This window comes from Sphingomonas sp. SL1004 (genome assembly GCF_057815015.1).
Genome location: NZ_JBYMUX010000001.1, coordinates 205001 through 262671 on the forward strand (window position 1 = coordinate 205001; position 57671 = coordinate 262671).

Annotated in this window: 39 protein-coding genes, 1 tRNA gene, 2 rRNA genes and 6 pseudogenes (2 of these 48 running past the window's edge); 23 read left to right on the plus strand and 25 right to left on the minus strand. The window is 63.6% G+C overall.

Annotation, left to right across the window (positions count from 1 at the left end; genetic code table 11):
* The 3 genes from AC3D24_RS01025 to AC3D24_RS01035 all read left to right on the plus strand — a co-directional run.
* Positions 1-939 (plus strand): 23S ribosomal RNA (locus AC3D24_RS01025); it begins 1857 nt to the left of the window's first position.
* 217 nt (positions 940-1156) lie between these two features.
* Positions 1157-1271: ribosomal RNA gene (rrf, locus tag AC3D24_RS01030) — 5S ribosomal RNA — on the plus strand.
* A gap of 78 nt (positions 1272-1349) precedes the next feature.
* A tRNA-Met gene (locus AC3D24_RS01035) sits at positions 1350-1426 on the plus strand.
* Here AC3D24_RS01035 and AC3D24_RS01040 read toward each other — a convergent pair.
* The 5 genes from AC3D24_RS01040 to AC3D24_RS01060 all read right to left on the minus strand — a co-directional run bounded on the left by AC3D24_RS01040 (position 1383) and on the right by AC3D24_RS01060 (position 6910).
* Complete coding sequence (locus tag AC3D24_RS01040; protein ID WP_489032999.1) at positions 1383-2306, minus strand: recombinase zinc ribbon domain-containing protein; 924 nt, start codon at positions 2304-2306, stop codon at positions 1383-1385. The two genes, AC3D24_RS01035 and AC3D24_RS01040, sit on opposite strands and share 44 nt — an antisense overlap.
* Before the next feature lie 458 nt (positions 2307-2764).
* On the minus strand, positions 2765-3217 hold the full coding sequence (locus tag AC3D24_RS01045) for a hypothetical protein (RefSeq protein WP_489027405.1): 453 nt from the start codon (positions 3215-3217) through the stop codon (positions 2765-2767).
* The gene (locus AC3D24_RS01050) at positions 3214-3729 is read right to left on the minus strand and encodes a hypothetical protein (RefSeq protein ID WP_489027406.1); all 516 of its coding nucleotides are present in this window, start codon (positions 3727-3729) and stop codon (positions 3214-3216) included. Before AC3D24_RS01050 ends, AC3D24_RS01045 begins: the two co-directional genes overlap by 4 nt.
* A 316-nt stretch (positions 3730-4045) precedes the next feature.
* Positions 4046-5833, minus strand: coding sequence for a hypothetical protein (locus tag AC3D24_RS01055; RefSeq protein ID WP_489027408.1), 1788 nt, complete (start codon positions 5831-5833; stop codon positions 4046-4048).
* A gap of 114 nt (positions 5834-5947) precedes the next feature.
* A complete protein-coding gene (locus AC3D24_RS01060) occupies positions 5948-6910 on the minus strand; it encodes a hypothetical protein (RefSeq protein WP_489027410.1) in 963 nt (320 codons plus the stop codon).
* Between the two features lie 934 nt (positions 6911-7844).
* Between AC3D24_RS01060 and AC3D24_RS01065 the strand changes: the two genes are divergently transcribed.
* Together AC3D24_RS01065 and AC3D24_RS01070 are read left to right on the plus strand one after the other, a co-directional pair.
* Positions 7845-8474, plus strand: a complete 630-nt coding sequence (locus AC3D24_RS01065; RefSeq protein WP_489027412.1) for a Cap15 family cyclic dinucleotide receptor domain-containing protein — start codon at positions 7845-7847, stop codon at positions 8472-8474.
* Positions 8474-9604: a nucleotidyltransferase-like protein gene (locus AC3D24_RS01070; protein ID WP_489027414.1), complete on the plus strand. Its 1131-nt coding sequence runs from the start codon at positions 8474-8476 to the stop codon at positions 9602-9604. Before AC3D24_RS01065 ends, AC3D24_RS01070 begins: the two co-directional genes overlap by 1 nt.
* A gap of 698 nt (positions 9605-10302) precedes the next feature.
* Here AC3D24_RS01070 and AC3D24_RS01075 read toward each other — a convergent pair.
* Together AC3D24_RS01075 and AC3D24_RS01080 are read right to left on the minus strand one after the other, a co-directional pair.
* Positions 10303-11676: an esterase-like activity of phytase family protein gene (locus tag AC3D24_RS01075; RefSeq protein ID WP_489027415.1), complete on the minus strand. Its 1374-nt coding sequence runs from the start codon at positions 11674-11676 to the stop codon at positions 10303-10305.
* A complete protein-coding gene (locus tag AC3D24_RS01080; protein WP_489027417.1) occupies positions 11666-14047 on the minus strand; it encodes a TonB-dependent receptor in 2382 nt (793 codons plus the stop codon). The genes AC3D24_RS01075 and AC3D24_RS01080 overlap by 11 nt, the downstream gene beginning before the upstream one ends.
* 525 nt (positions 14048-14572) lie before the next feature.
* Here AC3D24_RS01080 and AC3D24_RS01085 point away from each other — a divergent pair.
* The 5 genes from AC3D24_RS01085 (at position 14573) to AC3D24_RS01105 (ending at position 19307) form a co-directional block, all read left to right on the plus strand.
* A complete protein-coding gene (locus AC3D24_RS01085; RefSeq protein WP_489027419.1) occupies positions 14573-15262 on the plus strand; it encodes a PQQ-binding-like beta-propeller repeat protein in 690 nt (229 codons plus the stop codon).
* 145 nt (positions 15263-15407) lie between these two features.
* Entirely contained in the window at positions 15408-16286 is an 879-nt protein-coding gene (locus AC3D24_RS01090; protein WP_489027421.1) for a cytochrome ubiquinol oxidase subunit II family protein, read from the plus strand.
* Positions 16283-18382, plus strand: a complete 2100-nt coding sequence (locus tag AC3D24_RS01095; protein WP_489027423.1) for a cbb3-type cytochrome c oxidase subunit I — start codon at positions 16283-16285, stop codon at positions 18380-18382. The genes AC3D24_RS01090 and AC3D24_RS01095 overlap by 4 nt, the downstream gene beginning before the upstream one ends.
* Entirely contained in the window at positions 18379-19005 is a 627-nt protein-coding gene (locus tag AC3D24_RS01100; RefSeq protein ID WP_489027425.1) for a cytochrome c oxidase subunit 3, read from the plus strand. Before AC3D24_RS01095 ends, AC3D24_RS01100 begins: the two co-directional genes overlap by 4 nt.
* Positions 19002-19307 (plus strand): cytochrome o ubiquinol oxidase subunit IV, encoded by a 306-nt coding sequence (locus AC3D24_RS01105; RefSeq protein WP_489027427.1) that lies wholly within the window; start codon positions 19002-19004, stop codon positions 19305-19307. The genes AC3D24_RS01100 and AC3D24_RS01105 overlap by 4 nt, the downstream gene beginning before the upstream one ends.
* A gap of 174 nt (positions 19308-19481) precedes the next feature.
* On the opposite strand, the gene AC3D24_RS01110 is transcribed toward AC3D24_RS01105, so the two are convergent.
* The 8 genes and pseudogenes from AC3D24_RS01110 to AC3D24_RS01145 form a co-directional block, all read right to left on the minus strand.
* Complete coding sequence (locus AC3D24_RS01110; protein ID WP_489033001.1) at positions 19482-19904, minus strand: carotenoid oxygenase family protein; 423 nt, start codon at positions 19902-19904, stop codon at positions 19482-19484.
* Positions 19905-20081: 177 nt separating this feature from the next.
* On the minus strand, positions 20082-20366 hold the full coding sequence (locus AC3D24_RS01115; RefSeq protein WP_489027429.1) for a carotenoid oxygenase family protein: 285 nt from the start codon (positions 20364-20366) through the stop codon (positions 20082-20084).
* 164 nt (positions 20367-20530) lie between these two features.
* Positions 20531-20731 (minus strand): antibiotic biosynthesis monooxygenase family protein, encoded by a 201-nt coding sequence (locus AC3D24_RS01120; RefSeq protein ID WP_489033003.1) that lies wholly within the window; start codon positions 20729-20731, stop codon positions 20531-20533.
* 74 nt (positions 20732-20805) lie between these two features.
* Positions 20806-22254, minus strand: a pseudogene (locus AC3D24_RS01125) (catalase); the annotation flags it as partial.
* 50 nt (positions 22255-22304) lie between these two features.
* Entirely contained in the window at positions 22305-22967 is a 663-nt protein-coding gene (locus tag AC3D24_RS01130; RefSeq protein ID WP_489027431.1) for an HD domain-containing protein, read from the minus strand.
* A 98-nt stretch (positions 22968-23065) separates the two neighbouring features.
* Positions 23066-23893 carry an alpha/beta fold hydrolase gene (locus tag AC3D24_RS01135; RefSeq protein ID WP_489033005.1) on the minus strand — a complete coding sequence of 276 codons (828 nt, stop codon included), beginning with the start codon at positions 23891-23893 and terminating at the stop codon, positions 23066-23068.
* Positions 23894-24254: 361 nt separating this feature from the next.
* A complete protein-coding gene (locus AC3D24_RS01140; RefSeq protein WP_489027432.1) occupies positions 24255-27302 on the minus strand; it encodes a TonB-dependent receptor in 3048 nt (1015 codons plus the stop codon).
* Between the two features lie 169 nt (positions 27303-27471).
* Positions 27472-27747: a hypothetical protein gene (locus tag AC3D24_RS01145; protein ID WP_489027434.1), complete on the minus strand. Its 276-nt coding sequence runs from the start codon at positions 27745-27747 to the stop codon at positions 27472-27474.
* 266 nt (positions 27748-28013) lie between these two features.
* On the opposite strand from AC3D24_RS01145, the gene AC3D24_RS01150 reads away from it, so the two are divergent.
* Both AC3D24_RS01150 and AC3D24_RS01155 read left to right on the plus strand, forming a co-directional pair.
* Positions 28014-28541, plus strand: a complete 528-nt coding sequence (locus AC3D24_RS01150) for a sigma-70 family RNA polymerase sigma factor (RefSeq protein ID WP_489027436.1) — start codon at positions 28014-28016, stop codon at positions 28539-28541.
* Positions 28538-29611, plus strand: coding sequence for a FecR family protein (locus tag AC3D24_RS01155; protein WP_489027437.1), 1074 nt, complete (start codon positions 28538-28540; stop codon positions 29609-29611). Before AC3D24_RS01150 ends, AC3D24_RS01155 begins: the two co-directional genes overlap by 4 nt.
* A gap of 496 nt (positions 29612-30107) precedes the next feature.
* Here the strand turns inward: AC3D24_RS01155 and AC3D24_RS01160 are convergent, their stop codons facing one another.
* Positions 30108-31016 carry a LysR family transcriptional regulator gene (locus tag AC3D24_RS01160; RefSeq protein ID WP_489027439.1) on the minus strand — a complete coding sequence of 303 codons (909 nt, stop codon included), beginning with the start codon at positions 31014-31016 and terminating at the stop codon, positions 30108-30110.
* Positions 31017-31119: 103 nt separating this feature from the next.
* Between AC3D24_RS01160 and AC3D24_RS01165 the strand changes: the two genes are divergently transcribed.
* Positions 31120-32325: an MFS transporter gene (locus AC3D24_RS01165; RefSeq protein ID WP_489027441.1), complete on the plus strand. Its 1206-nt coding sequence runs from the start codon at positions 31120-31122 to the stop codon at positions 32323-32325.
* A gap of 79 nt (positions 32326-32404) precedes the next feature.
* On the plus strand, positions 32405-33322 hold the full coding sequence (locus tag AC3D24_RS01170) for an EthD domain-containing protein (protein ID WP_489027443.1): 918 nt from the start codon (positions 32405-32407) through the stop codon (positions 33320-33322).
* A 149-nt stretch (positions 33323-33471) separates the two neighbouring features.
* Here AC3D24_RS01170 and AC3D24_RS01175 read toward each other — a convergent pair whose 3' ends face one another.
* Both AC3D24_RS01175 and AC3D24_RS01180 read right to left on the minus strand, forming a co-directional pair.
* The gene (locus AC3D24_RS01175; protein ID WP_489027445.1) at positions 33472-34359 is read right to left on the minus strand and encodes an oxygenase MpaB family protein; all 888 of its coding nucleotides are present in this window, start codon (positions 34357-34359) and stop codon (positions 33472-33474) included.
* 207 nt (positions 34360-34566) lie between these two features.
* Positions 34567-37860, minus strand: a complete 3294-nt coding sequence (locus tag AC3D24_RS01180) for a glycoside hydrolase family 2 TIM barrel-domain containing protein (RefSeq protein WP_489027447.1) — start codon at positions 37858-37860, stop codon at positions 34567-34569.
* Between the two features lie 869 nt (positions 37861-38729).
* Here AC3D24_RS01180 and AC3D24_RS01185 point away from each other — a divergent pair.
* Genes AC3D24_RS01185 through AC3D24_RS01205 form a run of 5 tightly spaced genes read left to right on the plus strand, consistent with a single transcriptional unit; the run spans position 38730 to position 46386 of the window.
* Positions 38730-41828: a TonB-dependent receptor gene (locus AC3D24_RS01185; protein WP_489027449.1), complete on the plus strand. Its 3099-nt coding sequence runs from the start codon at positions 38730-38732 to the stop codon at positions 41826-41828.
* A 56-nt stretch (positions 41829-41884) separates the two neighbouring features.
* Positions 41885-43426, plus strand: coding sequence for a tryptophan halogenase family protein (locus tag AC3D24_RS01190; protein WP_489027451.1), 1542 nt, complete (start codon positions 41885-41887; stop codon positions 43424-43426).
* Positions 43423-44952 (plus strand): tryptophan halogenase family protein, encoded by a 1530-nt coding sequence (locus AC3D24_RS01195; protein ID WP_489027453.1) that lies wholly within the window; start codon positions 43423-43425, stop codon positions 44950-44952. The genes AC3D24_RS01190 and AC3D24_RS01195 overlap by 4 nt, the downstream gene beginning before the upstream one ends.
* Positions 44953-44956: 4 nt before the next feature.
* Positions 44957-45988 carry a GH39 family glycosyl hydrolase gene (locus AC3D24_RS01200; protein ID WP_489027455.1) on the plus strand — a complete coding sequence of 344 codons (1032 nt, stop codon included), beginning with the start codon at positions 44957-44959 and terminating at the stop codon, positions 45986-45988.
* On the plus strand, positions 45985-46386 hold the full coding sequence (locus AC3D24_RS01205) for a GH39 family glycosyl hydrolase (RefSeq protein ID WP_489027456.1): 402 nt from the start codon (positions 45985-45987) through the stop codon (positions 46384-46386). The genes AC3D24_RS01200 and AC3D24_RS01205 overlap by 4 nt, the downstream gene beginning before the upstream one ends.
* Positions 46387-47032: 646 nt before the next feature.
* Here the strand turns inward: AC3D24_RS01205 and AC3D24_RS01210 are convergent.
* From AC3D24_RS01210 to AC3D24_RS01230, 5 genes and pseudogenes are all read right to left on the minus strand, one after another.
* Positions 47033-47473 (minus strand): sensor histidine kinase, encoded by a 441-nt coding sequence (locus AC3D24_RS01210; protein ID WP_489033007.1) that lies wholly within the window; start codon positions 47471-47473, stop codon positions 47033-47035.
* 66 nt (positions 47474-47539) lie between these two features.
* A pseudogene (locus tag AC3D24_RS01215) lies at positions 47540-47635 on the minus strand (hypothetical protein); the annotation flags it as partial.
* Positions 47636-47969: 334 nt separating this feature from the next.
* A pseudogene (locus AC3D24_RS01220) lies at positions 47970-48194 on the minus strand (sensor histidine kinase N-terminal domain-containing protein); the annotation flags it as partial.
* Positions 48195-48213: 19 nt separating this feature from the next.
* Positions 48214-48405: pseudogene (locus AC3D24_RS01225) on the minus strand (sensor histidine kinase); the annotation flags it as partial.
* A pseudogene (locus AC3D24_RS01230) lies at positions 48394-49053 on the minus strand (response regulator transcription factor); the annotation flags it as partial. The pseudogenes AC3D24_RS01225 and AC3D24_RS01230, both read right to left, overlap by 12 nt.
* A gap of 1167 nt (positions 49054-50220) precedes the next feature.
* On the opposite strand from AC3D24_RS01230, the pseudogene AC3D24_RS01235 reads away from it, so the two are divergent.
* The 3 genes and pseudogenes from AC3D24_RS01235 (at position 50221) to AC3D24_RS01245 (ending at position 53899) form a co-directional block, all read left to right on the plus strand.
* Positions 50221-51682, plus strand: a pseudogene (locus AC3D24_RS01235) (OprO/OprP family phosphate-selective porin).
* A 215-nt stretch (positions 51683-51897) separates the two neighbouring features.
* A complete protein-coding gene (locus AC3D24_RS01240) occupies positions 51898-53199 on the plus strand; it encodes a CitMHS family transporter (protein ID WP_489027457.1) in 1302 nt (433 codons plus the stop codon).
* Between the two features lie 40 nt (positions 53200-53239).
* Positions 53240-53899: an alpha/beta fold hydrolase gene (locus AC3D24_RS01245; protein ID WP_489027458.1), complete on the plus strand. Its 660-nt coding sequence runs from the start codon at positions 53240-53242 to the stop codon at positions 53897-53899.
* Between the two features lie 193 nt (positions 53900-54092).
* On the opposite strand, the gene AC3D24_RS01250 is transcribed toward AC3D24_RS01245, so the two are convergent.
* Both AC3D24_RS01250 and AC3D24_RS01255 read right to left on the minus strand, forming a co-directional pair.
* Positions 54093-55394 carry a sigma-54-dependent transcriptional regulator gene (locus AC3D24_RS01250; RefSeq protein ID WP_489027460.1) on the minus strand — a complete coding sequence of 434 codons (1302 nt, stop codon included), beginning with the start codon at positions 55392-55394 and terminating at the stop codon, positions 54093-54095.
* Complete coding sequence (locus tag AC3D24_RS01255; protein ID WP_489027462.1) at positions 55391-57124, minus strand: sensor histidine kinase; 1734 nt, start codon at positions 57122-57124, stop codon at positions 55391-55393. Before AC3D24_RS01255 ends, AC3D24_RS01250 begins: the two co-directional genes overlap by 4 nt.
* Before the next feature lie 288 nt (positions 57125-57412).
* Here AC3D24_RS01255 and mqo point away from each other — a divergent pair, with 288 nt between their 5' ends.
* Positions 57413-57671 carry the 5' end (the start) of a malate dehydrogenase (quinone) gene (gene mqo / locus AC3D24_RS01260; protein ID WP_489027464.1) on the plus strand. The gene runs 1463 nt beyond the window's last position, so the window shows 259 of its 1722 coding nt (coding positions 1-259); the start codon lies at positions 57413-57415; its stop codon lies beyond the right edge, outside the window.

A 57671-nucleotide genomic window follows, 5' to 3' on the forward strand; every position in this document is an offset into this window, starting at 1 on the left:
GTCGGGTAAGTTCCGACCTGCACGAATGGCGTAACGACTTCCCCACTGTCTCCAGGACATGCTCAGCGAAATTGAATTCTCCGTGAAGATGCGGAGTACCCGCGGTTAGACGGAAAGACCCCGTGCACCTTTACTGCAGCTTCAGAGTGGCATTAGGAAGAAACTGTGTAGCATAGGTGGGAGGCTTTGAAGCATCGGCGCCAGCTGATGTGGAGCCATAGGTGAAATACCACCCTGTTTGTTTCTGATGTCTAACCTCGTTCCGTAAGCCGGAACAGGGACCCTCTGTGGCGGGTAGTTTGACTGGGGCGGTCGCCTCCTAAAGAGTAACGGAGGCGCGCAATGGTGGGCTCAGGACGGTCGGAAACCGTCTGTTAGAGTGCAATGGCATAAGCCCGCCTGACTGCGAGACTGACAAGTCGAGCAGAGACGAAAGTCGGTCATAGTGATCCGGTGGTCCCTCGTGGAAGGGCCATCGCTCAACGGATAAAAGGTACGCCGGGGATAACAGGCTGATAACCCCCAAGAGCTCATATCGACGGGGTTGTTTGGCACCTCGATGTCGGCTCATCACATCCTGGGGCTGGAGCAGGTCCCAAGGGTTTGGCTGTTCGCCAATTAAAGTGGTACGTGAGCTGGGTTCAGAACGTCGCGAGACAGTTTGGTCCCTATCTGCCGTGGGCGTCGAAATTTGAGAGGAGTTGACCCTAGTACGAGAGGACCGGGTTGAACATACCTCTGGTGTACCAGTCGTTCCGCCAGGAGCGCAGCTGGGTAGCTATGTATGGACGGGATAACCGCTGAAAGCATCTAAGCGGGAAGCCTCCCTCGAGATAAGATTTCATAGAGCCGTCGGAGACCACGACGTTGATAGATCGGATGTAGAAGTGCGGTAACGCATGGAGCTAACCGATACTAATTGCTCTATTCGCGCTTGAGAGTCTCACACCATCAATGACAACACTGGGCAACCAGCTAGCCATCAGATGCGTGCGGATGATTAAGACGACGCCAGATTGCCAATCCCCTCGCCGTCGAGGGATTGGTCACAAATACCACTAACCTTGCACGGTATCGATTTTAAGCCCCCTCACCGCGAAAGCGGTGACGGGGTACCCAAAGCATTCCCCAACGTATCGTCGCACCGGCTCCATTGCCTGGTGGCTATAGCGTCGGTGTCCCACCCGATCCCATTCCGAACTCGGCCGTGAAACCCGACTGCGCCAATGGTACTATCGCTCAAGCGATGGAAGAGTAGGTCGTCGCCAGGCATTGAAGCCCGTGCGGCAATACACAGGAACGCTAAACCCATTCACCATGTCTCATACCCCCTTCGCTAACGCGAATGTCGCGGGGTGGAGCAGCCCGGTAGCTCGTCAGGCTCATAACCTGAAGGTCACAGGTTCAAATCCTGTCCCCGCAACCACCTTGATTTGCAACACCTCCTCGGTCACACCGGCGGAGGCTTTTTGCGTTTCTGCTCCAGCACAGAGCGACAGCATTGAGGCGAGCTCGCCTCGTAGATTGATCGCGAGATCGCCGTCTTTCGGCGTCAGCACCACCGCCTCGATGAGCGCGCGCAACCGTTCGAACGCCTGCGCCTTCAGCGCGTCGTCCTCGAAGGCCGCGGTGAGCTGGTCGACCTTCTCACGGTACACGCGGCCCAGGTCCAGGGTAAGCAGCTCGGGCTCCGGGGAAACCGTCCCTGTGGTATCCAGTTCGGCAAGTTCCAGTTCGGCGAGCAGGGCCTTGCGCCGTTCGGTCCAGATTTTCATCTCGTCGACGAACACCGTCGCATCCACGCCTTTGAGGATGGCCGTCTTGGCGCGCGAGAGCTGGTGATCGAGATTGGCCAGTTCGGCTTCCCGCTCGGGGCGGGCGCTGACCGTTTCAGCTGTCAGGCGCCGGGTCTCTGCCTCATATTCCAGAAGGAACGCTGCGACGACATCGTCACGCAGCATCTCGCTCGACAAGCCCGCCAACACGTGCGTGTCGAGTTCGTCCTGGCGGATCGTCAGTCGGTTGTCGCACCAGGTCGGGCCCTTTTTGGCAGCGCCCTGGCAGCCGAACCGGGTCTTGCCCGATTTGGCATAGCTCGCGCCGCAGCAGCCGCAGGTCATCTTGCCGGTCAGCAGATACCGCGGGCGTTGCTGTGCGAAGAAGGGCAGACTGGCCGTCTCCGTACGCGGTTTCGCTGAGCGCGCGAGCGTAGCCTGGCGGGATTTGACCCGATCCCACAGTTCGACGGGCACGATGCCGAGCGCCGGGGCCTCGACGTCATCGGATCGTTTGTCTTCCCGCCCCATCGCGACATACTCGCGTCAAACCGATCATCTACGGAAGATGAATAAGCGTCCGAAGTTGGGGAGGGGGAAGGGAGGCTGAACGTCCACTTGTGGGTCTGGCGGTCGCTACGGCTACGGCGGGAGTCGACCAGACCCCGTCGCTTAGATCAACCACTGCGAACGTCTGCTCCTGACAGAAGCTGCCGTTGGACGCCCCGAAGCGGACTGTCAGCAAGGCACCCAATATCGGTCTTTCCGCAATACCGAGGCTGCCGCTAAAAGCGGCCAACGTAGATCGGGGTTGAGTGCGAGGCCCGCGGCCTTGCCGGCGGCGCGGACGCCGCAGGCCGCTTGATCCTGGACGAACTCGGATCTTGGCTTGGCGTCCGTGCCACCGGGCCCGAGGAGGCGCCCCGAGCACGGATTGCGGAAACCCACCGACTACGCGCAGCCGACCGGATCGATCCGTTGGTGCCGGTCTAGTAGGGGCCGATGCAGCCGAGCTTCAGCCCGGCGGTCGCGATCGGGAAGGTTACTACCAGTATCTCGTTCCCGGGCTCGCCGTAGGAGCTGAAGTCGGTCACCCCCTCGCTTCGTGCCTGCTCGTTCGCTCTGACGACGAAGCGCCACCGCACGATCCGCTCGGCCTCCTCGACCTTGGCGCTGACCAGCCGCAGGTCGGAGTTCGCCTGGAACTTGCCTGGTGCGACGACGGCCGCGACTTCCTTCGTGAAGTCGATCTCTGGGCGGCGCCGCCCGTTCGCAGACCAACCGGCTTGGTCGAGCAGCGTAGTTAGCGCCGACGCGGAAGTGGCGTTCCTACACTTCATCGCAACGCCCTCGCTCCGTGCCAGCACGGTCCAAGTCTCTGCATAGGCGGAGGCGCCTGCGAGCAGGAGTGACAGCGCCAGTTTTGTTCTGAGTAAGGTCATTCGCCCCCCACCTTTGAATCTGACGTCGCCGGCGCGGCTCGCGTCTGATCGCCGGGTGCGCTGGAGGCGGTCTCGCGGACCCGCCCCGGCACAGCCTCGTAGTTGTAGCTCACGGTGCTGCGAGCGTACACCGTGCTGATCACTAGAACGACGCCGAGCGTTATCATCACCAACCCGGGCGAGGAGGTCTTAAAGGAAAGGTTCAGCTTCTCGGCGCCGCCGGCGCTGAGGTCGAACGGCGTGTCGAACACCTTAAACAGGTAGAGCGCGCCGAGCAGCGTCAGCGTAACGCCGAATATGAGCGCGGCGGAACGGATGAGGACGAAATCCAGCGCCCTGTTTGCCGAAATGAGGAAGACCTTGCTGGGCGCCTGCGAATTCATCTCTTGGGTGAGCGCCGTCTCATAGTGGCCCATCTGCGCCGCGACGTTCCAGAGCACGACGCCGACGACGAAGCCTAGCAACAGCAGCGTGCAGGCAAAGATGACGTGGTCGATCTTCAGTCGGCGCATGGCTCGTTCCAATTCACTTGGCGCACAGTTCGGCACGGGCGGGGCCGTGTCAACTTGCAACACGTCCTTGGAAAACGGCCTTCCGGCGCTGAATGGCCGGAAAGTAGGTCTTAGCGGCTTTGCCAGTGGCCCCGTTACCGGACGCCAATTGACCGATTTGTTTTTTCGGACAATAGAATATTGACATATATTTTCCTCAATCCGTCGATCCTCACGAAATCCAGTATTCCCGGTATTTTCAATCCGGCGAGTGAACTGCTCCAATAGGATTTTCACGGGGAGCCGCCTCGTTCGATCTTTTCATAATTTCGAGCGACTACTGCGCATATTCCTTCTCGGCTTTCTTGATCGCTACCAGCGCCGTCAGCCGCGTTAGCTCGGCCTGTAACCTAAGATTCTCGTTCTTGAGTTCGGTCGAAACCGGCGAAGCTTCGGGCACTGGCGGGTTTGCCTGATCGAAGATAGCTTTTTCCTTGGTCGCCTTGTCGATCTGATATTGCAGTTGGGCGATCTCATCATCGCGCACTGCCTTTGCTTCGACACGCTCGACCGTGACGTCTGCTTTCGCATCGTCAATTGCCTTTTCGCGCTCCTCGTCGCGCTTCTTCAGATACTCGTCCATTTTCCCCGCCGAAGCCGCGATGCTCGCCAATGCAGTGGCGGCAATGGCGGATTTCTCAGAGTATTGCATCTTGGTGATGCCCCCATCGGTGCGCAACGAGAGGCTCAGCGCGTTGTTCTGAAAGCTGCCGTTGGAAAGCGGCAGGAAACGAAGCTGGCCCAACTGAGGCGCCATCACCATTTTGCCCTCGAACAAGGGCTTTTCGGCAGTCTTGGCGCAGCCAACATTGCGCCCGCATAGCAGGAGCTGTGCACGGATTGGCTCGCGCACGAATATCCCTTTGTCCGCTGGTCCATCGCGCGCGGAAATAACGCCTATCTCAGTCGAACAGTCGACGAGGGGGCCATCCTGGCCCGTGACGCAGGGTTGTATTGCCTCCTGGTCGGTCTGCAACGATGCATGGAGACCGATGCTGCGGCGCGCACACGTATCGACGCTTTCGCCTGTCTTGCACCCCGGGTCATCAGCGATGTTGGCAATCTCTTTTTGCAGACCGAGCGCTACCGGGTCATCGGCCTTCGCCGCAAGAAGCGCTTTCGCAACAGCTTCGAGAGCCGTTCGATCGGTGACCTGATAGGGGGTCGGGTCGACGTCTAGCCATTTCATCGCCCAAGCCTTTAGCCGGGCCGATCCAGTGATGGGTCCGTCGATCTGGTTGAAGCTCATGGGCCAGCGGATTGTTTCGCTGAAGCTCAATTTAGCCTCATTTTCCGCAATCTCGCCTTGAAACGCAATGAGCTCTTTCGATCTCGCCAGCTGCGCGCTGTGCAGCTTGAGCAGATCGGCACCATCGTTCGCAGCGCCGAGTTTGAGCGTTGCACGCACGGTAATTGTATCTGCTTCCTTCGAACCCTGATCCAGTTCGATCATAAGAGCCTTAACCCGCTTGCGCGCCGCAGACAGTGCATCAGCAAGCTGGATAGCCTCCGGTGTACATATCAGCAGCTGCCGAGATTGGCCGGCTTGGTCGATGAGCGCCTTGATCTTCACACTGGTTGAGTCGGTGCTCTGCGCGACCGCAAGAGGGTTGCCGGCAATCATCGAGGCCCCTGAAATTGCCGTGTCAACGACGGACTTGATTACGTCGCCGGTTTTGTCCTCGGCACTGGCATTGATCGTTCTAAGAGTACCTGAGCCTTCGTATGTCTCGATCGCGAAGTCCGTGACTTTGAAAATGTTCACCAGCGCCATATAATCGATCACATAGCGCTCGCCGGCGATATAGTCGGACGTTGCGGTGGGCTCGACGACAATCTCCAGCTTTGTCGCCGGATCGGCCCCCGACGCATCGCGCGGGCAATCGACGATCTTGTAGGTCGTCTTGATCTCATATTGGAGCATTGGGAGGGAGTATGCGACGCCTGGCAGTGCCTTGTCGCTTGTCGTATGGGCCACATCGGGCCGGGTCGATAAACTGGTTGTGCAGCCTGCAAGCGCGGCGCTGAAGCCCGCGATACCGATGAGTCGTGCGATTATTTTCATCGAAGCCCCCCAGCCTAGTCACGCTAGAGGATAAGAGTAAATCGAGATTTACCAAAGCGCATTTACTCTATTGCACAAATATAACTCTCAAATATTCCGGACAATGCCACAAGGCTAAAATGAAAACCTTAGAGAAGCCATCACGGCCGCAATCGGCGTAAAGTAACTTCCGAGATCCGATGCTGCGAAATGCAGGCCCACGATTTTGCCGGTATCGCTTTCCAGGACCAGCGCGCCCGAGTCACCGCCCTGGGTGTAGGGATCGCAGAGCACCTGCCCGGTAAACCCGATCAGCCCGGCCCGCGGATAGCGCAATTGCACGCGGGCATCGATGTCCCTGGTCTTGGAATGGACCGTGCCACTAACATTGCCTGTGAGTGACACGCCCATGCCTCGCCGCGGAGGGACCGTCCCAAGCGGAAGGCTCGCATTGGGAATCGACGTGCGGACCCAAGGAAGGACCTCGTCCAGCAGCAAAGCCAAGGCTGCATCGGCCGTGTTAACAAAAGCACCTCCCGCTTTGAACGGCCGAAAAGCGGCTAGAGTGGCGATGCGATCACCGGGGTTTGCGCCCCCGCCATCAGCCGCGGGGGAAAGAATGGGATCATTGAAGGCCGCAAAGCCTTCTTCGGCCAGTACATGAGAATTGCTTAGCAGCATCTTGGCACCAGCCTTGTCGATGATCGCGCCTAGGGTGCCACCTGCGGAATTGACGTGCCCGACACCATTGCCGCCCATGATCGACCCTGCCTGAGGCCGGACATCCCCTATTTCAACGACATCAGTGTAGATCGCCTGTCCGGTCGGCGCCGCAATCACGGGCGGGATCACCAAGGCGGAAGACAAGCGAGAGCGCGGCACTTTTCGACGCACATAGAAAACGATGGTTAGTTCGCCAGCGAGCTCGCCATTGGTTACCTTGTCGGCGATACCCAGACCAACAAGATCGGGATGTGCGATAATATGCCGCAGTTTGGTATAATGCGCCGCCGCTACCGGTCCAAGATCAGTCGGCGGAGGAGCATCGAAATCTGAAAGAAGATTCAGCGTTCGCTTAAGATACCGTGGTGTTCCCATCCCCCATCCTTCTCGCAATGGGTATCATCGTTTATACTTCAAGACGAGGGATGTCTTATCCGCAATGGTCAGGCCGCGCCAATCCTGCGGGGCTAGGATAAAACCCTTGCAGTTTGCAGAAATGCGCGGAATTTCGCTGCTCCGCTCAAAAGAAGCTCGGCTTCCGTCCGCCGGCATATGAACTTGCAGCCGAGTGGACTTCACCAGCGGTGAGTGGCCGGCGCATGCTGGCAGGCGCCGCCGGAGCCGGTCCAACCGAACGACCTGCCCCCCAATGAAGAACCCGCGTGAGCGTAGAATGAAACGTGAGTCGCCTACGACCGGATCTAGCGAACGCTGCCGTTCGACGGCCGACCACGGAACGGCGGCTAAGTCCCACTTCTCGCCATTACCGCCAACGCTGATAGAGACGTCGGGCGAACATGAACGGATGTCTGAAGTTGGGGAGCGCGAAACGACGGCTGAATGTCGTATTGTGGGTCAGGACTGCCGGCCGACGTTAGCGGAGGCTGGGGCAGCACTCGAGGGCTGCGCATGCCGGAGGAGGAATCACTCCGCGGCCCTAATGACAGCGGATCGCCACCACGTGCCTTGCTGCTCCCGCCCCCGTCCGCAGCTGTACGAGCGTAATCCCATCGTCCGTTTGGGGTACGTTGCCGACGGTGTTTGCTCCGTTGAACGAGCCGAGCGGCGGCACGCCGCACCTTTGTTTCAGTGTCGCCGAGCAGGTGAACCTCAACGTCTTCCGCAATGGATCGTCAACCGTAACGGCTGAGTCGCGCCCACGACTTGGGGCGCGAAGCAACAAGAACCCGTCCACCATGCCAGCGGTAGTCGCAACAAAGGAACCTAGCGGGAACATCCTGTTGCGCTGCGGGTCAGTTTCAATATGATCCGAGTTGACGATTAGGGAACTGAAGGGCTGCTGAAGGGGATGGTTCACGATCACGAATACGCGCTGCTCGGCGGCTCCAACCGGTCGCACGTCGGGCGCTGGCTCGCAAGCATAGCGGCCGCGATCTCGGCCGGAATCGTGTTCCTAATCCTCTCGCTGGTCGACATTGCCAAGGCGTCGGGCCTTAATGTTAACCTGCCCCCGACCGCCCTCTCGCTGATCGGCGCTGGCGCAGTCTATGGCGCGCTCTACTGGCTTCTTGACCGCTATCTCTGGCGGCGAAAACCGATCGGCCTGCTGCTGAAAGTGCCGGACCTCGCGGGAACCTGGAACGTCGAGGGAACGCCGCTTCATTTGAGCGCCGCCGTGCCGTGGGAAGGGCGGATCACGATCGTCCAGTCCTGGGATAAGCTCCGCATTCACCTGAAAACGAAGCAGTCCAGCTCGGACAGCCTTTCGGCCGCGCTACAGCACGACAGCGCCGTCGGCTACGTGCTGATGTACCACTACCGGAATCAGCCTGGGGTCGCCGAGCGCGACATGGCCCCGCACCACGGCTTCGCCGAGCTGACCTTCACCGCCGACGGGCAGAGCGCGACGGGCGACTACTTCAACGGCCGGGGCCGCAACACTTTTGGAACCATGAAGCTAACAAGAGAGGCATCCTGATGGCGCGCAACATCAACGACCGGCTGAGCCAGCTCAACACGCGCCGGAAGGGGACCGATCGGATCAACCGCGTTGGGACGACCTATGCGACCGACGTGCTTGCCAAGAGCCTGGTTCAGGAGTCCTACCAGAAGCGGGCGACGACGCAGCCCCACACCCGCTATGCCCTCGGCGCAATGCAGGAGGTCAGCGCCGACTACACCCGGATCGGGCTGGACACGGCCGAACGGGTCGGCAAGCAGCTAGTCGCGCTCTCGATGGCGGTCGACTTCCGGCTGCAAGGCTCGGTGCCGCTTAACGTCCATGTCCGGGGCGTGAGCGACGTTGACTTGCTGACCCTAACCACCGGCTACTGGACCTATGATCGGCACGGCGCGCGCGCCCTGGCGGGCCTCTACACCTCGCCCGATTACCGCGGCTCGGTCGTGGTTCTGACAGCGCTCCGCTCTGAGGCCGAGCGGCTGCTGAAAAGCGCCTATCCAGCCGCTACAGTCGATTGTTCGAAAGGCAAGTGCATCGCGCTGTCAGGCGGCTCGCTCGCCCGCCCGGTCGACGTGGTGCCGTCGCATTGGCACGACACGGCCGATTATCAGGCGTCTTATCAGGAACACGATCGCGGCGTGAAAATCCTCGATAAGAACGTGCCGGAAGCGGTCGAGAATATGCCATTTCGGCATATCAAGCGGGTCCATGACCTCGACACGGCGCTGCTGGGCGGGCTGAAGAAGGCGATCCGCTTGACCAAGAACGTCAAGAACGACGCCGAACACGCCGATCGCGCGTCGAAGCTGCCGAGCTTCGATATCGCGTCCCTGCTCTACCATGCAGACCAGAACGCGCTCAGGTCCGGCTATACCTACGAGTTGGCGATCCTGCGCGAGACGCAGCGGTTCCTGGACTGGTGCTACAACAACCAGGCGCAATCGACGCAGTTGCGGACGCCCGACGGGTCGCGCACAATCCTAAATTCGGCCGAAAAAATCAGCGCGCTGCTGACGATCTCGGTCGAGATGGATACGCTCGCTAAGGAAGTCGCCAAGGAACAGGTTGCAACGTTCCGCTACACCGAGCCGAATTGGCTCCAGATCGACGAAGCCCTGCGGAACGCCCGCATCCCTCTGGCGGCTTAGCTGCCGCCTAAAACGGCGTGAACAGAGTCCGGGCGGACATTTTGGCCTGCAAGGCGGCGATAATCTGCGCCATTTCAATGCGCGCTTCCGCTTGCAGCCCCAGATAGCGGCTGATGCCGTCCGCGTCCGTGCTGAGCCGCGCGAAACGTCATACGTCGATCTACCAGACGAGCATCGCCGCGAGCAGCGGAGCGAGGAGGTATTAGTCGCCATCGCCGGTGAACGAGCGGCCGCTTTCGGGAATAGTTTAGGTTCCTATGAACGACCGAAAGTGGGTCTCTGCGTCCCCCTACGTCTATTCGGTTCGTTGTGGCAGGTCGGCAAGGGTCCTACTTCCCGAGCGAGGCCAAGCAACTGCGCACGGATCCGCTTCCGGGGGCTCCGGGTGTTATTCGAAACCGCGAATTAAGCCGGTCAACCGCGTGCCGAGGAGAGATCATTGGCCAGTTGACCAATGTCGGGATGATTTTCGTCAGCTGTCAAAGCGCAGAATCGCGTGAATCATTGAGCCGATAGCCAAAATCGTTGGAGCCGGAACATGCGCCAATATAAAGCCGCTGCAGGCGCGCTAATCGATGTTTCTGGCACAGCAGCCGAGCGCCGTTCCGTGGTCACAATGTAGTTGGCAGCGCCACGAGGTAGACTAGTATTCGGTTATCATTGTCGCGATTGGAATCGCAGGATTGGCCGGCCATCTTTCAATGCCGTGCAATGAAGTCGTTGTCGTTGCCGACAAGCAGGAAATAGTCGTGCGGATGGTCCTGTTCCAGCACAGGCACGAGATCCATCGCCTCCCATTTTTCAGACAGGTCTGCGACGGTCAGTCCGACGCGGGCCAACTGGACCGGGTTGAGCATGTTGATCAACTCGACCCGGTTGGCCGGGACGATACCGGTTTTCAACGTCGTGCCGGCCGGACTCCGCAACACGGAGGCTGTGCCGGTCTCATAGGGCGTACCAGCAAGATTGGTCGCACCGGTGGTGTCGACGAGTAGAATGCTTTTGTAGACGATGGACGTCATCTTCTCCGCGCCGCGACCCGCGGCATCGCGCGCGAGCATCAGGAACCGATGATCGTCGAGCGCGAGGATCTCGCTTTGCGCCGCGGTGCGATTGGGCGCGCTGCCATCACCGTGGTCGGCATAGGCGGGCAGTTGCACCACGTGATGCGCGATCGGGTGCGCCGGCGTCGGCGTGCGGCTCAGGTCATACACAAGGATTCGCGTGTTGATCCTGCCGGCAGCGTTGCCGCTGGCGCTGTCTTGGATCAGCGCGCTTTGCAGCGCCACGAACAGCGTGCGACCGTCGGGGGACAGCGACATGCCCTCCGGCCCCTGGTTGTTGCGCCGACCGGTGTCGGGTGCTTCCAACGATCCGAAATAGCTTCTTCCGGCCCGTCGTGGCGCGATCGCGGTGGGGGGACGGATAACGCCGCGCAAGCGACCTTGCCGGTCGAAATAATAGACATTCGCGGTGTATTCGTCGCCGATGTAGAAGCCCCCGTCGCGTGTGAACTGCAGCGATTCCGCGTCGAACGATACCTTGCCGGCACCTGTGCCGTTGGCCGGTGCGGGTAGAGCGATGCTTCGCTCGGTAAGTGTGCCCAGACCCGGATCGGCGCCGGTGAAGGGCTGGCCGCGAAAGTCCCGCAGTTCCAGGCCGCCATCGGGTATGAGATCGAGCGTGCCGCTGGCCGGCGTGAAGCGGACGCGGAAGCGGTTCAGCCGTGCAGGATAATCGAAGAAGAGCTTGGCCGCGGGATCGTTCCGACCCCGATCTGGCAGGGTCCAGAGCACGCCTTCGTAGTGGTTGCCGACCCGCTTCCAGCTGTCGCGCGCGATCTTCAGCGAGGAGAAGGAACCGAGCGTATCGCCGCGGAAATCGACCGTGTCCGCCGACAGCACACCTGCGCCCACCAGCCCCTGATCGACATAGGTCCGGCCGTGCAGCGAGACGCTGCGCACGCCAGCGGCCCGGTCCAGATGGGGGCGGGTGATCGCCTCCTCGCCGCCAGTGAAGGCGGTGAGGAGACCCATCAGGATCAGCAGGGCAGGCAGGCGTCTAGAACGCAACGCCGAGGGTTCCGAAGACCTGCCGTGGTGCCGAAGAATGGAATACCAGGATCGATCCTGTGGGGTCGTTCGGCGCGAACACGCTGCTGTCGAAATTGGAGGCATAGCGCTTGTCCGTCAGGTTGGTGACGTTCAACGACAGCTTCGTGTTCTTCAGCGGGCCGAAGTCGTCGAAGCTGTAGCTGAGACCGAGATCGACCGTAGCATAGCCGCCGAACCCCTGGTCGTTGGTATAGGTATAGTAGCGCTTCCCCGTATACTTACCCAGCACCGACGCGGAGAAGCCGCCCTGTGTCAGGGTCAGCATGCTCGAATAAAGCTGTTTCGGGGTATCCACCTGCTGCTTGCCATCGGTGGCATAGAGCACGCAGGTGGTCGTGCAGAAGTTCAGATCCTGATCATAGGTCGTCCTGTTCAGCGACGCCGCATTATACCACGTAATCCACGGTGCGGGCTTCAGCAGCACGCCCAGCTCGACGCCCCGGGCGGTGACGCTGCCGGCGTTGTGGAAGGAATTGCCGCAACCTGGATTTTGCTGCTGGTTCGTCGGGCACGGGTTGTACTGCAGCAGGCGGTCGTCGAACTTCACCCAATAGCCGGTCAGCGACACCTGCAGCATCCGGCTGACATACCGGTAGCCGCCCTCGACGCTGCGCGACGTTTCCGGCTTCAGCGTCGATCCCTGCACGTTCCAGATCGCCTGCGTCACCGACTGCGGCCCGAGCTTGAAGCCGCCCTGGTACATCGCGATGTTTTCGGCATAGCTCGCGAATAGTTCGTGCCCGCGCGCGACTTCATAGCGTACGCCGGCCTCGGGGAGGAAGTAATCCTTGGCTACCAGCGTGCCAGTCGCGAACTGCGTGGACGCGGGCGGCGCGGCCTTGGCGATGCCGGGCACGGCCCGCGCTTCGGACCTGGAATAGGTGCCCTTGAAGCCGAAATCGAAGCTGAGCGCATCGTCGAGCAGCGACACCGTGTCCTGCAGGTAGAATTGCCGCGTCGTCCAGTCGGTCTCCTGGACCCATTGCGCCGTCGCCGGCTGGCCGCCCAGGAACCGTCCCAGGTCGAACGGGCCCTTCACGTCGTTGCGGATATAGCGCGCTGCGCTGCTGGTGTTGCCCTCCGTCCAGACGCCCGCTTCGAAATGGTTGAAGCCGATCCGCCAGCTCAGGTTGCCGAGGATGCCGTCGCGGTCGATGGTATAACGGGTGTCTCGGATCTGCACGGGCAGGTCGTCCGCGGTGGTTGCCGTGCCCTGCGTCGAGAGCCCGGAGATGAAGTTGTTACCGGCACCCTTGTCAGTGTGGCGATAGCCCTGGACACGCGCGATCAGGCCCTTGGCGATGTCGATGTCCGCAGCAAGATAGAAGAGTTCGTCGTTACGCAGGATCTGACCATTGGTGTAGGTGACGTCGCCGCTCTTTTCCGGCAGCACCGAGGGCGCGCACTTGATGGGCGTCGTCGTCACGGCGCAGGCGTTGCGGCTCAGATAGGTTTGCCAGTCGGGGGCGTAACCGCCGAGATCCCAGCCGCGGCGTCCGAGCGTTTCCTTGGATAGATAGGCATCGTCGGCCTGGTTGGTGCGCGAGATGTCGGCAAATGCGGTGAGGCGGAAGCCGTCGGTCTTGTACATGATCTTGGCGTTGATCTGTTTGCTGGTCGATCGGGTGTAAGCGGCTTGATCGACGAACAAATCCTGACGGGCATATTGGCCCGAGACATAGGCCGACAGGCCTTCATACTCGCCGGTGTCGAGGCGGACGAAGGTGCGCAGGGCGTTCTCGCTGCCGACGGTCTGGCTGATTTTAAGGCCGAGATCCTTACTTGGGTTGCTGCTGGTATACATCACCGCACCGCCGAGGTTGCTCGTCGAGGCGATGCCGAGACCGGCAATCCCGGTAGCAAGATCGGCACGACCCAAATTCTCTGAGATCAATGCGCGGCTGATCGTGAGGCCGTTGTAATTGTTGTAGGCGCCGTCGCCCAGCGGCATCCCGTCGAGCGTGTAGCCGAGATGCGTCGTGCTGAAACCCCGAACCTGCAGCGACATGGACTGTTCGTTCAGGCCCAGCGCGTCGATAGACTGCGCGCTGACACCGGGCAGCATGTTGAGCGCCTTCTGAATGCTCGTGCCGGGCGGCAGCGCGTCGAGGTTCGCCGGCAACAGCGTCGATACCGAGCGGGTCTCACCGGCGCCGACCACGACGATGTCGGCTGCGGTTTCGGCATCTGTGATAGTCTCGGCGGTCTGGGACTGGGGGTCGGCAGACTGGGCATGCGCACCAGGCGCGAACGCAGTCAGTGCGGCGGACGCCATCAGAACGGCGTAGCCGTGACCGCTGCGCAGTCCGCGGCGCGAAAAATATTTCATAGTGTTTCCCTGTCGCAGCAGCCGAACGGCCGCCCCCTACGTCGCGGCTAGACGCGATGCAGGTCATTTCGATTACGAAACGGCGTCCTTCCGGTGACACCTCTGAGGACAGCACTTCTGCAACATAAAATCTGACGATTGACGAATGTTTCGATGTTGGAAGTTTGAAACGGCTCTAAGCGGCAGTGGTGAGAACGTGTCGTCGGGCCGTATTTGGGCAAGCGGGTACGGCTAAAGGGTCAGTCCGAAGAGATAATCGTCGGCGAAGTCGACCTTGAAGGCCGCCCATAGCACGGGAGGATTGGACATCTGGTAGGTCTGCCACTCGGCGTATTTTGGCGGCTTACCGGACTTCGAAGGCTTGATGTTGTCTCGTCCTCAGCGCGGAAGACGGCGTCGTAGTAGTCAAGTACGCCGCCCCGGTCAGTGGAGTCGAAGCGGCGAACTCGCCCGGTGGCGATCTGGTCGTAGTAATTCGCCAAGATGGACGAGCGTCCGAATCTGGGAAGTAGGAAGAGCGCCTGAATGCCTGGATTTGGGTCCTCGCGATGTGCGGGGATCTACCAGCCGATCGGCCTTCCGGCCTTCGACGGCGTGACCGACTGGGGCGGGGCGGCGGTCGACCCGGTGCGCGGCATCATGACCGTCAACATGATGGAGATGCCGTTCAAGCTGTGGCTGATGCGCCGCGACGATCCGCGCGTCGGACCGCTGATGGCGCAGAGGCAGGGCGGCGAGAACGCGCGGCAGGCGCAGTTGCAGTCGCAGTACAACACGCCGTACGTCGCGGCCGTCCAGGCGTGGATCAGTATCTTCGGCGCGCCGTGCAATGCGCCGCCCTGGGGGCATCTGACCGCGGTCAACTTGAAGACGAAGAAGATTCTGTGGCGCGAGGTGCTCGGTACGGCGCGCGATACCGGCCTGTTCGGGTCGCATCTGGGCGTGCCGATCAAGACCGGCGTGCCGAACCTCGGTGGATCGATCGTCACCGCGGGAGGGCTCGCCTTTATCGCCGCGACCGCCGACCAGTATCTGCGCGCGTTCGACCTGAGGACCGGCAAGGTCGTTTGGAAGGCACGGCTTCCGGTCGGGGCGCAGGCCACGGCAATGACGTATCGGGGCGCGGACGGGTGGCAATATATTGTGATCACCCAGGGTGCGCTCGGAACGCGGTATGGCGACTACACGCTGGCCTATGCGTTGCCCCGTACGTGACAACGAAAGCGAGCAAGTCGCGTAGGTTTTCATGTAGCTAGAGGGGGCGACCCTCCACCGCTATTTCGGCGGAAGATGGTCGGCAAGTTAAGGACGTCGGTGCATCCGCCGCTAAGGATGGCGGGCGGTGCGAGAAGGGGGCCAGGTGTTCGTTCGATTGAAGTGGAGTCTATCGCGCCTCGCGCCGCTCTCGATCCTGATGGGTCTAGGGGGCTGCACAGCGCTGTCGCACGGGTTCTTCAACCCGCAGGGGCCGGTGGCAGGGCACGAGCGCGACCTGTTCGTCACCGTGTCGATCGTGCTGCTGTTCGTCGCGGGGCCGGTGCTGCTGCTGACGCCGCTGTTCGCGTGGCATTACCGGTTGTCCAACCGAAGCGATGCATACCGGCCGAAATGGAATTTCTCGTGGTGGGTAGAAGGGCTGATCTGGATTCCGCCTGCCGGAATCGTCATCGGGCTCGCCGTGCTGCTGTGGCATTGGACGCAGATCGACGATCCGTATCGGCGGTTGCCGGGCGCGGCGCCGGTCGAGGTGCAGGCGATCGCGCTCGATTGGAAATGGGTGTTCGTCTATCCCGACCTCGGCGTCGCGTCGGTCGATCGGCTCACCATTCCCGCCGGGCGCCCGGTGCATATCAAGCTGACCAGCGGCACGGTGATGCAGTCGATGCTGATCCCGCAACTCGCCGGGCAGATCTATGCGATGGGCGGCATGACGACCGAGCTGAATATCCAGGCGCACCGGCCGGGACGGTTCCGCGGCGAGAACACGCAGTATAACGGCGCCGGCTTCCAGCAGCAGAAGTTCGACGTCGTTGCGGTGTCGCCGGCCGACTATGATCTCTGGGCGGCTGCTGCACGTCGCGGTAGTCGCACGCTCGATGCGCAGACGTGGCGGCGGCTGTCCGCGCGGTCGATCATCACGCACCCCGTCGAGTTCGCGCATGTAACGCCACACCTTTTCGAGCACGTCGTCGCCGCGACTGGCGGCATGACCCATTCTTCTCCGAAGGCCGTTCGATGACCGTTTCCGTTCCCCTCTGGCCAGCGGTGCTCGGCCGGTTCGGCTGGCAGGACCTGCCGTTCGTTCGCGCTTGGGAGAATCCGACGATCAGCGAGATCATCGGTGCGTTCGCAGGCGCGCTGGTGGTGGTCGGCGCGGTCGTCGTCGCGGCGCTGCTGACGCGCCATGGCAAGTGGCGGTATCTGTGGACCGAGTGGCTCACCAGCCTCGACCACAAGAAGATCGGCATCATGTATATCGTCGTCGCGTTCGTGATGCTGTCGCGCGCGCTGGTCGAGGCGGTGCTGATGCGGATGCAGCAGGCGGTGGCGATCGAGAACCCCGGCTTCCTGTCGCCCGATCATTTCGGCCAGCTATTCTCGACGCATGGCTCGATCATGATCTTCTTCATGGCGATGCCGTTCCTGACGGGGATGATCAACTATGTCCTGCCGCTCCAGATCGGCGCGCGCGACATGGCGTTTCCCTGGGCCAATTCGATCGCGCTGTGGCTGACGATCGGCGCCGCGGGGTTGATGATGGCGAGCCTCGTCGTCGGCGAATTCTCGACCGGCGGATGGAGCGGCTACCCGCCCTATACCGAGCGCGCGTTCAGCCCCGGCGTGGGTGTCGACTACTGGATCTGGGCGGTGACGTTGGGGTCGATCGGCTCGACGATGGCGGGAATCAACATCGCCTGCACCGTCTACAAGCTGCGCGCGCCGGGGATGCGGTTCATGCGGATGCAGATGTTCGCGTGGACCAGCCTGTGCACGTCGATCCTGATGATCTTCGCAATGCCGCCGCTGACCGTCGCCACGCTGCTGCTCGCGCTCGACCGCTATCTGGGGTTCCATTTCTTCACCAACGACCTCGGCGGCAACATGATGAACTATGCCAACATGTTCTGGCTGTTCGGTCATCCCGAGGTCTACATCCTGATCCTGCCCGCGTTCGGGGTGTATTCGGAGGTCGTGTCGACCTTCTCGACCAAGGATTTGTACGGCTACACCTCGCTGGTGATCGCGACGATGACGATCGCGGTGCTGAGCTTCACCGTGTGGGTCCATCATTTCTTCACGATGGGGCAGTCGGCCAACGTCAACGCGGCGTTCGGGATCGCGACGATGACGATCGGCGTGCCGACGGGCGTGAAGATCTACGACTGGATCTGGACGATGTTTCGCGGCGAAGTGCGCTTCACCGTGCCGATGCTCTACGCGCTCGCGTTCATGATGACATTCGTGCTGGGCGGCTTCACCGGCATCATCCTGGCGATGCCGCCGCTCGACTATCTCGTCCACAACACGCTGTTCCTGGTCGCGCATTTCCACAACATGCTGATCCCGGGGCTGCTGTACGGGATGCTGGCGGGCTATCATTACTGGTTTCCCAAGGCGTTCGGGTTCCGCCTCGACGAGCGCTGGGGACGGATCGCGTTCACCTGCTGGGTGGTCGGCTTCTACCTCGCCTTCTTCCCGCTGTACGTGCTCGGCGCGAGCGGGATGGCGCGGCGGACGCAGGCGATCTTCGAGCCCTCGTTCCGCCCGTGGCTCTACGTCGCCTGCGTCGGCGCGTTCGTCCTGCTGGCGGCATTGACGTCGCTTGGCATCCAGTTGTGGGTGAGCATCCGCGACCGTGCGAAGACACGCGTGGAAGCGGGCGACCCGTGGGATGGCCGCGGGCTCGAATGGTCGGTCAGCGCACCGCCGCCCGAATATAACTTCGCGGTGCTGCCGCTGATCGACGGACGCAACCCGTTCTACGACCACAAGCATGACGAGGGCCAGCCCGATCCCTACGCCTCACCGTCGTCTTACGAGGACATTGTCGTCCCGAAGGGCAGCGCGACCAGCGTCGTAATCGGGCTCGCCGCCGCGGTCGCCGCGTTCGGGCTGATCTGGGAGATTTGGGGGCTGACGATCGTCGCGCTGCAGGTGATCGTCGCAGCGGTCGTGCTGCGCAGCTTCGGTCGCGACCAGCATCGCACGATCCCGGCTGCGGAGGTCGCGCGCGAGCATGAGGCCTGGCTCACGCGCGTCCAGGCGACGCCCGCGATTCCGCGCCAACTGGAGATTGCCGCGGTCAATCGTGGCCTTGCGGAGATCGTGGCGTGAGCGAACCCGAACTGGCGCATGCCGGCCTCAACCTCGGCGACACCGGCGCGCTGACGCAGGACCAGGCGGAGAACGCGATCTTCGGCTTCTGGATATTCCTGATGAGCGACGCGGTGATCTTCGCGCTGCTGTTCGCGACCTACGGCACGATGATCGCGAGCACCGTCGGCGGCCCGACCCCCGCCTCCGAGTTCAAGCTCCTGCCCGCGTTCGTCGAGACGCTGCTGTTGCTGACGAGCAGCGCGACGTTCGGCCGCGCGACGATCGCGATGAAGTACGACGAACCGCGCCGCGTGTTGTTCGGGTGGCTCGGCGCGACGCTGGGCCTCGGCCTCGTCTTCCTCGCGCTCGAGGCCAACGACTTCGCGACGATGTTCGCGCACGGCGCCTATCCGATGCGCAGCGGCTTCCTGTCGTCGTTCTTCGCGCTGGTCGGGCTGCACGGGCTCCACGTCGCGGTCGCGTGCTTCTGGCTGGTCGTGATGGTCGCCCAGGTCTGCGCCTATGGCCTTGATGCCCGCGTCAGGATCAACCTGTTGTGGCTGGGGCTGTTCTGGCACCTGCTCGACATCGTCTGGATCGCGATCTTCTCGGTCGTCTATCTGCAAGGGAACATCGGATGAGCGACCGGACCCGCGAACTCAGAACCTATGCGATCGGCTACGGCCTGTCGCTCGCGCTGACGGCGGCGGCCTTCGCGATGGTCCGCTGGCCGTCGTTCGGCGCTCGTGCGATCTTCGGCGGCGTGTTGGCGCTAGGCCTCGTGCAGATGGCGGTGCAGTTCCGCTGTTTCCTCCACATCAGTCTGAAGCGGTCATCGCGGCACGACCTACAACTGATCCTCTTCTCTACGCTGATCATCGCGCTGATGGTGTCGGGAACGTTGGTGATCCTGTTCAACCTGCGTGGGCGGATGATGGGGTGAAGGGGCCCCGAAGCCTAATCATTGCTATCTCCGTGGGGGCGAGTGAGGCTGAACCAATACGAGACTCGAACATGAACGAATGGCCGAATTGGGAAGCTTGTAGCGCCAATTAGAGGCCCGATTATGGGTCGAGTGTCAGGGCTGGAAGAATGCGGGGCTGTTGCGGGAATCAAGTTACTTCGGCCACGCACCATGGATGCCGGGTGGCACGCGATGCGGGATGCGGACGGACGCCACGGGCGGTGCCTCAAAGTTCCGGGCATCCAGCATCTCTAGCACGGTGGTGTGCCCCCCGGCGTCGATCACGAGCCCAATGAGCCAGCCATCATCCTCGCCAGCGTCCGGCGAGCGCGGCACGAACACGAACTCGCGCGCGATGCGTCCCGGTCCGAATTCGTGCAGCCGTCGCGTGCCATCTCCCAAATCGGGCTTGATGAGCAGCGCCTCGCCAACCAGCGTTTCCGTCATCTGTTCGGGCAGGCCGAGCGCATAGATATGGCGGTAGGGGCAGCTGGTGCGACGCTCGTCTATCGTCGGCAGTTCCTGCGGCGAGAGGTCGATCGCGCGCTGGTCCACCGATCTGGTGAAAGGGTCGATCGTCCATCACTCGAGGCCGCGCGGCTGCTCGTCCGGTGCCAGGTTGTCGCCGGCGAACATGCGGTCGTACGCGACCACGTCGAGCGCCACGCTCCCGTCGCTGCGTCTCCAAATAATGGTCGAAGCGGACCGGCGTGCTGCCGGCCTCGACCAGCGCCAAGCCACTGCCGGCATGGTTCAGCACGCTAGTGTTGAAGGTATCGAAGAGGTGCCGTGGCCCTGGAGCCGCCGGCACGTGCCTAGCTGCCGCGGCATCGGTCGAGCGGACCAGCGATTCCGATACCACCGGGCTCGCCCGTCCTGGAGGCGGATCCCGTGCAGCATCCCGTCGCCGGTGAAGAAGTGGTTGGAGCGCGGGTCGGCGTCGGCGGGGTTCGGTCCGATGCGAACGTAGCGGCCGTCCAGCTCGGGCGGGATGATACCCTCGACGGCGAGGTCGGTGAGGGTCAACTCCTCAGTCATCGGCTCGTGGATGCCGGTGGGCAGCGGATGCGGCGCATCGCGGGGCGGCAGGCGGCGCTTGTTGAACGCGGCGATGCCGGTGACGATCGGCGAGGCGATTGCGCCGCCGACGTTGTCGATCGCCTGCTCGACGCGGCTGGCGAATGTCGGACGCCGACTGAGCGTCACGAAGGCGTGACGGTCTGGATGACGTCGAAGCCTTCGAAGCGGGGCGGCGCCAGGTACAACGGCTTGTGGTCGCCCGCGCTGCGATGGGCCACACGAAACGCCTCGGACCGGGTCCAATTCTCGAAGTCCCCGCGCGACCGCCACACAGTATGCGACGAATAAAGGACGTGATCGTCGGCCGCGGGCCCGCGCAGCATGCGGAACTCGACGAACCCCGGGACGCCAATTCGGTCTCCGCAGTGGAAAGTGTGGCCGCCTTGGCAAGACGATCGAGCGCGGTGCGGACGCCGGCGCCGTAGGCGGGGTCCGCACGGGTGCAGTTGGCGATATGGCGTTCCTGTACGGGGATGGTCGCGCCGCCGACTGCGCGTGCGGTGTTGGCGAACAACGCTGCACGCTGGCCGGCGTCCATCATCCTGAACAGGTTGCCGGGTTGCTCGTAATGATCGTCGTCGAGCCGGTGATCCCAGTGCGCCGCGGCGCCGTGTATCTCGACCGGTGGCTCGGCGAGTTCGGGCTGGTCGCGCCATTCGCCGCGACTGTTGGGGTAATAGCTGGTCGTGCCGCCAAGATTGCCGTCGGTCCGCATCTGGCCGTCACGATGATAACTGTGGAACGGGCACTGCGGCGCGTTGACGGGGATATGGCTGAAATTGACGCCGAGCCGGTAGCGTTGCGCATCGGCATAGGCGAACAGTCGCGCCTGGAGCATCTTGTCGGGCGAATAGCCGATGCCGGGGACGATGTTGGCAGGCGAGAACGCCGATTGCTCGGTATCTGCGAAGAAGTTCTCCGGGTTGGCGTTCAGCTCCATCACGCCGACCTCGATCAGCGGGAATTCAGCGTGCGGCCAGACCTTGGTGAGGTCGAACGGATTGAACCGGTGTTCGCTGGCTTCGGCGCCGGTCATGACTTGGATGTACAGCGTCCAGCGGGGAAAGAGGCCGCCCTCGATACTGTCGTACAGATCGCGCGTGTGCGTTTCGCGGTCGCCGCCGATGAGCGCGCCCGCCTCGGCATCGGTCAGGTTTTCGATGCCCTGTTGCGTCTTGAACGTGAACTTGACGAATGTGCGGCGATTGTCGATGTCGATGAAGCTGTAGGTGTGGCTGCCGAAGCCGTGCATGTGGCGGAAGCTGCGCGGGATACCGCGTTCGCTCATGACGATCGTGACCTGATGCAGCGCCTCCGGCATCAGCGTCCAGAAATCCCAGTTGCTGTCGGCATCACGCAGACCGGTCCGCGGATCGCGTTTGATCGCGTGGTTGAGGTCGGGAAAGCGCAGCGGATCGCGCAGGAAGAACACCGGCGTGTTGTTGCCGACGAGATCCCAATTGCCGTCCTCGGTATAGAATTTGAGTGCGAACCCGCGGATGTCGCGCTCGGCATCGGCTGCGCCGCGTTCGCCGGCAACCGTTGAGAAGCGCGCGAACATCGGCGTGCGCTTGCCGATTTCAGAAAAGACCTTGGCTCGGGTGTAGCGGGTAATGTCGTGCGTCACCGTAAAATGCCCGTGTGCGCCGGCACCCTTGGCATGCATGCGGCGCTCTGGGATCACTTCGCGGTGAAAATGAGCGAGCTTTTCGAGCAGCCAGACGTCCTGCAACAATGCCGGGCCGCGCGGCCCCGCCGTCTGGATGTTCATGTTGTCGATCACCGGCGCGCCAGTGGCGTGGGTCAGCGGAGAGCCGGTATCATCGGAAGATCCCGATCGTGTCATCGCTTGTCATCCTGAAAAACGGAAAGCCGGTTCTGGTCATGCAAAAACGGTTATTCGGGGAATGGTCCGGTCGCGATGATGTCGACCCACGATGGTGCCTTGTACCCCTCGACGAAGCGTTCGCCGTAATCGCGGATGAACGTGTCGTAAGTGGTCTCGGGCTGAGTTTCCGCCAGATGCAGAGCGCAGGCGGCAAACTCGCGCTTGAAGTTCAGCCTTGGAACGACGGCAATCACCGCCTCAATTTCCGCCGCGTCGAGCCTGGCGTAATCGGGCGTCCCGAAATCGACGCCGATGCCGCGTGAGGCGAGGGCGACTTCGGTTTCCTTGAACAGGCTGATCGAGTGTGTGACGTGCAACGCGATCGCGTCCCAGACGAGCTGCGCGCGCCGATCTGCGAAGCCGAGATCGCAGACGAAGGCCTTCGCGACCATGGCGCCATTGACCTCGAAACGGTGCGGCCCCGTACCGTGCGGGGTCATCCCCATGTCGTGCAACAAGGTGGCAACGGCAACGACTTCGGCATCGAAGACATCGCCTCGGCGCGCTCCGACCTTTGCAGCGAAGATCCATGATCGTGTGACGTGATTGAATATGCTGTCGGGCATCCGTTCGCGCGCGAAATCGAAAGCGCGCGTAATGACCGGCGAGTCGGGCAACTCGCTGAATATGTTGCGAAGTTCCGCGTAGCCGAGTGAGTTAGCTTCGGACATGATTGGTCTCCTGCGTCCGCTCGCACGACGCACTGGAAAAAGTCGGGATATGGTAGGGTGGCGGCGGACGAGAGACTTGGTCTCGCCCGCCAGCTCGGTCAGCTCTTGATGAACGCCAGGATGTCGGCGTTGATCACATCGGCGTGCGTGGTCGCCATGCCGTGTGGGAAGCCTGGATACGTTTTCAGCGTTCCGTTCACGAGCAGCTTGACCGCGCGCCGTGCCGTCCCTGCGATCGGTGCGACCTGATCGTCCTCACCGTGCATGCACAACACAGGCTGGGTGATGGACTTCAGATCGGCGGTGAAATCGGTGTCCGAAAACGCCGCGATGCAGTCATACTGCCCCTTGATGTCGCCGGTCATCGCCTGACGGAACCAGTTGGCGATCACGGCTTGCGACACCGTCGCACCTGGCCGGTTGAACCCGTAAAATGGCCCCGTTGGGAAATCGAGGTAGAAACCCGCGCGGTTACCGGCGACCGCGGCCTTGATACCGGCGATCACTTCGGGCGGCACGCCGTCGGGGTTGGTCGGAGTCTGCTTGAGAATGGGCGGAATGGCGCCGATCAGCACGGCCTTTGCCACACGCCCGCCGCTGCCGTATTTTGCGACGTAGCGCACCACTTCACCGCCACCGGTCGAATGACCGATATGGATGGCGTTGCGCAGGCCGAGGTGGGCGGTGACGGCTGCAACATCAGCCGCATATGTGTCCATGTCGTTACCATGCGCGCTCGGGCTGGACCGGCCGTGGCCGCGGCGATCGTGCGCGACGACGCGAAATCCCTGGTCGGCAAAGAACATCATCTGGGTATCCCAGTCGTCGCCGCTGAGCGGCCAACCGTGGTGGAAAACGATCGGCTGACCGGTGCCCCATTCCTTGTAGAAGATCTGCGTGCCGTCTTTGACTGTGATCGTGCTCATGGTCTTGTCTCCGTGAGGTGAAGCGGGGTTGCGAAGCGCGGCCGATGCCGCGGGCTGGGCGAAGGCAATGCCGCCAATCACGGCCGCGCCGACCAACATGTCACGACGCGTGGCGGCCAAGGAGGTGGCAGGCGCTCGATTCGGGAATTCCCCCTCAGGCACAGTCGCGGTCATCGGTTTTCCTTTGAGCGGTGGCGATCCTGTCCGCGGGATGCGGACCAGGTGGGTACGCCCCGCCGGGGGCTGGGCGGCGAGGCGGAGAGCGTCAGTCGCCCTCGCTGAACACAACGCAGCTGCAGCAAATACCCTCACCGGAAATCGTCGATCTGTTTGGAGCGGACCAGCGCGTGCCGCGTATCGGTCAGTAATGCCCGATGATCGACAGTTCGAACCTACGCAGCCGAGGGTCGCCATAAAGACTGTAATGAGTGCTGGCTGCGTTCACGATGATCGGCGGTGAATGACCGAGCAGATTCTGGACGCCAAAACGAATCTCCAACTCATCAAGGCCGCCAACGCCGCGAGGCAGGCCAATACGGCGTGCGGCATAAGCGTCGAAATACACTTGCGCGGGGATACGCGAACTGCCCTGCTGCACGGCGGATTGGGCCATGTTCGCGGCGTCGTCGGTGCTGTTCGCGGTGCGGTAGCCGTGATAATAAGTCGCGTTTAGACCGAGATCATTCGGGCCTCGTTGCCAGTCGATTCCGCCATTCGCCCGCCAGGTGAGCGGCCCATCGGCATAGCCAGCCGAATTGACAACTGCGCTTTCCGGATCATTGCGCCGAGTAAGGCGCGGTTGCCAGTTTCCCGCAGCACGAAAGCGAAAGTCGCCGAGGGTTTCCGTGAGAATGCGATAGTCGAGCTGGAGGTCGACCGCATCGATTTGCGTTCGTCCTATATTGAAGCTCGACGTGTCGATCGTCGTGACCACCCCGCCGGTATAGCCTTTCGCCCGATCCGCGTCGGTTAAGGCCGCGCGGATTACCCGGCCCTGTAGTTCGCTCTCCCGCTCCAGAAAATAGCCCGGATCGATACTGTGGAAGGTGACGATTTCGTCCCGCTTGTTGATACGCGTATAATCGACCGACAGCCGCAACCCCTGGAACACGGCCGGGGTCAGCACCATTCCGACCGAAAGACTTTGCGCCCGCTCAGGGCGCAAATGTGCCGATCCCCCGACGAGCACGCTGTACGCCGCTTCGCTGCCTATTGTGGTTCCGCCACGCTTTGGATCGATCGGACTATAGAAGTCGCCGGCCGAGACCGGGGAAAGGTTGGACACGGCCGATTGCGCCAGTAGCGATGCATTGGATGTAAACGAGTCGGTATAATATCCGATCTGGCTTGCCAATGGCGGGAGGAAGCCGAGAGCGGTGCTTGCCCGGAGCATGACGCCACCAACCGGGGAAACCCGTAGTCCGGCGGTATAGGTCATGGCATCGGCCCGTTCGCGCTGCGTCGGCTCACCGGCAGCATAGAGGCTTTCGGGGATGGTCGACCGGGTGGCGTCGTATCGCACCGCCAATTGGAGCTCGAGGCCGCGCAGCCCCGCCGCCCCGTGCACGCGATCGACTAACGGCGCGCGCAGTTCGGCATAAACCGATCTTGCGCCGACGTCGAACGCACCGCGCTGAACGGGAGCTTCTCCTGAGACCAAGACCGATGCGGCGGGATAATGTTCGCGACGGTCTTCCGCGAGCATCGAAAGCGACAGCGCCCCGCCGCCGAGCTGCCCAACCGGCCCGGCGAGGTGGAGCGTGAGATCGCCGAGATTGGTTTGCCGAAGAGTTTGTGTCGAGTAATTTTTGGCAAAGGGAAGCAGCGACGCCAAGAATGCCTCCTGCCCGGCGAGCGGTGTCGCGTTCGCAGCAAAAGAGGCGGTGTTGTCGAGGTCCACTCCGAAGCTCGAGGTCTTTATCGTTGTCCGAGCCAGGCTATAGTCGACGTTGGCCTTCCAGGCGTGCGGCAGGGTCAGAATGAGACCGGTCGTCAGGCGAACGGTGCGATTGCGGTAGTGGTCGGTGGTGCCGAAGGCGGGGGTTGGCATAGACACGACGATCGGTTGCTGGAACGGATTGGCGGGCGCGTCGGCATCGAGCCAGAAAGTCATTTCTCCGCCGCTGCGGAATGTTGCTTGCCCCGCATTTTCGAGCAGCAGCAGATCGCCATAGGTCTCAAGCGCATCACCGAAGCTGTGGCGGAGATTGACGAGGAGCGAGGCGAGGCGCGGGCGGGTCAGCAGGCTACGCGCGGCTCCGCTGGCATCGGGCGAAAGTGAAAGATCGGTAAGGCCAGCATTGCTGCGGTACAGCGCGCCGCCATCGGCCGCCACTCCGCCATAGGACGCGGGCACGCTGGTCGTGGAGGCGCCAAGGCTGGCCCCGCCATAGGCCGTGTCGAACCGAAGCGTTTCACCCGTGCCGCTGGCGATATTGACCGACGCACTCAGTGGCGGATGGCGCGCGAATACCGTTGCATCGTGCTGCAACAACAGGGCGCGCGCGTTCACCGCGAAATTGCGATCGCCGGTGCGCAGATCTGCACCCCAGGTTCGGCTCGCGGCTATCATGAGTTGCGTACTTCCGTCTTCGGAGGAAACGCCTATGCGCGCGTCCAGCCGCTTGGTTTCGGCATCGCCACGGTCGCTCAGCCCGTAGCTTAAGCCCAGATCTGCACCATGATAGTTGCGCTTCAACACCACGTTGACCACACCGGCGGTTGCACCAGGGCCATAGATCCCGCCGGCAGTCGAATTCAGCACCTCGATCCGCTCGATCGCGCTCAGCGGGATGCCGTTCAAGTCCGCCTGGTACATGGTGAGATCGATCGCCGCACCGGACGGCAGGCGCTTGCCATCCACCAGCACCAGCGTCTGTCCCGAACCGAGCCCACGTAGATTTACCTCGGATGCGTTGCTGCCGAGCGCCATCTGTTTCGCCGAGCCGACCTGCGCGTTGCTTATAACTCGGTTGCGCAGGAAATCGTCGATGTCCGATGACTGCGACTGCGCGACATCCTGACCGGTCCAGACCTTGTAGGGCTGGATGTCGTCCTCGCCACGCCTGATATCGCTGTTCTGAGTCTTCCGGCCGGTGACAAGAATGTCGGGCATCGCCGGCGTATCACTCTCGGTGGGCGCGCGGGCGAGAGTACCTATGACATAAAGACCATCGGCGGACCGCCGCCAGGTTAGCCCCGAGCCGACAAGCAGTGCCGTCAGTGCCTCAGCTAGACTGTACCGGCCATGAATCTTCGGCGCTGCGAGCGTGCGTGCGGTCGCCGTGGCGAGAACCAGTTCGACCCCGCCCTTGGCCGCGACGTCGAGTAAGGCGGTCGCAAGTGTCTGGCTACGCGCGGTAATGCGTATCTCCCGTTCGCGCTGTGCGGCAACCGTCGTAGCGGGCACGATGATCGCGAGGCTTGATCCCATTAGGGCCGCCCACAGGTCTCTGGCTCCCATGCTGATTCAGGTTAACATTTCGCGCTGAAAGAGGCGCATTAAATCGCGATCGCCGCCGTTCCCGTTAAGTGGGGGCACCCGGCAAATGCTGGATCGATCCCCTGCCGTGGGCAATTTATACCGGGAGCATTCGTTCGGCGACCGTATCCTGTAGCAGGGGGCGTCCCGCGGACGGGCCGGCGATCAATCGGAATGATCGCTCGCACCAGTCTGGCACGAAGCTCGAGGCCGGGAGAAGCGCGATCAGGAGGATCTGTTCCCCTATTTGGGCGGGCAGCATTTGCACCACGACCTCCAGCACGACGGCACGGGCCTTGACCGAAAGCGCGCGAACGCGCGTTGCGCGTGCCACGAGGGGCGGCGACGAACAGGGATCGAAGTCGATGGCCATGGCTGCAAACCTTTCGGACGGCGCGCGACGGCGGCCTTGTGGAGCAGCACGCACGAATCGATGGAATCCTCATGGTCGGGTCCGCAATATTTCGAAACGTGCGGTCTTGGCTTGGACCATGTAGGCTTTTCGCTGCTAACGATGTGAGGACTTTCCGGCGGGCTGCGTTGTACTTTGGGAACGCTCCTCCAGCTCGTTCAACGCCTTTCACTTCGGCGCCCGAACAAGGAATGAAACCCGGCATGACTTGGGTTAGCGATACTGCCGTGAGCGAGGGGGATGCGGTCGCTGCGCGGAATGATGCGTTCACGCTGCAGGCCGCGGCGATGCGTAGCCCGTTGCTGGCCTACTTCCGACGGCGCGTGCGCGAAGCGAGCGATGTCGAGGATCTCGTACAGGAGGTGTTTCTGCGGCTGACCGTGCGCGGTACGCCGGACCATCTCGACGGTGCCAGCGGCTATATCTTTCAGACCGCTGCCAGCGTGCTGGCCGATCGGCACCGCCGGCGCACCGTGCGGCACGCAGACGATCACGTCATGCTCGACCCCGAAACCCACGGCGAAACCGATTTCGATCCCCACCGGATAACGGCAGGTCGGCAAGCGCTATGCGCGGCCGCGGCGGCCTTGCTAACCATGCCTGAAAGGACCCGGACGATCTTTCTGCTCAAGCGCCTCGAAGGGCTTCGCCATCAGGTAATCGCCACCCAGCTGGGCATCTCCGTCAGTGCGGTCGAGAAGCATGTCGTACGCGCCATGGAGCATCTCATGGCCCATGCAGGAGACGATCGATGAACGATGCCCCTCCGTCGCTCGACGCATGGCGCGCTCTGACACCCGTCGAAGCCGCAGCGCGCTGGATTGCGCAGGAAGACCGGGACGAAGTGCTGTTCGCCGCGTGGCTCGCCGAAACCGAGGATAATAAGGCAGCTTGGCACAAGGCCCAATCGGTCTGGGGCGTTTTCGACAATGCGGAAGACGACGCGATGATCGCAGCGATGGGTCGTGCCGCGCGCTCGGCCGCGCCTGAGACGCTTTCCGAGCCTTTGCCCCAGCCTGCCAATGATCGGCTATGGCCTAAACTGCTCGCAACCGCAGCCGCGGTATTGGTGGTGACCACATCGGTCGGGCTCGGTCTGCAAGGCCATTGGTACAGCGGCGACCGTTCGACGGTAATAGCCCCGGCTGAGGGCGGCCAGTCGCTCACACGGTTTGGCGCGCCGGACTACGTGACGGTCAAGGGGCAGATGTCGAGCATCTCGTTGCCCGATGGTACGCGCGTCACGCTTGCGCCCGAGAGCGCGCTGGATCTCGCCTATGCCGACGGCGAACGTCGCCTGCGGCTCTTGAGCGGGCGCGGCTATTTCGACGTCGTGCATGATGCCGCCCAACCGTTCACGGTGGAAGCTGCCGGCAGGGTAGTCACCGCACTCGGGACGCACTTCGATGTTCAAATGAAGCCCGACGGCATGCGCGTCGTGCTGGCGCAGGGTAGCGTGGCGATCACGGCCGCGCGGGGCGGCTCGGTGAAACAGCCTATGGTGCAGTTGCGCCCCGGTCAGGCCTTTGTCGCTTCCGGCGCAAAGCCGGGAACGGTGAGAACGACCGATCTTGATCATGATCTCGCCTGGCGCGAGGGATTCGCGGTGTTCGACAACCGCCCTTTGGCGGAGGTGATCAAGACCCTCAACCGGTCGACCCGCGCACAGATCTTCATCCGTGACCCAAAGGTCGCCGCGATGCGTGTGACGGGCCAGTTTCGGACGGGCGACATATCGCGGTTCGGCCGCGCGCTCGGGTTCGTACTGCCCGTCAGCATTCTGGCCCGCGGCCCCGATCGCTATGAGATTGTCCACCGGCGCTGACTCGGGCTGCCACCACCTGCGTATCGGGTTCGGCATGCTGGAGCCGCACGGCTCCGATGGTTGATAGCTAGGACGGTCCGACATAAAGACCGGCGAGAGGATGTCCGGCAAGGGAACCGGCTAGGGGATGTTCGGAAGCGTACGCTACCCGGCGTGTTAGAAACCGCGGTCGCGGTACTGATTGCCTTTCCGGATAAGCAACGGCCGTGCCGCCCAGGCGACGCAAAACACATGATGGCAGCAGTCGCTTGCGCCGGACATTCCCTCTTCGAACGTTTGCATTCGCTTCGCATCGGACACCCCCGGGACGTGGCCTTCCTCCCGTAATAGGTCGCGCTCGACATTTCGTACCCGCTTTGCCTTCCTTGGGGATGCCAATGATTGGCTCTTCCGAAAACGGCTTTCGTTTTCAGACCGAGATACTAACCGGAGAGGGTAAACGCGACACGAGTCGTCACGGCCGTAGAGAACCTGCGGCGGGATACAGCCCGGCACGTCAATCGATCCGTAAGCCGTTGGTCAACATTTCGAGGGCGGCGTCGACCTTCGGCGTAAGCTGCCGGCTTTTCGGCCAGACCAGGTGCAAGGGCAAGCCGACCGTCGCCAGTTCGGGCAGGATCTCGACGAGATCACCGCGTTCGAGTTCGTTCTTGATCAGCCACGTCGCAAGCTGCGCGATCCCGAACCCCGCCCTGACCGCACCGACTTGCGCCTCGGCGCTCCCGAGCACGATGCGTGGCTCCATCGATCGCTCCTGCCTAACGCCCGCTTGATCGGCAAACCGCCAGTTGATCGTGCTGCCGTCGCTGCGACCGTAGAGGATGCAATCGAACCTGGCGAGATCGTCCACCGAATGCGGCGTTCCGCAGCGGTCGAGATAGGCGGGCGCCGCACAGAAAATGACGCGTTCGCTGCCAAGATAACGGTGGCCAAGATTGTCCGCCCAAGGTTCCGAAGCACCGATCCGAATTGCCACGTCGATGCTTTCTTCCACGATGTCGACCTTCCGGTCGGTGAAGGTGATGATAGGGCGCAGGGCAGGGTGGCGCTCGGCGAAGGTAAGCAGCAACGGCATTGCCTGCATCCGCCCGAACGCAATCGGCACGTCCACCTTCAGCCGCCCCATGATGTCCGACCGGTGTGACGCCAGCACCGCCTCCGCATCGGCGAGATCGCCCAGCACGCGGACGCAGGTTTCGTAAAACGCCGCGCCGGCATCGGTCAGCGTCAGCTTGCGGGTGGTGCGTTCGAACAGCCGGCTGCCGAGCCGTGTCTCCAGCCGCGCCACGCTCTTGCTGACTGCCGAATTGGTCAGGTTGAGCCGCAAACCCGCCGCAGTGAAGCTGCCGGCATCGGCTGCGCAAACGAAAGCTTCGATGCCCTTGAGGCGTTCGGACGGAGTCATGTGCGTGCCGATTCTGGAATATTTGTCCTGCTATACGCGAAAACATGCCGCACGACGTGGTTTTTTATCGCGCGTAGAGGCGTTGCGATACAGGAGTTTGCCAATGTCGTCCCCCGTCCGTCCCGTCACCGCCGCGCCGCCAGGCGCGCAGTCCGCGGGGCATGGCCTGGCCGTGTTGCTGCTGGCGATCTCCGCCTTCGTGATCGTCACGACCGAGTTCATCATCGTTGGACTGTTGCCGAGCCTGTCGCGCGATCTCGGCATCTCGATTGCCGTTGCCGGACAGCTGGTGACGTTGTTCGCGTTCACGGTCATGCTGGCAGGGCCGTTCCTGACTGCGATGCTCTCACACTTCGAGCGCAAGCGGTTGTTCGTCGTCATCCTCGTGATTTTCGCCGGGGCCAACGCACTTGCGGCGGCTGCACCCGACATCTGGGTATTGAGCCTCGCACGATTTCTGCCGGCGCTCGCGTTGCCGGTATTCTGGGGCACGGCCAGCGAGACCGCGGGCGAACTCGCCGGACCTGAAAAGGCTGGCAAGGCGGTCGCCAACGTCTATCTCGGCATTTCCGGTGCGATGGTGCTGGGCATCCCGCTTGGCACGCTCGCGTCGACCGCATTCGGCTGGCGGGGCACGTTCTGGGGCCTGTCCGGGCTGTCGCTGCTGATGGCGGTCCTGCTGCTCGTCGTGATGCCGACGCTTGCCCGGCCGGTACGGGTAAAGCTCGCGGAGCAGGCGCGGATCCTCAAGGACCCGTATTTCCTCGGCAACGTGGTGCTGTCGGTGATCGTGTTCACCGCGATGTTCACCGCCTACACCTATCTCGCCGACACGCTGGAGCAGATCGCGGATATCCCGGTGGGGCAGGTCGGCTGGTGGCTGATGGGCTTCGGCATCGTCGGGCTCGCCGGCAACTGGCTAGGCGGGCAGTTCGTCGGGCGGGGGCCGCTGAGAGTGACTGCGATCACCTCGCTGGTGCTGGCGGTGGGCATGGCGGCGACGACGCTGGTTGCCGGCTCGCACGTCTGGCTCGCAATTGCGCTGGCGGTCTGGGGCATTGCCAACACCGCGCTTTACCCGATCTGCCAGGTCCGCGTGATGCAGTCGGCGAGCCATGCACAGGCGCTGGCGGGCACGCTCAACGTATCGATGGCCAACGCGGGCATCGGCCTTGGCGCGATCATCGGTGGTTCAGTCATCCAGCATCTGGGGCTGGGCGCGGTCGGTTATGTCGCCGCGGCAATCGCGCTGCTCGCGGTGCTGATTACACCGGTGGTGAACCGGCTGCAGGCGCGGAGCATCGGCTGACGAACGCGTCGGCAATCTCGATCCCGCTGCTATTCGTGACCAACGTGCGTTTGTCCTCATCACTATCGGGAGCATAGTCATGCCCAAAGTTTCGATCACGACCGATTACGCAACTCGCGATGCCGGCATTGCGATCAACAGCTATACGACGGTGCTGCGCCGACCGCGCGTGCCCCATGACGTGTTCGCGGCCTACTGGCGTGACGTCCACGGGCCGCTGTGTTCGCGCATTCCAGGTCTCGGCTGGTACGTCCAGCACCATCTGAACCGCGAACAGGACGCGCATCTGTGGCCGTCGATCGACGGTATCGAACCATTCGAGAACTATGAACTCGACGGGGGTGTAGAGATCGGCTTCGCGTCGAAGGAGGATCAGGAGGCTTTCAACGCGGCGAGCCATATCCTGTTTGCGGACGAGCAGAACATGTTCGCAGCGACGGTTGCCTATGCCTTGCCGAACGGCTCGCGGACTTTAGTCGATCGTATCCCGGATCCGATCCCCAACGCCGACGACGGCTTCGATCGGATTCACGTTCACTTTGGTGCGGCTGGTAGCGATGCGAAAACATTCGGTGCGGTCATGACCGGCTTTGCCGAAACGCTTGCCGCCGATGACGCCGTGGTGAAGCTTCGCCTGCATCTGCCCGACCGGTACGACAATGCGGAGCCTGCACCGCCTGCGCCAAACGTGGATCATTGCGTACCGCCGGAACGTACGTTGATTGCCGTGATGGAACTCGCCTTCGAGACGCCGCTTACTCGGCGTGCGTTCCTGGAGTCCGACGCATTCATCGCGACGCACGCCCTGCAGAAACGCCATATTGCGTACGTGTCCGCGTTCGCGGTCAGTGGCGTCTACACCTACGTGCGCGACAAGCAACTGACGACGGCCGGGATGCGGGGCAGCCGCCAGGCGCAACTCATCGAGCGGCTCGGCGCCAACAATCAGATCGCAGCGGACGTCCGCCACCTGATGGCGACGGGGGCGGTTCGCTGATCGACGAGGAAATTCGGTAGAGTCGAGGCCGATCAATATCCTGCGCCAACCCTGCGGTCGCCTGTCGACGACTGTATCGGTACAGGCTCACCTACTTGAACGCTGGTTTCGACCACGGGCGGACAGTTTCGCGGGATGACCCCTCGCGACTAGTCCGAAAATGCCCAGCGAAGGGTTCTGGCCATTTGCCGGGTGCCGGATGTGACGATCGGCCGTGTAAGCGACGGCGATGCCTGCAACGCGTGCATATGTCGTGCCCATGCCGGAAGAAGATCGACAGCGGCCTGCATCACGAACCGCTGGATGGGTATCGCGAGAGCATTGGCTGGCGTCTGATGCAGCACAAGCCGGGCGACGTCCCGCGTTCGATTGTCTGCGCAGAGCTTCGGGCGCATCGCGCGCAGGAAGCACTCGGTTTCCAGGCGATCACGTGGGAGGGGATCCGCACCCAGCATGCTTCCGACATCGGCGAATGCGGCGAAATAGCTGTTTTGCTGTACCGGCGTGAGCCGCTGGTTGCCGTATCGCTGCCACGCGGCAAGGAAACACCATGCTTCGGAAACGTGAACCCAGGCGAGTAGAGACGGATCGTCGGCGCGGTACGATGTGCCGTCGGGGAGCGTGCCGGCAAGCCGTGCATGAATTGCACGGACACGCGCGATCGCTGCTTCGGCATCGGCCCGATCGCCATAAGTGGTGACGGCAATGAAACGCGCGGTGCGCCGTAGCCGACCGAGCATATCGGTCCTGAAGTTGGAATGATCCCAGACGCCGGCCAGGACTGCCGGATGCAACATCTGGAGCAGTAACGCCGCGACCCCGCCGACCATCATGCTGACAACGTCGCCGTGAACCCGCCAGATCATCGAATCCGGCAGGAACAGTGCGGTGCTGCTGCGGCCGACAGGCTGCTCGCCGCGCGCCTGATCGTTGAACAGCGTCCGAACGTGGTCGACGATACCGTTTTTCGCCTGATCCCGTAATGACGTCGAGGATTTTCCCATAGCGTTATCAACGCGCAAGGCGGCATTCGGCAACGGCACTTTTTCGCAAGGCGGGCAGGTCACGCCCTGGCAGACCGAAGGCGCGCTGGAAAAAAATGCCTATCATGCCATCATCATGTGCCTCACTCCTATCAGGGAGCAAGGCACTACCGGGCCCGTCGGGGGCGTTTCACAGTCCTGCGAATTCCTTCGGGATCCCGGCTATTTTACGCCCCCGACACAGATCCGCTGCGGGCTACGTCATTCTCCCGTTGTCGCCGTAGCGGCTTTGGCCAGATTGGGGCTCGTGCCCTCTCCAGCAAACGGGGTCAGGCGGAAGGTCACGGCGATCGGCGCAAGCGGGACGCGATAGGCGGCGAGCGGTTTGCCGAATTCGCTCCACTGCGTATCGCCGCCGACTCCCCATTGCGCGGCGTCGACCAGCAGCGTGACCTGTCCGTGCGGTATCACGTCGCTCGATTTCCAGCTGCCCGGCGTCTTGCGATCGAGATCCGCATAGGGAAATGCCAGCGCGTTCATCATCAACGGCCGGTCGCCCTCGACGCGGACGCCGCCAGCCGCACCCGAAATCTCCATCCAGCGCACGTCGACCTTGTTGCCGGTCTCCTGCGGTCGAATGTAATCGTGGTTCTGCGCGGCGATCGCGCCGCGCCACAGGCCGATCGGGGCCGAGGTCTTGCGGTCGACATAGCTCTCGTGCGGTCCGCGGCCGTACCATTCGACGGTCTTCATCTCGGTCGGCATCGCGAACGCCAGCCCGACGCGGAACGGCCCCGGCAGGTCCTGCTTGATCGGCGTGAAGCGACCCGCGACCCCAACGGATCCGTCCGCCGCCATCGTGTAGTGCGTCTCGAACGCCGCCGTACCCGCACCCAGATCGTACGCGACGACGATCCCACCGGTACCGCGATCGGCGGTGACCGAGCGGACCGTGCGTGCGTCGCTCATCGCCTTCCACATCGCCAGTTGCTTGTCGGTGCCGATGCCGATGTCGTTATCGGTCAGGGCCCGCCAGAAATGCGGTTGGCCACCACTCGCGAGCGTGCGACCGTCCTTGGTATAGCCGACCACCAGACCGGTCCTGCGATCGATCGTTAGCGAGGCACCCCCCGCGGTGAGCGTCATGCTGCCACCCGCCTGGCGCACCGCTACCGCGTTCGTGGGGGCGGTCGCCGCGGGGGCAGGAACGGGCGCCATCGCAAACTGCTCGAACCCGATCACCGTGCCGCCCGCCACGAGCGGCACCGAACGGTCCTTGGCGCGCACCGTCACGGTGACGAAATATTCGGCACCGGGACGCCGCTTCACCGCGGAAAGCGGCAGCGCGATCGTCTCCGCGGAGCGCGCCGCAGTGGTCAGGCCGGGCAGCTTGCCCGACGCGACCGCGACGCCGTTCTCCTCCACGGTCCAGTCCATGTCGAAGCCGGACAGGTCGCGGAAATCATGCCGGTTGCGCACCGTCATCTTGCCGCTCGCGGGATCGAAGCCGTCGAACTGGACCGGCGCATACACTTTGCGGAGTTCGTAGAAGGCGGGGTTAGGCGTGCGGTCGGACTGGAGCAGGCCATCGCCGAACTCGATATCGCCGCCCGGGTTGGGGCCGTATTCACCGCCGTCGCCCCAGTACCGCTTGCCGTCCTTGGTGTAGCGATACATCGACTGGTCGACCCAGTCCCACACGAACCCGCCCTGGAGCTTGTTCGGATGCGCGTAGATCGTGTCCCAATATTCCTTCAGGTCGCCGCCCGAATTGCCCATCATATGGCCATATTCGCACTGGATCATCGGCTGCTTGAAGGTCCAGTTGGTGGCGTAGTCTTCCATCTTGACCACCGGATCGTACATCGGTGCGTAGATGTCGGCATAGTAATTGGGACGATGGTCGCTGACACCCTCATAGGTGCCCCAGCCGAGATAGCTGATCAGGCGGTTCGGGTCGCGCGCCTTCGCAGCCGCGGCGGCGGCCTCGAAGTTCGGGCCGATGCCTGCCTCGTTGCCGAGCGACCAGAAGATGATCGACGGATGGTTCTTATCGCGCTCGACCATGTTGACGACGCGGCTGACATGCGCGTCCTTCCACGCCGGATCGAAGCCGACCTGGAACTTGGCGCGGCTCTCGGGGTGATTGTTGCCCTGCTCCATATAGGCGTGGCTCTCGATATCCGCCTCGTCCATCACGTACAGGCCATAGCGGTCGGCGAGTTCGTAAATGTACGGATCGTTCGGATAGTGCGAGGTGCGGAGCGCGTTGATGTTGGCGCCCTTCATTAGCCGGATGTCGCGCTCCATCGATTCGTGGCTGACGACGTGGAAGGTCTCGGGATCATGCTCGTGGCGATTGACGCCGCGGATCGTGATCGGCTTGCCGTTGACGCTGACCAGCCCGTTCTTGATCGCCACGGTGCGGAAGCCGATCGACTGCGCGGTCGACTGGATCAGCCGGCCCTTGGCGTCGGTCAGTTCGACGACCAACCGGTAGAGATTGGGCGTCTCGGCGGTCCACGGCTTCACGCCGGGCACGCGACCGGCGAGCTTGACGGTACGCTCGTCCTTGCCGGCGGCAACGGCGACGCGGCCTTCCAGAACCTGCCGTTCACCGTCCATCAGCACATAGCGCGCGGTACTGGCGAGACCCGGCGTCACCGCGAGATCGAGACCGAGCACGCCGTCGCGATAGTCGTCGGACAGCCCGGCGTGAACGAACGTGTCGCGCACGCGCGTCGGCGGCGCGGCCATCAGGAAGACCTCGCGCTCGATCCCCGACACGCGCCAGAAATCCTGATCCTCGAGATAGCTGCCGTCGGACCAGCGGTGGATCTGGATCGCGATCGTGTTCTTGCCCGGCTTCAGATAGCGCGTGACGTCGAACTCGCTCGGGAGCTTGGAATCTTCCGAATAGCCGACCGACTGGCCGTTCACCCAGACCTGATACGCAGAGCCCGCCGCGCCGATGTGAAGGATGACGTCCTGACCCTGCCAGCCCGGCGCGATCACGACGTCGCGGCGGTACGAACCGACCGGGTTGGTCGCATGGGGGATCAGCGGGCGATTGGCGGGGAAGGGGTAGGTGATGTTGTTGTAGCGCGGCTGGTCATAGCCCTCGGTCTGCCAGTCGGCGGGAACCTTGATGCTCTTCCATGCGGAAACGTCGTAGTCGGGGCGTTCGAACCCGGTCGGGACCGCGTCGGAACTCGGCGAGAACTGGAACTGCCAGGCGCCGTTGAGCGACATGAACCGCACCGATTTCGTGCGATCCCCGGCGATCGCCGCGGCGCGCGTCTCGAACGGAAAGCCTGTAGCGCGTGCCGGCATCTTGCCACGCGCGAATACCGCGGGGTTTTCCCAGTCGGGACGCGTCGGATCGACCTGGACCGGCTGGACCCGTGGTGGCTGAGCCCCGGGAAGTTCGGCAGGAAGTTCGGCGGGAACCCCGGCTGGAACCCCGGCTGGAACCTGTGCGCTGGCGGCACCGATGGCGACGAAATCACCGATCGCGACGATCGCGACCGCACCTAGGAAACCGAATTTTTTCATGCCGAGATCTGGTCCTTGTCAGCCGCTCGCACATCGAGCGTATACGGCGCGGGCGGGATCGTCACCGGATCCCGCCCGCGTTTTGGTATCAGAAGGAGAAGCGTACGCCTGCGTCGTAGCGTGGCCCGAAATTCTGGTACGTCAGCACCTGATTATCGAACCGCCCGGTGGTGATGTACTTCGCGTTGAACAGGTTGGTCCCCTCGAGAAAAACCTGCGCGAACGGCGTGACGTTGACCGCTACGCTGCCATCGAACTGGCCGTAAGTACGGACGAAGATCGGTTCGTTACCGGGGCCGCCCGCCCGACGTCAGGAATAACCCCTTCTTCCGCATATCCCGCTCCCTTTCGCTGCATGATCCGATATGGCCTGCAAACGATTGTTATCGTGGTATGACAATTGCGGTTCTCATGGCAAGCGAGGAAAGCTCCCCGTGCGGCGCCTTTCGAAGCCAGGCTTGCTCGATACGACAGTCGCCAAGGGTATGCCGAGGTTCCGAGGACCTTCTTATGAACAGTCGAGCCTTAGCCAGCATAGGGCAAAGTCACACGCGAAGTTAAGTCACGAATGTTGTCCTAATGGCAGTTGCTGGGCGTTGTATCGCGATCAGATCAGGCTCGGGTGACCCTTGGGAACTGGCTGCGGCGGCGGTTCGTCGAACGAGGTCGTGGGTCTGCAATTGGTAACGGTATAACCGCAACCGCGAGCAATCGCTTATGCCGCTAGAAGGCGACTAATATTACAAGACTCGACGATTTTCTAAAAAGCCCATTGCGGGACTTCAACAATCTTACTATCGAAATCGGTAGCGCTAACATAAGCGCAGCAACGGGATCCGCGAACTATGCGGACAGGGAGAGGGTTGGGGATGGCACGGATCGACCGGGGCGACGTCAGTCGGCTGAAGCTGAACTTGGTTTTACGAACAGGCGTTTCCTGCCTCGCACTCGGTGCGTCGGGCCTGGCTTCGCCAGCGCTGGCGGCAGGGCTGATACAGGCGGAAACGCTCGCGATATCCAAGGACGCCTCGCAGTCGGCAGCGCCTGATGCCGAGGCGGGCGCTCCCGCACAGGTCAGCGATCAGGCTCCGTCCGCGGACGCTGGCGACATCGTCGTTACCGGTCGCCGCGCCGCGCTCGAGGCAGCGGACGAACGCAAGAAGCGTAGCGAAACCATCATCGATTCGGTGGTTGCAGACGATGCCGGTAAACTGCCCGACAACTCGATCACCGAAGTTCTGCAGCGCGTTTCGGGCGTATCGATCGTGCGCTTCGCCGCGTTGGGCGACCCCGATCACTTCTCCGTACAGGGTTCGGGCGTACAGGTGCGCGGCCTGACGGGTGTCGCATCGCGCCTCAACGGTCGCGAGATCTTCAGCGCGAACAACGGTCGTGCGATCCTGTGGAGCGACGTCACGCCCGAACTGATGGCCGCGGTCGACGTCTATAAGGCATCGACCGCCGATCTGATCGAAGGTGGCACGGGCGGCCAGATCGATCTGCGGACGAAGATGCCGTTCGATTTCAACGGTAAGTTCCATGTCGCGGCGACCGGCGAGCTGAGCATGGGCGATCTGATCCAGAAGGCCGATCCGGCAGGTTCAGTCCTGGTGACCGACACCTTCAACACGCCGATCGGCAAGATCGGTATCCTCGCCGACGTTGCCTATAGCCAGTTCAGCTCGCTGTCGCAGTTCATCCGCACCGAACCCTATTACAAGACCCGCATCGGCGCGAACGACTATTACATCCCCGGTGGCTTCACCTATGGCGACGAGGCGTTCCAATATCAGCGCAAGGGCTTTTACGGCGCGGCGCAGTGGGCGCCGTCGGACTCGCTGACGTTCACCGGCAGCTTTTTCCAGTCGCGCTACAAGAGCGAGTCGAGTGATTACGGTGCGCAGGTCAGTTCGCAGACCCTCGCCGTCGATCCGGCCACGAGCACCTTCGACAGCTCGGGCGGGCTGTTGTCGACGACATCGCTGTTCAATCGCGATCCGGCAACCTTCCTGCCGAGCGCCAATCCGGTGACGAGTTCGGGCAACAAGGGGTTCGTCCGGAGCAACACGCGGACGAGCGATTATTCGCTGGCGTTCAACTGGGCACCCGAAGGCAGCCATTTGTCGGTGAAGGGCGCGCTGCAGCGGGTCGATTCCTCGCAGGTCTACGATCGTCTCGACGTGTTCCGCGAAATCGGTTTCGGCCAGAGCTTCGGCATGGACCTGACGGGCGATCTGCCGAAGATCACGGTTTCGCCCGCGACGCAGGCCTCGTTCGCGGACCCGTCCAACTATTTCTGGTCGGCGTCGATGCCGCACAACGAGCGGAACAAGGGGCGCCTGGATGCGGCCAACCTGGACGCCGAGTATAGTTTCGACGACAGCTTCCTGCGATCGATCAAGGTCGGTGGTCGTTATGCGAAGCGTACCGAGCGCGATCTTTCCAACGGGTATAACTGGTCGGCACTGGGTCGCGGCTGGAACGGCGATCCGCAGCTGACCTATGCCAACGCGGCGCCCGGCGACGTCGAATATCATGCGTTCAAGGATTTCTTCCGCGGCGACACGCCGTTGCCGGGCAGCCTGATGTTCGCGTCGAAGGACCTCGTGTCACAGCTCGATCGTGCGCAGTTGACGCAATCGCCGCCCGCGGGCTTCTGTCCTCCCGGGACTGAATATAATTGTTCGGCGTCGGGTCCGTTGCCGGTCACCGGCTATGGCGGCGCATCCGGCATCCGTGCGATCGGCTTCATCCTCCCGGGTGATCAGGTGAACAACGTCACGAAGACACAGGCTGGCTATGCCCTGGCACGGTTCGGACCGACCGAAGGGCGTGGCATTTCGGGCAATGTCGGTCTGCGGGTCGTGCATATCGAGAATGAAGGCAGCGGCTTCATCCAGCAGAACGCCAATACGTTCGTTCGCAATGGCCAGACCCTGACTCTTGGGCAGCAATTCATCGCGCGCGGCGGCGAAGCGGAGTTCACGCGGTTCCTGCCGTCGATAAACTTCGAATTCGCACCGTCCGACAGAACGAAGATCCGTGCGGGCTACAACATCACGATGGACTTGCCGACGTTCCAGGCATTGCGTGCGTCCGGATCGATCGGTGTCGCGACGACCAGCAATCCGGCGAGCACGCCGACCAACAACCTCCCGAACGTCTTCACCAACTTCACCGCCGACACGGGCAATCCGTTGCTCAAGCCGACGATGTCGAACAATTTCGACCTGTCGTTCGAGTATTACGCCAAGGCCGGCACCAGCTTCCATCTGGCGCCGTTCTACAAGCGGCTGACGAACCTGCCGATCTACTCGCTCACGCAGCGTCAGATCACGGTCGTGTATACCGATGGCACTACCGAGACGGCCAATGCGGCCGCGACCGATTATGTCAACGCGACCAAGGCCGCGACCGTCAAGGGCGTCGAAGTCGGTGGTCGCGCGTTCCTGGACTTCCTGCCGGGGGTGCTGAGCGGCTTCGGGGTCGAGGCGAACTACACGTTCATCGAAAGCAAGAACCCAGGCGATCTGTACCGGGACATCAACGGTGTCACCAAGAGCGATGCGCCGCTGATCGGCTTGTCGAAGCACAATGTGAACGCCACGCTGTTGTACGAACGCAAGGCGATATCGGCACGCATCGCCTATTCGTGGCGCTCGCGCTATCTGCAGACGACGAACAGCAACGGCACCAATCCGACCTACGGCTTCTACGGCGCACCCGCGGGGGCGGCGTCGCAGTCGATCCAGATCGCGCTGCCGGTGTACGGAGACTCGTACGGTACTTTGGATGCAGGAGTCCGCTTCAAGGTCACCGATCGATTCTCGTACGGGGTTCAGGCCACCAACCTGCTCAATGCGACGCAGCGTACGTTGATGGGCGGCTATCCCGACGGCAAGGTCTATGGGCGGAGCTGGTTCCAGAGTGACCGCCGGATCAACACTGGTATCTATCTGGCATTCTAGAGACGGCGCGTCCCCCGCTGGCATAGTGCCGGCGGGGACGCACTGGAAGGACGCCAATGACGAAACGCATTCTGATCGCGGGCGGTGGAACCGCGGGTTGGCTGACCGCCGCCTATCTGGCGAAGCGGCTCGGCGCAGACATGCCGGGCGGCGTATCGATCACGCTCATCGAATCGCAGGCGATCGGCGTGCTTGGCGTGGGGGAGGGCACCTTCCCGACGATCCGACGCACGCTGGCGACGATCGGCATCGACGAGGCCGAGCTCGTCCGCCGTTGCGGCGCGACCTTCAAGCAGGGTGCCAAGTTCACGCATTGGCGCAGCGCGCCCGGTGAGGGCGCATTCGATCATTACGCGCATCCGTTCCAGGAAGCGGATGCAAGCAGCGGTCTGGAGCTGTTGCCCTATTGGCTGCTCGGCCTCGGCGGATCCGAAAATTGGGACGACGTGTCCACGCCGCAAAAAATGGCGGCGGACGCGCACCGGGCGCCCAAGCTGCCATCGCATCCCGATTATGTCGCGCCGCTCAACTATGCGTTTCACTTCGATGCGATCGCGCTGGCCGGTCTGCTGAGCGAGCAGGGTGTGCGCAACGGCGTGCGTCACGTCGAGGATACCATTACCGAGGTGATGCTGGATGCCGATGGCGCGATCGGCGGCGTGCGGACCGAACGGAACGGCGTGCTCGACGCCGACCTCTATATCGACTGTACGGGTTTTCGCGCCGAGTTGATCGGTCGCGCGCTAGGCGTACCGTTTCGGTCGTGCCGCGACGTGCTGTTCTGCAACCGTGCGCTGGCGGCGCAACTGCCCTATGCGACGCCGACCGATCCGATCGCGTCCTATACGATGGCGACCGCGCAGACGGCCGGGTGGATGTGGGACATCGGCCTCACCCAAAGACGTGGTATCGGTCACGTCTATTCGTCCGACCACATGGACGACGACGCGGCCGAGGCGATCCTGCGCGGCTATATGGGGCCGCGCGGCGCCGACGTGAACGTGCGCCGCCTGAAGTTCGAAGGGGGCTTTCGAGAGGTCAACTGGCACAAGAACTGTGTTGCGATCGGCCTGTCGAGCGGCTTCTTCGAACCGCTCGAAGCGACCGGTATCGCCTTTGCCGAAGTCGCCGCCGGGATGGTCGCCAACCTGTTTCCGTGGGGCGGGGATTTCGAGACGTCGGCGCGGCAGTTCAATGACAACATGCTGAAGCGCTACGAACGCGCGCTCGACTTCATCAAGCTGCATTACTGCATTTCCGAGCGTCGCGATTCGGCGTTCTGGCGCGACAACGTCGCCGCATCGTCGATCCCCGACAGCCTGCACGAGCTGCTCGACCGGTGGCGTTTCCGGCCGCCCAACGAACTCGATATCGATCCGCGCGTCGACATCTTCACCCAGTCGAGCTGGCAATATGTCCTGTACGGCATGGGCTGGAAGACCGACCTATCGGCGCGCAGCGGCGCGCTCCGCTTCCACGACGACGCGAGCCAGATGTTCGCCGAAGTGAGGCGACAGGGGCACTATGCGGTCCAGCATCTGCCGTCTAACCGCGACCTTGTCACGTACGCTAAAACCCGCGGCTTCGGCGCCCGATGAGCGGCACGCAGGGACAAGCGATCCGCAAGGTCGTGATCGTCGGCGGCGGCACCGCGGGCTGGATGACCGCCGCCGCGGTGTCGCGTCTGGTCGGTCCCGACATGTCGGTGACCTTGGTCGAATCCGACGAGATCGGCACGGTCGGGGTGGGGGAGGCGACGATACCGTCGCTGCTCGACTTCAACCGCCTGCTCGGGATCGACGAGGACGCGTTCGTTCGCGCGACCAAGGCGACGTTCAAGCTGGGGATCTCATTCCGCGACTGGGCACGGCTCGGCGACAGCTATATCAACCCGTTCGGCGTGCACGGACGGGACGTGCAGGGCATCGCGTTCCACCAGCTTTGGCTGCGGCAGTCGAGTGGTGTCGGCGGCGCGCCCGATCCCGGCCCGATCCCCAACTATTGCCTGTCGGCGGTCGCCGCGCGGGAGGGACGGTTCACGCGCCCCGCCTCGAACCCCGCCGCCGTCCTGTCGACGCTGTCCTACGCCTTCCATTTCGATGCCGGACTCTACGCACGATTCCTCCGCGACTATGCCGCCGACCGCGGCGTCGTGCGCATCGAAGGCCGGGTGGTCGCGGTCGAGCAACATGCCGAGACCGGTTTCATCGAGGCGATTACGCTCGCCGACGGGCGGCGCGTGGACGGCGATCTGTTCGTCGATTGCAGCGGCTTCAGGTCGCTGCTGCTCGGCGAGACGCTGGGCGTCCCCTTCACGAGCTGGCAGCATTGGTTGCCCTGCGACCGCGCCTGGGCGGTGCCGAGCCGCCGCGCCGGTCCGGCTGTCCCATATACGCGGGCGACCGCGGGCACGGCTGGCTGGCGGTGGCGGATTCCGCTCCAGCACCGCGTCGGCAACGGTCACGTCTATTCGAGCCACCATCTGGACGACGACACGGCGTTGCAGGATCTGCTGGACGGGCTCGACAGCGAACCGATTGCCGAACCCCGGCAGTTGCGGTTCGTCGCCGGGCGACGCGAGCAGCTATGGGACAGGAACTGCATCGCGATCGGGCTGTCTGGCGGGTTTCTGGAGCCGCTGGAATCGACCAGCATCCACCTGATCCAGTTGGGGATCACGCGGCTGATGAGCCTGTTCCCGAACCGCGATTTCGATCCCGTCGAGATTGCCGAATACAACCGCCTGCTGCTCCGCGAATACGACCAGGTGCGCGATTTCATCATCCTGCATTATCACGCGACCAGCCGATCGGACTCGTCGTTCTGGGATCATTGCCGGACGATGGCGCTGCCGGCCTCGCTTATCGCCAAGCTCGATCTGTGGTCGGGCAAGGGACGACTGTTCCGTGAGGCGGGTGATTTGTTCACGCCCGATAGCTGGATCGCGGTTCTGCTGGGGCAGCGGGTGCGTCCCGTCGGAATCGATCCGCTCGCCGCGATGCTGCCGATCCGCGAAACCGCGGACTTCATGGCGCATCTGCGCGACGTGATCGCCAAGACCGCGGCCGCCATGCCGACCCACGAACAGTTCATCGCGCAGCATTGCGCCGCACCGGGACACTAGCATCATGACTTTCGTTCGATGGGGCGCCCAGGCGCTTGCCGTGCTTCTCGGGACGGCCGCACTGGCATCGCAGGCTGCGGGGGAACCTCTTGCAGCCGCCACGCCCGCACCCGTGCGAGCGATCGATATCGATCTGTCGCGCGGCGGTACTCCGATCGATCGCGCGTTCGATCTGTCGGTTGGTGCGGATTATTCGGGAACGCTCATTCGTCCCGACAGTCTCGCGCAACTCGATACGGCGGTGCGCGAACTGGGCTTTCGCTATGTCCGGTTCCACGACATCTTCAGCGACGCGCTGGGCACTGTGAAGGTTCGCGATGGCAAAACCGTGTACGACTGGACCAAGATCGACCGGCTCTACGACGCCTTGCTGGCGCGCAAGATCCGGCCGTTCGTCGAACTCGGGTTCACCCCGGACGCGTTGAAGACGTCGTCGCAGACGATCTTCTACTGGAAGGGCAACACTTCGCATCCGCGCCCCGATGGCTGGGCAGCGCTGATCGATGCCTATGTCCGGCATCTGCGCCAGCGCTACGGCGCGGCCGAGGTTCGCACCTGGTTCTTCGAAGTGTGGAACGAGCCCAATCTCGATGGCTTCTGGGAAAAGGCGGACAAGGCGGCGTATCTGCAGCTGTACGAGTCCAGCGCGCGGACGATCAAGGCGATCGATCCGGCGCTGAAGGTCGGCGGCCCGGCGACCGCCGGCGCCGCCTGGATTCCCGATTTGCTCGATTTTGCCGCCGCGCGTAAAGTGCCGATCGATTTCGTGACCACGCATACCTACGGCGTCGATGGCGGATTTCTCGACGAGAAGGGGCAGGACGACGATCGCCTGTCGACCAACCCGGACTCGATCGTCGGCGACGTGCGGCGGGTCCGCGCGCAGATCGAGGCGTCGAAGTTCGCCGGCCTGCCGCTGTATTTCACCGAATGGAGCGCGAGCTACAATCCGCGCGATCCGGTGCATGATTCCTACGTGAGCGCGCCGTACATCCTGGCTGAGCTCGCGGTACGCGCGGGCTGGCGCAGGGGATGAGCTATTCGACGTACAGCGACCTGTTCGAGGAAGCCGGACCGCCGCCGACGCCGTTCCATGGTGGGTTCGGGTTTATGAACCGCGAGGGCGTCCGCAAGCCGGCGTGGTTCGCGTACAAATACCTGCATGCACTGAAGGGACGCGAGATCGCCGTCAGCGACGTGCAGGCGCTGGCGGCGACCGATGTGGGGCGGACCAGCGTGCTGTTGTGGAACTGGCGACGGCCCGTGCAGACGTTGAGCAACCGTCCGTTCTTCACCCGGCGGCTTCCTGCGACGACCGCGCCCGATGCTGAGGTGCGGCTGTCGACGTGGCGCCGGTCGGTACGGCGTCCTCGTGCGCCGTACCGGCTACCGCGCGAACGATGCGCAGTCGCGCTATATCTCGAAATCGACTAGCCCGCGTCGCTGACGACCGCGCAGATCGCGGGAACCAGGCGTTGACAGCGAGCCGCCCGAGAAACCGAGCGGGTCGTGACGATCGGGCGGGACGGACGCTATGTCCTGCGCCTGCCGATGCGGAGCAACGACGTGGTGCTCGCGACGCTGGAGCCGGCCGGCGGTCGGGTTAGCCCGGTAGCGGCGTTCCCGCGATGCGTTCGGAAGCAACCGCAACCACCTCTTTTGACGAAAGCCCGGTCGAAACGGTGGAAAACCGTGGCGGCGTAGGTGCCGGCGTTGCATCTACCCGCGGCACAGCGGCGCCACGGGAGGCAAAACTGCTGACGCCGTCAAGCGGCGGCGAGGCCATGACGCGTGCGGTTATCATGCTCAGCGGTTCGGCTCTTGAAACTTAGAGGTCGCAGTGTTCGGTTTCTCGCCGGATATGTTCGGAACCGGGACAGCGTTCTTCGGGGCGCGGCCATGATCGCGACGTGGTCGATGACGTTGACTGGACAATGAGGGGGGCGAGTTTGGCAGGGTCCGCTGCAGCAGCCTGCGCCGGATGCGGCGACAATAAGGCTTTCGAAACTTTGAACGAAATGGCTCTCCGGTGAAATCCACCATGATCGCCGCTCGGTGCTGATTTTGGGGAAGTGCAGAATTACGGTCGTACCGACCAGAGCGTCGCCGATGCGACCGTGGCATTGAGGCGCGTGGCGGCGGAGCGGACGATCGCGAGGCCCAGGCCGCTGCCTTCCGGGCCATTGCCGTCGCCAAGGCGGACGAAGCGGTCGAACGCCGTCGCACGGTGCGCCGGGGCGATGCCCTCGCCATCGTCGGCGACCGTGACTGCGGTTCCGGTGGCGGCTGTCTCGATCGTGACCGTCACGCTGCCGCCAGGCCGATTGTAGCGGATCGCATTGTCGATCAGATTGGCAAGGATCTCGAAGATCAACGTGCGGTGGCCGGGCACGATCGGCACCACGCGTTCGTCGGTGTCCAGCGTCAGGTCGATGCCCGCCTCGATCGCTTGGCTGAACTGGCGGGTGATGACCGCCGCGGCCACCTCGCGCAGGTTGACCGCCTCAAGGGGCGCGGACACGCCGGCTTCCTCGGCGCGGGCCAGCGCCAGCAATTGCGTCACCAGCCGTTCCAGCCGGCTTACGGCATCGCCGATCTCGTCGAGCGCGTCGACCCGCTCGTGCCCCGAACCGCGCCGCGCCAGCGCGACCTGGACCTTCAGCACGGACAGTGGCGTCCGCATCTGGTGCGAGGCGTCGGCGGTGAAGCGTCGCACGCCGCTGGTCGCGCTGTCGAGCTGTGCGAGGAGCCGGTCGAACGCCTGGGCGAAGGGGCGCAGTTCGCTCTGGTAACGGCCCGGTATCGAGCGCGGAGAAATCGGGGCGGGCCTGTTTGTCGCGGGCCTCGATCGCGCCGCGAAGGTGGGCGAGCGGGCGCAACGACCAGCCGAGTGCGGGGCGGAGCAACAGCGCGGTGACGCCGACCAGGATGCATTCGCCGATGAGCAGCGCCAGCATCAGGCGGCGGGTCAGCGCGCCGCGATTGTCGAGCGTCTCGGCGATCTGGACGATCACCGGACGGTCGATCCGGGGCAGCGCGCGGCGGACTTCGGCGATCCGGATCGGCTGGTCGCGGTAGCGCGCGAAACGGTAGCGCGGCACGTCGATGTCGAGCGTTGCGGGATCGGGAGCGGGCAGGTCGGCATAGCCGGTGAGCAGGTCCGGGCCTACCGCAACGCGGTAATAGACGTTGTCGCGCTCGGTGCTCTCCGAGCATCCCGAACGCGGCTGAGGGCAGATCAAGCGTTACCTCGCCGCGTTCCACTTGGACGGTTTCGGCGATCGCGCCGAGCGCACCACCCAGGACGCGGTCGTTGGTTCGGCGTACGACGTCGGCGATCAGCGTCGTCCCGACCACCCCGATCAGGATCGCCGCCGCCAGCAACGGGCCGAGCACCGCGGCGAGCAGGCGAGTGCGCAGCGCCGGCGCGCGGGTATCGATGGCATCGAGCATGTAGCCGACGCCGCGGACCGTGCGGATGCCGGGGCCGTCGGGGGCGAGCTTGCCGCGAAGGCGGGTGACGTGGACCTCGATGGCATTGCCACCGACTGGTTCGTCGAAGCCGAACACCTCGCCGATCAGGAGTTCGCGGGGCACGACCCGGCCTGCTCTGGTCGCCAGCGCTTCCAGTACCGCACGTTCGCGACGGCGCAGGTCCAGCGCGCGACCGGCGATGTCGGCGTCGCCGGTAGAGCGGTTGATCGTCAGCGTGCCGACGCTGAGCACCGGCAGCGGATCGCCGCCGCGCCGTCGACCGAGTGCGCGGACGCGCGCCTGCAACTCCTCGGGTTCGAACGGTTTGCGCAGGTAATCGTCGGCGCCGAGATCGAGCCCGCGTACGCGGTCGTCGAGTGCATCGCGTGCAGTGAGCATCAGCACGGGAGCATGTTCGCCACGCCGTCGGAGCGTCTCCAGCACGGTGAAACCGTCGATGCCGGGAAGCCCGACGTCGAGGATCACCAGCGCATAGGGCTCGCCCGCCACCACCGACAGCGCGTCCTCGCCGGTCGCGACGTGATCGACCGCGTTGCCACCCGCACGCAGCAACGCGGCGATGCTGCGCGCGAGCGCGGCGTCGTCCTCGATCACCAGGATTCGCATGAAACCCCATGAAAGGTTGGGCGACAGGTTCGGTTCGTACTCCACGGATGCAGTCTATCCGAACACAGAGACGGAAGGCGAGGAGAGTGATGATGGCCCGAATTTTTCTGAAGATCGCATTGCTGGCTACGAGTTTCGCGGCGACGGCTGTCGTGGCGCAGCGTCCTGCCAATTATCCGCGCTCCTACGACCAACTGATTTCGGACGCGCGCGCCGAGCGGCAGGTGCGGATCTACGGTAATGCCGATCGCGCCGAGTTGCTGCCGGTCGTCGCCGCGTTCCGGAAGCGCTATCCCGGCATCACCGTGCTGTACGCGGACATCGGCTCGACCGAGATGTACCGCCGCTTCGTCACCGAGACGCGCGCGAAAAAGATGTCCGCCGATCTCGTCTGGTCGTCGGCGATGGACCTTCAGGTCAAGCTGATCAACGACGGCTTCGCGCAAGGCTATGCGAGCCCCGAGAAGCCCGCGCTGCCGCCCGTGTCGGTGTGGAAGAACATGGGCTTCGGCGTCACCGCGGAGCCGATGGGATCGTCTATAACAACGCCTGCATGCCGCCCGGACAGGTGCCGCGCACGCACGCCGCGCTGGAGACATGGCTGCGGAAGACGTCCGCGCTCTCAACGGGCGCGTCACGACGTTCGATCCGGCACGCTCCAACGTCGGCTATCTATCTGTATCGAGAGGACCTCGCGATCACGCGTGATACGCGGTCGTTGTCCGAGGCAATCGCTGCGACCGCCCGTGCTGTCGCGGACCAGTGAGCCGATGTTGCGCGGGGTCGCCGAGGGGCGGCAGGCGATCGCGTACAACGTCATCGGCTCGTACGCGCTGGAACGCGCGCGGACCGACCCTCGCATCGGCGTCGCGTTCCTCCAGGACTATACGATCGTCACCTCGCGGATCGCGTTCATCGCGCGCGAGGCCGCGCACCCGGCGGCGGCAAAGCTGTTCCTCGATTTCCTGCTGTCGCGCGAGGGCCAGTCGCTGCTCGCCAGGCGCGGCCTGTGGCCGGTGCGCACCGACGTTTCCGCCCGCCGTCTTCCCGCCGCCCAGGGCGCGGCCGATCCGCGTGGGCCCGCAACTTCTCGTCAACCTCGACCGCGTCAAGCGCCAGCGTTTCCTGCGCGACTGGACCGCGATTCTCGCCACGGAGCCCAACGAGATCAAGCTCTTCCGTACCGGGTGCGCCGCACTCGCGCTGATCGCCGCGACGCCGGCGCTGGCCCAGGCTCCGAGCGACGCCGACCTTGCCGCGCTGGTCCGTGCGCAGGCCGCCGAGATCGCCGCGCTGAAGTCGCGGCTCGACCGGCTGGAGAACAACGCCGCCGTCGCGCAGGCGTCTGCGCCCGTACCGCCCGTCCAAATCGCACCGCAGGCCGTCGCGCAGAACAGCGAACCGCGTCGCACCGTGCCGTTCGCGCCGCAGCTCGCCCCGCCCGGTCCGGCCGATCGCAGCGTCGCGCAGGCGGTCGCCGCACGCGACAATCCGTCGGGCGCTACGACCGATGAAGAAGACCAGCTCGACGACGACGAGACGCCACCGAGTTCGACGACTGATCCACCGACGGCAAGTTCGAGTTCGACCGAAATACGACGGCCGCAATATCACCACGACGGGCATGCGCGCGCTCCGCCTCGGACTCGAGGGCGGCGTCGGCACGCATTTCTTCTACCAGTTCGAGAGCGACTTTTCGGAGAACGAGGTCGACGTCGTCACCGCGTTCGTCGGCTGGCGCAACAAGATCAAGCCCGGCCTCGACTACGACGTCCGCGCCGGCCACCTGTTCAACGACCGCAGCTTCGAGGGCTCCACGGGCTCCGATTCGACGCCGTTCCTCGAACGCAGCACCGTCTCGACCGCGATCATCCCGCAGCGTGGCTTCTACGGCATCGGCGTGATGCCGCGCATCTTCTGGAAGACCGGCCACGCATCGGTGACGATCACTGGCGACCGGATCGACGGGACGCAGACCGTCGGTGACAGCCGCACGGTGCTCGGCCGCGCGCACTGGAACCCGATCAAGTCCGATACCGGCGTGCTGCACGTCGGCGCTTGGGGCTTCGACGAATCGCTGTCTTCGGTCGCGGGCACGCTGACGCGCAACACGGTGATCGGCGGTCGCTTCAACGGCGCGCTGCGCGTGTCGACCGGGCCGCTGATCGGCGGCACCGGCACGACCGGCTACGGCGTCGAGCTTGGCGGCTATCGCGGGCCGTTGTGGGTGATGGGCGAAGCGGGCCGCCGCAACGCGCGGCTCGACGGCGGTCGTCCCGATTTCGTCAGCAAGGCGTGGAGCGTCTCGGGCGGGTTGTTCCTGACCGGCGACCTGCCGCCGTACAACCCGCGCCTCGGCAGCTTCGGCCAGCCCAAGGTGTTGAAGCCGACCTTCGACGGCGGGGTCGGCGCGATCGAACTCACCGCGCGCTACGAAAGCCTCGATTTCGACAATCTGCTGACCGGCGGCGATGGCTGGGCGGCGACGGTAGGCGTCAACTGGTATTTGAACTCCTTCACCCGCTTCCAGGTGAACGCGATCCAGTGGAACACCGACAATCGCGCCGGCGACTATGTCGGCAACGACAGCGGGCAGACGGTGAGCGCGCGTGTGGGTGTCACGTTCTGATGCTGACAGCCCCAACATCGCTCCGTCACCCCGGACTGGTTCCGGGGTCCACCGTTCCGCACATCAAACGTTCTCGATTGTGCGGCACCGTGGATGCCGGAACGAGCCCGGCATGACGGAGAAATAGCGCGTCCGTTGACCCGGACCGATCGATTTTCAGCGCGCGTATTCGACCCTACGCCAACCCTATTCACGCCCTTTCCTAGGACGATGCGATGAACCTTGCCCTGCTCGGCTTCCTGATGGTCGCCACGTTCATGACGTTGATCATGACCAAGAAGATGACGCCGTTGGTCGCGCTCATCGTGATCCCGTCGATCTTCGGCGTGTTCGCGGGTGAGGCCGCGGGTCTTGGCCCGATGATGATCGACGGCATCAAGAACCTCGCGCCGACCGGCGTCATGCTGCTGTTCGCGATCCTGTTCTTCTCGACGATGACCGATACGGGCCTGTTCGATCCGCTGGTCGGACGGCTGATCCGGATGGTCCACGGCGATCCGATGCGGATCCTGATCGGGACGGTCGTGCTGTGCGCGCTTGTCAGCCTCGATGGCGACGGGTCGACCACCTACATCATCACGATCGCCGCGCTGCTGCCGCTCTACAAGCGCTTCGACATGAATCGCCTGTACCTCGTCTGCCTGTTGATGACGACGAGCGGGATCATGAACCTGACGCCGTGGGGCGGGCCGACCGCCCGCGCGGCGAGTGCGCTGAAGCTCGATCCCGCGACGCTGTTCCTGCCGCTGATCCCCGGCATGATCGCCGGTCTCGCCTTCCTGATCGGGCTCGCCGTGTACTTTGGCCGCAAGGAGCGCGTCCGGATGGGCGAAGCGGGCATCACCGCGGACACCGAGTTCACCGGCATGGCGGTCTCGCAATATCCCGAGGCACGCCACCCCGAACTGATCTGGTTCAACGCCGCCCTCGTCATCACGCTGCTCACGTTGCTGGTGTGGGGCATTCTCCCGCTGTCGGTGCTGATGATGCTGGCGTTCGCGATCGCGATGATCGTCAACTATCCTGGCGTCGCCGACCAGAAGGAGCGGATCTCCGCGCATGCCGGCAACGTGCTCGCGGTCGTTTCGCTGATCTTCGCGGCGGGCATCTTCACCGGGATCCTCGGCGGCACCGGCATGGTCGAGGCGATGAGCAAGGCGGTGGTCGGCGTGATCCCGCCCGCGCTCGGGCCGTACATGGCGCCGATCACCGCGGTGCTGAGCATGCCGTTCACCTTCTTCATCTCGAACGACGCGTTCTATTTCGGGATGCTGCCGATCCTCGCCGAGGCCGGCGCGCATTACGGCGTCGCGCCCGAGGCGATCGCCCGCGCGTCGCTGATGGGCCAGCCGGTCCACCTGCTCAGCCCGCTGGTGCCGTCGACCTATCTGCTGGTCAGCCTGGTCGGGATCGACCTCGCCGATCACCAGCGCTTCACGCTCGTGCCCGCGATCGCGGTCTGTGTGGTGATGACGATCGTCGGCATGATCGCGCTCGCCTTCCCGTTCGTCGCCTGAGGTGAGCATCCCCGCAACCCGCCGCTACCGGAGATTTCGCATGGTCCGACCGCGTACACCGTTGATGCTGCTCCCCGCGATGGGCTGCGACGGGCAGCTCTGGGCGCGCCAGATCGTCGACCTTGCCGGGATCGCGCAGGTCGAGTTCGGCGACCTTTCCCAGGACGACACATTGTCTGCGATGGCGGCACGCGTGCTCGCCAGCGCTCCCGCGCGGTTTGCGGTCGCAGGGGTCAGCCTTGGCGGATACGTCGCGATGGAAATGGTACGGCAGGCCCCCGAACGGATCACCCAGATAGCCCTGTTCGGTACGCGGGCGTCGATGGAGGTGCGCCCGCGCACTGTCGTAGGACAGGGCTTGCTCGCCACCGCCCCGCACGCCGATCCGCGCCTGACGTCGATCGTCGCCGGTCCGGCGCAGGCGATGGCCGAGCGGGTCGGGCAGATCGTCTTCGAGCGCCAGCAACGCGCGCTTCTGGCGCGTCCCGATATCAGCGACGCGATCGCCGCCATTCACGTGCCGACGCTGGTCGGCGTCGGTGACCGCGATCTCATCTGCACGCCTGACGACGCCCGTGCGCTTAGCGACAGGATCGACGGTGCACGCTTTCACCTGTTGCGGTCCTGTGGGCATCTGTCGCCGATGGAACGGCCGGGTGAAGTCACCTCTTTGCTGCGGGATTGGCTACGCGGAGCGTGACCTAGCCGCATGCAAGATACGCCAGGCCGGGACGATGCCCACGGTGTTTACGGACCCCGGCATTTACGGACAACGTGGACGGCAACTGCTAGCCGCCGTGATAGCGAGGCTCGGGGGACACCGGCGCTAGTGAGGCCCAAATCCGCTCGATGACGCTTGCTAGGAGGTATGCGCGACAATCGGCGTGGGACTTCTATCTGCGTAGGCGAAGGGCGCGCAGGTCGATATTCAATCGCTTTACACGGTAATAGAAGGTTTTCCGGGGGATCTGCAGCATCTCGATAGCACCGGCGATCCCGTCGTCAGCCGACGTTACGGCGTCGACGATCGCCGCCCGTTCGAATGCATCCATACGGCTGGGCAGGGACGCGATCGCGGTCTCGGCGATCGTCTCGCTCTCCGCCAGCCCCAGGCATATCCGCTCGGCCATCTTAGCCAGTTCGAGCACGTTGCCCGGCCAGGGGCGGGTCGCCAGTCGGTGAGCATGATCGGCCATTGGTGGGACCGTTACGTTGTGCTGTTTGGCGGCGACCGCCAGGAAATGCGCCAGCAGTAAGGGAATGTCCGCGGCGCGCTCGGCGAGCGGTGGCATGCGCAACGGTACGCTCGCGAGACGATGGTACAAGGCAGGCGAAATCCGTTCCGCACCGTCTTCGTCCAGCGATGCGATGATCCTGACGTTGACGGGATCCGGATCGATGCTGTCGAGGGCGACGGCGCGCGTTTCCGCAAAACGCCCGAGTTGGTCCTGAAGATCGAGGCTTGCCCGCGCGAGGTTATCGAGAAAGACGGTGCCGCGATCCGCGCGCGCGATGACGCCGTTACGGGCGAACAGCTCACGCTCGAGCAGTGGAGCGGTGACGGTGGCGCAATCGATCTTCAGCAAACGATGGCGGGAACGGCGGCCAGCGCGGTGAACCAGTCGTGCGAAATGCTCCCTGCCAGTCCCAAGCTGCCCTTCGATCACGAGATCGAGCGCAGCGTCTGCCAGCATCGGGATCATGCCGCGCAACCGGACGATCGCCGGCGCATCGCCCAGCAGCGCCTCGCCGGCCTCCGCATTGGCCACTGCCCGCAGGCGGCGGTTGTCCAATGTCAGGACCCGCGCCCTGACGGCGCGCGTGGTGGCGGCGATCAGCGCCTCCGGTGCGAATGGTTTCGTCAGAAAATCCCAGGCGCCGGCCTTGATCGCGTTGACGGCCATTTCGATTTCGCCGTGCGCGGTGATCAGAATGACGGGAAGTTCCGGATCGCGATCGTGAAGGATATCGAAGAGTTCGATGCCGGTCATGCCGGGCATGCGAACGTCGGTAATGACGATTCCGGGGTAATTGCCGTCGATGTCGGCCAGCGCCGTCTCTGCATTGGCGAACACGCGGACATCGAAACCGTGGACCATCAACAATTGCGCGGTCGCGGTCCGCAGATCCTCGTCGTCGTCGATCAGGGCGATGCAGGGCTGGGCCGTACTGGGAAGAGCGGGCGAAGCGATCATGCGCGGCGCATCCCGATCTCGAAAATCGCCCCCGCTTCCCCCGGCGCCTCCGACGGCAACAGCCGCAGCCAGCCGCCCAGTTCCGTCATGATGTCGCGTGCGATTACCAGCCCGAGGCCGAGGCCTTGCGGGCGGGTGGTCGCGAAGGGGGTAAACAGTCGGGCGGCGACATCCGGTGCGATACCGGTGCCTGAATCCTGGACCGTGAGGCGCACCGTCTTGTCCTCCGTCATGTCGTGAGCGAGGTGAATCCAAGGCGATGGCCGATCGGCGACGGCCTCCGCCGCGTTCTGCAGCAGGATGACCAGCACCTGTTCCAGCCGCACCTTGCCGCCGATCACCCTCAGGCCGGGATCGAGCGTCGGCGCGGTGAAGGCGATGCCGCGGAGCTGATCCTTCGTGATGAGCAACGCCCCGGCCACCACATCGGCGATCGCCACCGGCCGTAGCGCGCCCGACTGGCGGCGGGAAAACCCGCGCAGCTGTGCCGTCACCGCAGCGATCCGATCCGCAAGCCGACCGATCGTCGCCAGGTTGGTGCGAACGTCGTCGAGCGCACCACGCTCCAGCAGCAGGGCGCTCGACACGGCGTAGCTGCGGATCGCAGTCACCGGCTGTGCGGTCTCGTGCGCGACGCTCGCGGTGATCTGGCCGAGCGATGCCAGGCGATTGGCCTGGCGCAGCCCCTCCCGCAGGTCGGCGGCGCGCGCCTCGCTGTCGGCACGCTCGTCCATCTCGCGGCGCAGGTCCGCGGTGCGGTCTGCAACCGCCATCTCCAGTTCGGCGGTATGCCGCCGCGCTAGCGTCACGCGCTGACGCAACGTCCACGCCAGCGCCGACAAGGCGATCGTCGCCAGCGCGGCCAGCGCGCCGATCCGCCGTGCCGAGGCGATCGCCGCATCGAGCGAGACGAATACGGTAAGTCGCCATCCGGGCTGTGCGGTGGCGATCGTCTGCGCGACGAACGTCGATTCACCTCCGACGACCCGGTCGGGCGCGGTCGATACGGTCAGCGGCAAAGCCGATAATGCAGCGGCAGGCGCGCGCGTTTCCGCGCGGAACCGTCGCGCATCCGCTGGCGACAGCGGCCGGCTGGCGGCAAAGCGCCAATCGGGTCGGCTCGTCACCAGCACAACGCCGAGCGGATCGCGCACCAGCGAGATGTCACCGGCCCGCGCCCATTCCCGCTCGATCCGATCGAACTCCAGCTTGATGACGATCGCGCCGCGGTTGGCGGTGAGGCGCGCGAGGTAGAGGCCCGGGCGATGGCTGACCGTTCCCAAGGCGTATTGGCTCGCCTGAAGCTGCTTGCGTGCCCGGTCGAAATACGGGCGGAACGTATAGTCGCTGCCGACGAAACTTCGCGGGGAGCGCCAGTTGCTTGCGGCGATCGCGATACCGTTCGCACCGACGACATAGATCGCCGGCGCACCGACCGCACCGGCCAGGGCCTCCAGCTTGCGGTCGAGCGCGCGTTGCGCCGAGTTGTTCCCGCCGACCGCCGCAATCACGTCGCGGTCGTCGGCCAGGGTCAGCGGCAGGAGCCGAAACCGAGCGATCTCGCTGTCGAGCAGGGCGGCGCGCAGCCGTGCGTCGATCTGCGCCTGCGTTCGCAGACCTTCCACCGCGCGCCGCTCGGCCAGATGGCCCGCGAGCACCATCGCTGCCAGCGCCAGAAGGAGCGTTCCGATCGGCCACTGCCAATGCCGTACTGGCCAGATCCGCCTCATCCGCCCGGAGTAGCATGCAGGTCGCGATATGCAACTTTCGGCACATTCGGATCACGGCATGTCCCAAAACCTGCCCATCCAGAGCATCGCGAATCAGTATATTCTGATAAATAACCCAAAATATCAGTGTGATAACGCCGAATCTGTTTCCTGCATGGCCCGCAGGGCGGATGGCGCCACATGTCATCCGGCTCAACCGTCCCTGCCGATGCGTCGACGCCACAACATCATGCCGCGAGCGCCGATCATGGCTGCTGACGTGTGCGCCGCAGTCGGAAGGACGAGTTCATGGTTCAATCGCGTATCGAGAATGGCACTGCCCCAACCGCCAGCAAGGTCGGGGCCAAGACCGAGGGCGTAACGCGTCGCGGTCTGCTCGGATCGGCGATCGTCGCCGGTTCGGCATCGGTGCTTCCGGTCGTGCAGGCACAGGGGGCCGCGCCGGAGCGGAAGGTCGACGTGCTGGTCATCGGCGGCGGGATCATGAGCGCGACGCTCGCCGTGCTGCTGCGCCAGCTCGAGCCGAGCTGGACGATCGAGATGGTCG

Bases quoted from the DNA above. Each gene is read 5' to 3' on its own strand.
- AC3D24_RS01040 (WP_489032999.1), bottom strand. From the start codon at position 2,306: ATGGGGCGGGAAGACAAACGATCCGATGACGTCGAGGCCCCGGCGCTC.
- AC3D24_RS01045 (WP_489027405.1), bottom strand. From the start codon at position 3,217: ATGACCTTACTCAGAACAAAACTGGCGCTGTCACTCCTGCTCGCAGGC.
- AC3D24_RS01050 (WP_489027406.1), bottom strand. From the start codon at position 3,729: ATGCGCCGACTGAAGATCGACCACGTCATCTTTGCCTGCACGCTGCTG.
- AC3D24_RS01055 (WP_489027408.1), bottom strand. From the start codon at position 5,833: ATGAAAATAATCGCACGACTCATCGGTATCGCGGGCTTCAGCGCCGCG.
- AC3D24_RS01060 (WP_489027410.1), bottom strand. From the start codon at position 6,910: ATGGGAACACCACGGTATCTTAAGCGAACGCTGAATCTTCTTTCAGAT.
- AC3D24_RS01065 (WP_489027412.1), top strand. From the start codon at position 7,845: ATGGTTCACGATCACGAATACGCGCTGCTCGGCGGCTCCAACCGGTCG.
- AC3D24_RS01070 (WP_489027414.1), top strand. From the start codon at position 8,474: ATGGCGCGCAACATCAACGACCGGCTGAGCCAGCTCAACACGCGCCGG.
- AC3D24_RS01080 (WP_489027417.1), bottom strand. From the start codon at position 14,047: ATGAAATATTTTTCGCGCCGCGGACTGCGCAGCGGTCACGGCTACGCC.
- AC3D24_RS01085 (WP_489027419.1), top strand. From the start codon at position 14,573: ATGCCTGGATTTGGGTCCTCGCGATGTGCGGGGATCTACCAGCCGATC.
- AC3D24_RS01095 (WP_489027423.1), top strand. From the start codon at position 16,283: ATGACCGTTTCCGTTCCCCTCTGGCCAGCGGTGCTCGGCCGGTTCGGC.
- AC3D24_RS01105 (WP_489027427.1), top strand. From the start codon at position 19,002: ATGAGCGACCGGACCCGCGAACTCAGAACCTATGCGATCGGCTACGGC.
- AC3D24_RS01115 (WP_489027429.1), bottom strand. From the start codon at position 20,366: ATGACTGAGGAGTTGACCCTCACCGACCTCGCCGTCGAGGGTATCATC.
- AC3D24_RS01120 (WP_489033003.1), bottom strand. From the start codon at position 20,731: ATGCTGCGCGGGCCCGCGGCCGACGATCACGTCCTTTATTCGTCGCAT.
- AC3D24_RS01130 (WP_489027431.1), bottom strand. From the start codon at position 22,967: ATGTCCGAAGCTAACTCACTCGGCTACGCGGAACTTCGCAACATATTC.
- AC3D24_RS01135 (WP_489033005.1), bottom strand. From the start codon at position 23,893: ATGAGCACGATCACAGTCAAAGACGGCACGCAGATCTTCTACAAGGAA.
- AC3D24_RS01145 (WP_489027434.1), bottom strand. From the start codon at position 27,747: ATGGCCATCGACTTCGATCCCTGTTCGTCGCCGCCCCTCGTGGCACGC.
- AC3D24_RS01155 (WP_489027437.1), top strand. From the start codon at position 28,538: ATGAACGATGCCCCTCCGTCGCTCGACGCATGGCGCGCTCTGACACCC.
- AC3D24_RS01160 (WP_489027439.1), bottom strand. From the start codon at position 31,016: ATGACTCCGTCCGAACGCCTCAAGGGCATCGAAGCTTTCGTTTGCGCA.
- AC3D24_RS01165 (WP_489027441.1), top strand. From the start codon at position 31,120: ATGTCGTCCCCCGTCCGTCCCGTCACCGCCGCGCCGCCAGGCGCGCAG.
- AC3D24_RS01170 (WP_489027443.1), top strand. From the start codon at position 32,405: ATGCCCAAAGTTTCGATCACGACCGATTACGCAACTCGCGATGCCGGC.
- AC3D24_RS01180 (WP_489027447.1), bottom strand. From the start codon at position 37,860: ATGAAAAAATTCGGTTTCCTAGGTGCGGTCGCGATCGTCGCGATCGGT.
- AC3D24_RS01185 (WP_489027449.1), top strand. From the start codon at position 38,730: ATGGCACGGATCGACCGGGGCGACGTCAGTCGGCTGAAGCTGAACTTG.
- AC3D24_RS01190 (WP_489027451.1), top strand. From the start codon at position 41,885: ATGACGAAACGCATTCTGATCGCGGGCGGTGGAACCGCGGGTTGGCTG.
- AC3D24_RS01195 (WP_489027453.1), top strand. From the start codon at position 43,423: ATGAGCGGCACGCAGGGACAAGCGATCCGCAAGGTCGTGATCGTCGGC.
- AC3D24_RS01200 (WP_489027455.1), top strand. From the start codon at position 44,957: ATGACTTTCGTTCGATGGGGCGCCCAGGCGCTTGCCGTGCTTCTCGGG.
- AC3D24_RS01205 (WP_489027456.1), top strand. From the start codon at position 45,985: ATGAGCTATTCGACGTACAGCGACCTGTTCGAGGAAGCCGGACCGCCG.
- AC3D24_RS01240 (WP_489027457.1), top strand. From the start codon at position 51,898: ATGAACCTTGCCCTGCTCGGCTTCCTGATGGTCGCCACGTTCATGACG.
- AC3D24_RS01245 (WP_489027458.1), top strand. From the start codon at position 53,240: ATGGTCCGACCGCGTACACCGTTGATGCTGCTCCCCGCGATGGGCTGC.
- AC3D24_RS01250 (WP_489027460.1), bottom strand. From the start codon at position 55,394: ATGATCGCTTCGCCCGCTCTTCCCAGTACGGCCCAGCCCTGCATCGCC.
- AC3D24_RS01255 (WP_489027462.1), bottom strand. From the start codon at position 57,124: ATGAGGCGGATCTGGCCAGTACGGCATTGGCAGTGGCCGATCGGAACG.